Source organism: Pseudoxanthomonas sp. (genome assembly GCF_027498035.1).
Taxonomy (GTDB): domain Bacteria; phylum Pseudomonadota; class Gammaproteobacteria; order Xanthomonadales; family Xanthomonadaceae; genus Pseudoxanthomonas_A.
Map to the genome: position 1 here is coordinate 4,242,066 of NZ_CP114978.1, position 57,671 is coordinate 4,299,736.

Below are 57,671 nucleotides of genomic sequence, written 5' to 3' on the forward strand. Positions count from 1 at the left end.
CGACGCTGCCGTCGCGCGCGACCTTGAACTTGGGTACCACGAACAGCGAGATGCCCTTGGCGCCAGCTGGTGCATCCGGCAGCTTGGCCAGGACCAGATGGACGATGTTGTCGACCAGGTCGTGCTCGCCGGCGGTGATGAAGATCTTGGTACCGCTGATGGCGTAGGTGTCCTCGCCGGTCGGCTGGGCGCGGGTGCGCAGCAGGCCCAGGTCGGTGCCGCAATGCGGCTCGGTCAGGCACATGGTGCCGGTCCAGCGGCCTTCCACCAGCGGCTTGAGGAAGACCTCCTGCTGCCATGGCTGGCCGTGGTGCTTGAGTGCCTCGATGGCGCCATGCGAGAGCAGCGGGAAATTGCCCCATGCCAGGTTGGCGGCATTGATCATTTCGCCCAGCGGCACGCCAACGGCATGCGGCAGGCCCTGGCCGCCGAATTCCACCGGCGCGGTCAGGCCGGTCCAGCCGCCTTCCGCGAACTGCGCGTAGGCCTGCTTGAACCCCGGCGGCGTGGTGACGTCGGCTGTCGCCGTGTCCAGGCTGCAGCCGACCTCGTCACCGACGCTGTTCAGCGGTGCCAGGACCGTGCCGGTGAAGCGGCCGGCTTCTTCCAGCACCGCGTCGATCAGGTCCGGAGTGGCCTCGGCGAAGCCCAGCCTGGCGAACAGCGGTTCGACATCCAGCACGTCATACAGGGCGAAGCGGAAGTCTTTCAGCGGGGCTTGGTAGCGGCTCATGCGGGCACTCTCGGGACGGTGCGGGCCGCCTCCCGGCCCGTCGAGCGCGAAAGCATACTACGGCGTATGGACAATGCGATGACGGGCCGTGGGCCATCGCGCGGCGTGGTTGACGTCGTTTTCAGCGACTGCCGGTTTGCCGCGCCGCGTGCAGGTTCAGCGCAGCACGCCGGGCAGGCCGGGGGCGGGGCTGAGCGTGCTGTGCATGTCGATGTCGAAGCTGCGTGGCTTTTCGTCCAGCGGCGTCACCGCGATCTTGCCCTTCAGCGTATAGGTCAGCATGCCGTTGCCGGCCAGGGCGTTGGCCACGGCCATGCGCGCTTCCGGGGTGGGTGCCAGGTCAATCGTCACCACATCGGCGTAGCTGGGCCCGATCGAGAACGCCGGCCTGCTGCCGAGCGTGCCCGCGGGCAGGCCTTCGACCGTGACCTGCAGGTCCACGGTGTCGTAGACCATCGCCATGGTGCTGTAGTTCTGCAGGCGCAGTTCCACCTTCCAGCGGCCGTCGTTGCCAACGCTCACCTGCTGCAGGCTGGCGGCTGGCGCGGAGACGCGCTTGATGTTGCCGCGGTTGCAGGCGACCAGCAGGGTGCACGACAGGAGCAACAGCAGCAGGCGACGCGTCATGCGCAGGATTCCCGGTGAAAGCGATGAGCGGGCGAGGATACAACGCGCCCGCTGAGGATCAGCGCACCGTTCCAGTCACCACCAGGCCGGACAGGTCGTAGCCCATCTGGCTGGCGCGCAGCTTCAGGCCTTCGAACAAGGCGCGATCCATGGACGGCTCGCGCGCCAGGATCCAGAAATAGTCGCGTCCAGGTTCGCCGATCACCGCCCAGGTGTAGTCCGGGTCCAGGTCGATCACCCAGTAGTCCGCCCACACCATGGGCAGCCAGGACAGCCACTTGGGCGCGAAACGCACCTCCAGCTGCCCGGGGTGGCCCTTGACCAGGCGCGCCTCGCCGTCGGCGACGATCTGTTCGCCTTTCGCATCGATGCAGGCATTGCGCACGCCCAGCCTGGTGTCCTGGCGCAGGGTGTAATGGGCGGTGATATCGCGGACGCAGTCTTTCTGGAAGTCGTTGGGCAGGTGGGCGATCTCATGCCACTGGCCGGCGTAACGGGAGACATCGAGTGTCGGCACCGAGGTCACCGGCTGCGCCGCGAGTACGGGGAGACTCAGGCTGGCCAGCGCCAGCAGGCAGAGTGAGTGGGCGACAGGACGCATGGCATGGTCCGCTGGACGTGGGGGGAACAGCTTAGAGGACGCCCCAGGCATGTGGGCGATAGCGCGCTGGATCCCCCGTGGAGCGGAGCCTGTATCAATCCCGTCTGGGGGACTTGGCCGCGGCCTTCCCGTGATCCGGCCGGGAAGTCGTGGGCATTTCAGCGATAACGGGGCGTGCCGTCCGGTTCGAAGTGGGTGATCGAGTCCAGCAGGCGGCGCATGCGTTCTTCCATGTCCGCTTTGGACAGGGACGGCCCGGTTGCAGGGATCGTGCGCAGCAATGCGCCAGTGGGCCCGTAAACCATCAGGACCCCGCGCATGCACTTGTTTGGCGTGTCGACGAGATAGGACGTGGCTACCTCGAAATCCCCGATCCTGCGTTCCAACTGGTACCCGCTGCCGCTACCGAAAGAAGACATCAGTATGCCTCGGAGAAAAGACATTGCGTGGCAGCTGGCGTGTCGGTAATGAGCGCCTCGTTTCGGCTCATCCAGAGTCGCCGACCAGGCGGGTCGCGTCGAACCGCGCACAGCAAAAAGGCCTGCATTGCTGCAAGCCTTCTTCGCGTAACGCCTTCAACTGTGCCACCAAAGTGGTGGCCGGGGAGGGAATCGAACCCCCGACACAGGGATTTTCAATCCCTTGCTCTACCGACTGAGCTACCCGGCCGTTGCTGCACTTGCGGCCGAGCCGAAGCGAGGGCGGCATGATACGGACGAAGTTGGATTCCGGCAAGCCACCTGTGTGCTGAATGTCACCCGGCGTGTTTCCAGCGGTCGTGCGGCTGGCACGGCATCATCGGCGTATTCCTTGTTTCCCCTTGCTGGAAGCCGCTGTCATGAACCACAAGACCCGAATGCTTTCCTTCTCCGCTGCGGCCGTGCTGTCGCTGCTGGGTGCCGGTTGCGCGACCACCGGGCTGACCAATGCGCAGGAACTGGACCTATATCGCGCCCACGCAGGCGAACCGGTCAAGAGCTTCACTTTCTTCGGCCAGCTCAATGGCTGGGCGCCGCTGGGCGATACGGCGCTGGCGGTGTGGACGCGGCCGGGCCAGGCGTTCCTACTGGAACTGCCGGGGCGCTGCCTGGACCTGGATAGCGCACCGGCGATTACCGTGACCAACCAGGGCAGCCGGGTCTACGCAAGGTTTGATGACGTGCTGGTGCTGGGCGGGCTGCATAACAGCTTTCGCATGCCGTGCCGGATCGACACGATCCGCCCGCTGGATGTCAAAGCCCTGCGCCAGGCGCAGAAGTCCCTGCGTGAGGCCAAGGCGACTGAACGCAGCGGCGCGCCGACGACTCAGCCTTCCGGGACGTAACCGGCTGGTTTGTCGGCGCCTTCGCCGAACAGGAACTTGCGCAGTTCGGCTTCCAGGAACGCGCGGTCTTTCGGCGTACGGGGCGACAGGCGGTTTTCGTTGATCAGCATGGTCTGGTGGGCCAGCCACGCGGTCCAGCCGGCCTTGCCCGTGTTGGCGAAGATCTGCTGGCCGAGTTCGCCCGGGTACGGCACGTAATCCAGGCCTTCGGTTTCTTTTTTCTCGTACTGGCAGAACACGGTGCGGGGCATGTCAGGCGTCCAGAAGCTTGCGGATGGGCGCGGGCAGGCCCAGCGAAGCCAGTTCGCCGGGCGCCACCCAGCGCAGGTCGTCATTGTCGCCCACCGCGGCGCGCGCGGTCAGGCGGCCCCAGCGCAGTGGCTGCATGTGCAGGCGGTAGTGGGTGAAGGTGTGTGGGGTGTCGGGCAGTGCGTCGGCATCGTCGAAGGCGCCGTCCAGGTGCGCGTCGAACCAGTGCCGCGCGCCGGCCAGGTCGTCAGCCTGCGGCAGCGACCACAACTGCGCCCAGATGCCCACCGGAGGGCGCCGCTGCATCAGGATGCGGCCGGCAGTGTCGAAGGCCATCAGCATCACCGCGCTGCGTTCTGGCAGCGGTTTGCCGGGCTTGGGCGTCGGCAGGGCTTCGGTCAGGCCGTCGCGGAAAGCCACGCAGTCAGCCGAGATCGGGCACAGCAGGCAGGACGGATTGGCGCGCGTGCAGAGCGTCGCGCCGAAATCCATCTGCGCCTGGGTGTAATCGGCCAGGCGCGTGGCCGGCAGGTGCGCCTGCGCGAGCGCCCACAGTTGCTTCTCGTTGGCCGGCAATCCCGGCCAGCCGGCGATGCCGTGGACGCGGCTCAGCACGCGTTTGACGTTGCCATCCATGATCGGGAATGCGTCGCCCCAGGCCTGCGACAGGATCGCGCCGGCGGTGCTGCGGCCGATGCCGGGCAGGGCATGCAGGGCGTCGAAGTCGCGCGGCAGGTCACCGCCATGCAGCTCGACGCAGCGCTTGGCGGCGGCATGCAGGTTGCGGGCGCGGGCGTAGTAGCCCAGGCCGGCCCATTGCGCCATCACCTCATCCGACGTGGCAGCCGCCAGGTCGGGCAATGTCGGGAATGCGGCCAGGAAGCGCGCGAAGTACGGGATGACCACGCGCACCTGGGTCTGCTGCAGCATGATTTCCGACAGCCACACCCGGTAGGGCGTGCGTGGATGCTGCCAGGGCAGGTCGTGGCGGCCGTTCTGGTCGAACCAGCTCAGGAGCTTGGTGGCAAAGGTGTCGATGGCTGGCTCGCGCTGGCGTTTTGCGGCGGTTTGTAGAGTCGAGCTTGCTCGGCTCTACAGGCGCACTGCGATCAAGCGGCAGTGCCTAGCGCTTCCGGCAGCAGCGCATTGACGAAGGCTTCGGCATCGAACACGCGCAGGTCTTCCGGGCGCTCGCCGATACCGGCGTAACGGATCGGGATGCCGAACTCGCGGGCCAGGGCGAACACCACGCCGCCCTTGGCGGTGCCATCCAGCTTGGTCACCACCAGGCCGGTTACGCCGACCGCGGCATGGAACTGGCGCAGCTGCGAGAGCGCGTTCTGGCCGGTGGTGCCGTCGATGACCATCAGCACTTCGTGCGGCGCAGTGGGGTCCACCTTGCCCAGCACGCGGCGGATCTTGCCCAGTTCATTCATCAGGCCGGTCTGGGTGTGCAGGCGGCCGGCGGTGTCGGCGATCAGCACCTGGGTGCCACGGGCCTTGCCGGCCTGCAGCGCGTCGAAGGCGACCGAGGCCGCATCGGCGTTCTGCCCCTGCGCCACGACGGCCACGCCATTGCGTTCGCCCCAGGCCTGCAGCTGGGCCACGGCGGCTGCACGGAAGGTGTCGCCGGCGGCCAGCATCAGGCTGTGCCCCTCGTCCTTGAAGCGCTTGGCCAGCTTGCCGATGGTGGTGGTCTTGCCGACCCCGTTGACGCCGACGGTCAGCACCACGAAGGGCTTGGCCTGGGTGTCGATGACCAGCGGCACGGCCACCGGCTGCAGGATCGCAACCAATTCGGCGCGCAGCGCAGCCAGCAACGCGTTGGCATCGGCGAACTCACGCGCCTTCATGCGCTTGCGCAAGGATTCGACCAGCGCCGTGGTGGCACCAACGCCGACATCGGCGGTGATCAGCGCAGTCTCGATTTCGTCCAGCAGGTCGTCGTCGAGCTTCGGATTGCGCGAAAACAGGCCGCCAAAGCTTTTAGCGAACACGCTGCCGCGCAGGCGTTCGCGCCAACCGGACTTGCCGGCCGGCGCCGCGGGTTTTTCGGTCGTGGCGAAACTGGCGGGTGCCGGTGCGGGTGCTTCGATTGGGGGCGCGGCCGGCGGCGTCACGACTGGCGTTATCGGCGCAGCAGCAGGTGTTGGCGCCGGTTCGACGGCGACGGGCGAGGTCGAACCGGGAGCCGTGATGTCGGGCTGGCTCGGCTCGGCCAGCTCGAGCGCGGTCCGGGTGTCGATGGGCTGCGCTGCCGGTTCAGCGGCGTCCACCGCTTCGGCGGCATGCCGGGCCTGTTCGAGGGCGGTAGCGGCATCGGCCGGCGGGGCGGAGCTCGGACGGGCGTCGGGGAAGGCGGCGGCCAGTTCCTCGGTGCTGTAGCGCCGGGTGCTGCTGTCGGCCTGTGCGGCGTTTTCAGGCTTCTTTCGACGGAAAAAACTGACCATGGAGGCGGTATTTCTAAGGGGGCGCCATGCTACCACCCGGGCTGTAAGGCCCCGGCGCGGGTCGGGTGCGCGGCCGGCCCCACGCCGCCGGGCCTTCAGGGCCGGGTCTCCAGGGTTGGTGCTTCAGAGCTGGCCCTTGAGGGCGCGGTAGTCGCGCGGGGCCATGCCCACGGTGGCGCGGAACTGCCGCGCGAACGCGCTCTGGTCGGCAAATCCGCACTGCTGGCCGATGTTGGCGATGCTGTCCTCGCCGTGCAGCAGGCGCATGGCCGCCTCGATCCGCAGCTTGGTCAGCAGCTGCTGCGGGGTGACCTGGAACACCCGCCGGAAATGGCGTTCCAGCTGGGCCACGGACAGTTCGGCCAGGTTGGCCAGCGACTGCACCCGGATCTGCTCGTCGAAGTGGCTCTGCATGTAGTCCATGACCTTGCTCAGGCGCTCGAAGGCCGAGTGGCGGTTGTCCGGCTGGCCCAGGTCGCGCGAGATGCCGACCACGCCGGTCACTTCTTCGCCACGGCACAGCGGGCGCTTGAAGGTCAGGCACCAGCCGGGCATGCGGTTGGGATACAGGTGCACTTCGAGCTGGTTGTCGATGACCTCGCCACACAGCACGCGCCGGTCCTGCATGAGGTAGCTGCCACCCAGTGGAAGGGGGAAGACATCCAGCACCGTTCTGCCGATCACGTCGCCGCGCTGCTTGCGTCCCAGGCGCCGCACCAGGGTCAGGTTGCAGTGCGTGTAGCGCCCTTCCTGGTCCTTGATGAAGAAGACCACTTCGGGCAGCGCATCGAACAGGGCCTGCATTTCAAGGCCGGAAAGGTTGGCGTCCATCGGGTCCACTGGCTTTTTGCTGGGAAGTGCGTGCATCGATCCTAGCGCATAGGCGGTGCCGCCACGTGCCGGATGATTGTGCGGATTTCCGCATTCGCGGTCGGCATTCGGCGCTAGTCGCCGGCAAGCACCGGATGGGAGCATTCGTCCATGCACACGATAGACGTGATCGACTCCCACACCGGCGGCGAACCGACCCGCGTGGTCATCGCCGGATTCCCCGATCTGGGCCAGGGCAGCCTGGCCCAGCGCCGCGAGCGCTTCGGCCAGGCCTTCGACCACTGGCGCAGCGCGATCGCCTGCGAGCCGCGTGGCTCGGACACCATGGTCGGCGCACTGCTGCTGCAGGCGCTCGACCCGCGCGCCTGCACCGGGGTGATCTTCTTCAACAACGTCGGCTACCTGGGCATGTGCGGCCACGGCACGATTGGCGTGGTCCGCACGCTGGCCGAGCTGGGCCGGATCGGCCCGGGCCAGCACTGGATCGAGACGCCGGTCGGCCTGGTCGGGATCGAACTGGCCGAAGACGGCCGGGTCTCGATCGACAACGTCGAGAGCTATCGCCACGCGAAAGACGTGCCGGTGCAGGTGCAGGGTCATGGCGAAGTGCGCGGCGATATCGCCTGGGGCGGCAACTGGTTCTTCATCACCGGGCAGGCGCCGTGCACGATCGACCTGGCGCACCAGCGCGAGTTGACGGCCTACACCGAAGCGATCCGTCAGGCATTGGAAGCGGCCGGCATCACCGGCGCGCAGGGCGGCGAGATCGATCACATCGAAGTCAACGGTCCAGCCCCGGACGGCAGCGGCCAGGCGCGCAATTTCGTGCTGTGCCCAGGGCTTGCCTACGACCGCTCGCCCTGCGGCACCGGCACCAGCGCCAAGGTCGCCTGCCTGGCGGCCGACGGCAAGCTTGCCGAGGGTGATAGCTGGATCCAGCAGGGCGTGTTGGGCAGCGCCTTCGAGGCGAGCTACCGGATCGGCGAGCAGGGCATCCGCCCGCGCATCACCGGCACCGCGCACCTCACTGCGCGCGCGCAGCTGCTGATCGATCCGGCCGATGCGTTCGCCTGGGGCATCGGCGCGGAGCCCGTCGCGCAGGAATGAGCAGTTACGACCTCATCATCGTCGGCGCCGGCATTGTCGGAGCGGCCTGTGCGGAGGCCGCCGCATGCGAGGGCCTGCGCGTGGCCCTGGTCGAGCCTGGCCCGATCGGCGGTGGCGCCACGGCCGCGGCGATGGGGCACCTGGTGGCGATGGACGACGATCCGGCCGAGCTGGCGTTGTCGGCGTATTCGCTGCGGCTGTGGGAGCGCTACGCCGACGCTGAAGGAAGCCGAATTCAGCCGCTGCGGCACCCTGTGGGTGGCGCGCAACGCACGCGAGCTTGAGGCCGTGCCCGCCAAGATCGCGCGCCTGGCCACCGCCGGCCTGACCGCCGAGGTCGTCGATGCCGCGCAGCTCTATGCCCTGGAGCCGCAGCTGGCGCCAGGCCTGGCCGGTGGCATGCGCGTGCTGGGCGAGGCGGTGGTGTATCCGCCGCGGATGGCACGCCATCTGGTGGACGAGGCCTGCCAGTTGGGTGCGCGCCTGTTCGCTGGCCGACGCGTGGTCGAACTGCTCGCGCACGGCGTGCTGCTGGACGATGGCGAGCGCCTGTCCGGCCCGGTCCTGGTCGCCAGCGGGGTCGAGCTGCCGCAGCTGCTGCCCGAACTGCCGCTGCGCCCGCGCAAGGGCCAACTGGTGATCACCGACCGGCATCCGGGGCTGGTTCACCACCAGTTGCTGGAGCTGGGCTACGCCGATTCGGCCCATGGCGATGCCGAGACCAGCGTCGCCTTCAACGTCCAGCCGCGGCCGACCGGGCAGATCCTGATCGGCTCCTCGCGCCAGTTCAACGTCGCCGACCGCGAGGTCTCGATGCCGCTGTTGCGGCAGATGCTGGAGCGGGCCTTCGCGTTCGTGCCGGTGCTGCGCCAGCTGCAGGCGATCCGCGTGTGGACCGGCTTGCGGCCGGCCACGCCCGATGGGCGGCCGTATCTGGGCCCGGTGCCGGGGCGCCGCGATGTCTGGGTCGCCGCCGGCCACGAAGGCCTTGGCGTCACCACCGCGCTGGGCACCGCGCGGTTGATCGTCGATGGACTGTTGGGCCGGACGCCGATGATCGATCCAAGTCCCTATCTTCCCGAACGCGCAATCACCGGAGTCGCTGCATGAGCGGCGTGTTGGCATTGACCGTCGATGCGCGCCCGGTCTCGGTCCCCGTCGGTGCGACCGTCGCGGTTGCTGTCGCCCTGGCCGGCGGCCCGTTCCGTCAATCACGCAGTGGCCAGCCGCGCGCGCCGGTGTGCGGCATGGGCGTGTGCTTCGAATGCCGGGTGCGCATCGATGGCGTTGCCCAGCTACGTGCCTGCATGACCGTAGCGCGCGACGGCATGGAGGTCCGCACCGATGGCTGAGTCCAGTTGCCATTACGACGTGCTGGTGGTCGGCGCCGGTCCGTCCGGGCTGGCGGCCGCAAAGGCTGCGGCTTCGCACGGCGTACGCGTGGGCCTGGTCGATGCGCAGCCGCGCGGCGGTGGCCAGGTGTGGCGCCACGACCTGGCTCACGGCATCCCCGCTGCAGCGCGACGCGCATTGACCATCGTTGGTGACGGCCAGGTCGACTGGTTGCCGCAGACCCAGATCGTGATGGCCCAGGCGGATTGGCTGCTGGCCGATGGCCCGGCGGGCGCGCAGCGCCTGCATTACCGGCACCTGGTGCTGGCCACCGGCGCGCGCGAACTGCTGCTGCCGTTCCCCGGCTGGACCCTGCCCGGAGTGACCGGTGCCGGCGGCGCGCAGGCGCTGGCCAAACAGGGCTGGCCGCTGCAGGGCAAGCGCGTGCTGGTCGCCGGTAGCGGTCCGCTGCTGCTGGCCAGCGCCGCGACCCTGCGCCGCCACGGCGCCAGCGTGCTGGGCATCCACGAGCAAGCCCCGCTGGCGGCGCTGGCCGGCTTCGCGCTGCGCCTGCCGCGCTGGCCGGGCAAGGCTGCCCAGGCGCTGGCCCTGCAGTTTCAACTGGCCGGCATCGGCTACCACCGCGACAGCGTGGTGGTGGCCGCCCATGGCGGGGACCAGCTGCGCGAGGTCGAGATCGAAGGCCCGCATGGCCGGCGCCGCATCGCCTGTGATCAGCTCGCGGTCGGTTATGGCCTGGTCCCCAATACCGAACTGGCCGAGCTGCTCGGCTGCCGGCTCGACACACCCGGCGCGCATCCGCAGGTCGCGGTCGATGCGCAGCTGCGCACCAGCGTGGGCCGCGTGTTTGCCGCGGGCGAAGCGCTGGGCATCGGCGGGCGCGATTGCGCCCTGGTCGAAGGCGCCATCGCCGGCCACATGGCCGCCGGTGCGCCCGCCGCCGCCGACGCCCTGCAGCCGGCCCGCCGCCGCGCGCGTGCCTTCGCCGCGCTGCTGGGCGACACCTTCGCCCTGGCCACGCGCGTCCGCGCGCTGGCCAAGGACGACACCCTGGTCTGCCGCTGCGAGGACGTACCGCTGGGTGCGCTGCGCGGCTTTGCCGACCTGCGCGACGCCAAGTTGGCCTCGCGCTGCGGAATGGGCGCCTGCCAGGGCCGCATCTGCGGGACCGCACTGGCCGAACTGGGCCTGGGCGGCGCCGCACGTTCCTCCGATGGCGGCCGCCGGCCGCCGTTGTTCCCGGTCCGCCTCGCGGCGCTGACCGACTCCTTCACCGACGACTCGCAAGGGATACAGCCATGAGCAATGCCACCTTCTGGAAGGGCGTCCTGCCCGCCATCACCACCCCGTTCAACGCCGACGGCAGCGTCGACCATGGCTTCCTGGGCCGCCACGCGCTGGAGATGGTTGATGCCGGCTGCACCGCGATCGTGCCACTGGGCTCGCTGGGCGAGGCCGCCACGCTGAGCTTCGACGAGAAGGTCGCGATCATCCAGACCCTGGTCAAGGCCGTCGCCGGCCGCGTGCCAGTGGTACCGGGTATCGCCGCGCTGTCCACCGACGAGGCCGTCAGGCTGGCCCAGGCCGCCAAGACCGCCGGTGCCGGCGGCCTGATGGTGCTGCCGGTGTACGTCTACACCTCCGACTGGCACGAGGCCTCGGCCCACGCCCGCGCCGTGCTGGGCGCCACCGACCTGCCGTGCATCCTCTACAACAATCCGGTCGCCTACCGCACCGACATCCTGCCCGCGCAGATCGCGCAGCTGGCATGCGAATTCCCCAACCTGCAGGCGGTCAAGGAGTCCTCCGGCGAGATCCGTCGCTTCGCTGCGATCAAGGAACTGCTGGGCGACCGCCTGGTGCTGCTGGTCGGCATGGACGACGCGATCGTCGAAGGCCTGGCCATGGGCGCGCAGGGCTGGATCGCCGGCCTGGTCAACGCCTATCCGGTCGAGTCGGTCAAGCTGTTCGAACTGGCCCGCGACGGGGGCTATGCCGCGGCCGCCGAGCTGTACAACTGGTTCCTGCCGCTGCTGCGCCTGGACACGGTGCCCAAGTTCGTCCAGCTGATCAAACTGGTCCAGGCCAAGGTCGAACTGGGCAGCGAGACCGTGCGTGCGCCGCGCCTGGTGGTCGAAGGTGCCGAGCGCGAGGCGGCACTGAAGGTCATCGACCACGCCATCGCGACCAAGCCGGCGCTGTGATCCAACGCCGCGCTCCCGTCGGGTGCGCGGCGAGGGACGGGTGAGCTGCGTGCCTGTGGTGCGCGTTTGACCCGTCCTGCTTCCGCCCGTGCAGGGCGCCTGCTTCCGCTGGAGGCAGGGACACCACCTGAGCTGTGAGAGATCCGATGAACGAAGCGATCCAACCCATCCTGCTGGCCGGCCAGTGGCAGCCCAGCCTGGGCACCACCGGCCACTTCCGCGCGGCCGACCCGACCACGGGCGAAGCGATCGGCCCGGTGTTCCCGTTCAGCGGCGCGGCCGATGTGGAAGCGGCGGTGACCGCCGCCAGTGCCGTGGCCGCCGAACTGGCCGCAGCGCCAGCGGAGCGGATTGCGGCGTTCCTCGACGCCTACGCCGATGCGCTCGATGCCGATGCCGACACGCTGGTGGCCCTGGCCGCAGCGGAGACCGCACTGGCGGCACCGACGCGCCTGCGCGGCAACGAACTGCCGCGCACCAGTGGCCAGCTACGCCAGGCCGCCCAGGCCGTGCGCAGCTATGGCTGGACCCAGCCGACCATCGACACTGCGGCCGGCCTGCGCGCGCACCTGGCGCCACTAGGCAAGCCGGTACTGGTGTTCGGCCCCAATAATTTCCCGTTCGCCTTCAATGCGATCGCCGGCAGCGACTTTGCTTCGGCGATGGCCGCGCGCAATCCGGTGATCGCCAAGGCGCACCCGCTGCACCCGGCCACCAGCCAGCGCATGGCCCAGCTGGCGCATACCGCGCTGCTGGCCAGCGGCCTGCCTGCGGCCGCAGTGCAGCTGCTCTACCAGTTCGACAACGCGATCGGCCTGAGGCTGGCCGGCGACCGCCGCCTGGGCGCGATCGGCTTCACCGGCAGCCGTGCCGGCGGACTGGCGCTGAAGGCCGCTGCCGATGCGGTGGGCACGCCGTTCTATGCCGAGCTGTCCAGCGTCAACCCGGTCTTCATGCTGCCCGGCGCGCTGGCCGAACGCGGCCCGGCGCTGGCGCAGGAATTCTTCGCATCCTGCACGCTGGGTAGCGGCCAGTTCTGCACCAATCCGGGCGTGGTGATCGTGCCTCGCTCGGTTGAAGGCGATGCCTTTGTGGCAGCGACCACGACGCACTTCACAAGCGCCGCGCCGATGGTGTTGTTCTCGCAGGGCGGCGTGGACCATGTCGCCGCTGGCGTCGCGGCGCTGCAGGCAGCCGGCGCCAGCGTGCTGGCGGGTGGCGCGGTCGGGCAGGGTGCGGGCTTCCGCTATGCGCCGACCCTGCTGCAGGTGGATGCGATGGATTTCATCGCCCGGCCGCAGGCGTTGCAGGCCGAGGCCTTCGGCCCGGTCAGCCTGCTGGTCCGGGTCGAGGACCAGGAGGCGATGGTCGCCGTCGCTGCGGCGTTCGAAGGCAACCTTACCGGCACGCTCTACCGTGCCACCGATGGCAGCGACGATGCCGCCTGGCAGGCCATCGCACCGGTACTGCGCGCACGCGTCGGTCGCCTGATCAATTCCAAGATGCCCACCGGCGTGGCCGTCAGTGCCGCGCAGAACCACGGTGGCCCGTTCCCCAGCACCGGCCATCCGGGCTTCACCGCCGTGGGCATGCCGGGGTCGATCCATCGCTTCGCCGCGCTGCACAGCTACGACGGGATTCCCGACGCGCTGCTGCCGGTTGAACTGCGCGATGCCAATCCGGGCGGCGTGCAGCGCAGCGTCGATGGCACCTGGACCACGGCCGATATCGGTGGCGCGGCATGAGCGCGCAGATCGGCCACCTCAGTCTTGCCGACGCGCAGGCCCAGCTGCAGCCGTGGACCCAGCGGGCAGCGGCGATCACGGCTGTCGAATACCAGCAGCGCATCGATCATGCGCGCGCGCTGATGCGCGAACAGGGCGTGGACGTGCTGCTGGTCAACGCCGGCACCTCGCTGCGCTATTTCGCCGGCGTGCCGTGGGGTGCCAGCGAGCGCCTGGTCGCGCTGTTGATCACCGCCAGCGGCGAACCGCTGCTGGTGTGCCCGGCGTTCGAGGAAGGCTCGCTTGATGCGGTGCTGAAGATCCCCGCCGGCAAGGCCCTGTGGCAGGAACACGAAGATCCGTACGCGCTGGTCGCTCGGGCCATGGCCGAGCGCGGCGCGCGCACGCTGGGGCTGGATCCTGGTGCGGCGCTGTTCATCCACACCGGCCTGCGTGCGCATCTGGATGTGTCGGCGATCAGCGATGCCGGCGTGATCATCGACGGCTGCCGCATGTGCAAGTCGCCGGCCGAACTGGCGTTGATGCAACAGGCCTGCGACATGACCCTGCTGGTGCACCGCCTGGCCGCCGGCATCGCCCGCGAGGGCATCGGCACCGACGAACTGGTGCGCTTCATCGACCAGGCCCATCGTGCGCTGGGGGCGGACAACGGCTCGACCTTCTGCATCGTGCAGTTCGGCCAGGCCACCTCTTTCCCGCACGGCATTCCCGGCGTGCAGCACCTGCGCGCCGGCGAGTTGGTGCTGATCGACACTGGCTGCACCGTGCAGGGCTACCACTCGGACATCACCCGCACCTGGATCTTCGGCACGCCCAACGCGCAGCAGCAGCGGATCTGGCAGCTCGAACACGACGCACAGGCCGCAGCATTTGCCGCGGTGCGCCCGGGCGTCACCTGCGCCTCGGTCGACGACGCGGCGCGTGCGGTGCTTGAAGCCGCCGGCCTGGGCCCGGACTACTGCCTGCCGGGCCTGCCGCATCGCACCGGCCACGGCTGCGGCCTGGCGATCCACGAGGCGCCGTACCTGGTGCGTGGCAATGCCACCGTCCTGCGGCCGGGCATGTGCTGTAGCAACGAACCGATGATCGTGGTGCCGGGCGCGTTCGGCGTGCGGCTGGAAGACCATTTCTACGTCACCGACGCCGGCGCGCAGTGGTTCACGCCACCGTCGCCGGCCATCGACCGGCCTTTCGCATGACGGCCTGCCGATGTGTGGCATGCGCGGCAACCGCGCAATCGCCTGCACCAGGCAGGCTTTGAACCCTGATATCTGCTACCGGAGTGCGCGCATGACCCTGTTCCGTCCCCTCGTCGTCGGTGTGCTTGCAGCGGCACTGTTCACGGCCTGCCAGCCCACGCCGTCCGCGGCTTCTGGCGATGCGCCCAAGGCTGTCGCGGTCGATCCCGCGCAGGCGGCCCAGGCCTTCGATGCGCTGCTGGACCAGCAGTGGCAGTACCAGCTTGAACACAGTCCGGAGTTCGCCAGCATCATCGGCGACCGGCGCTACAACGATCGCTGGACCGATTACTCGCTGGCTGCGGTGCAGGCCGATCGCGCGGCCACCGTCGACCTGCTGGCGCGCTTCCAGGCCGTCGATGCCAAGGCACTGGACGAGCAGCGCCAGCTGAGCCTGCAGATGATGCTGCGCCAGCTGCAGGACAAGCTGACCGGCATCGACCTGAAGACCTACGAGATGCCGCTGGAACCGGTCGGCGGCATCCAGCTGGCGCTGGCGGGACAGGGCGATGCGTTCCCGTTCGAGACCGCCAAGGACTACCGGGACTACATCAAGCGCCTGCAGGCGATCCCGGCGTTGCTGGACCAGGTGATCGAGGTCTCGCGCCAGGGCGCCAAGGACAAGCTGACCCAGCCGCGCTACCTGCTGGAGCGCCTGCCGGAACAGATCGCCAAGATCGCCGCGCCGGCCGGCGCCGACAGCGCCTTCGCCTCGCCGCTGAAGCAGCTCGACAAGGCCGTGCCCGATGCTGCCGAACGTGAGGCGCTGCGCCAGCAGCTGATCGCCGCGGTCGATGATTCGGTGCGGCCGGCCTATACGAAACTGGCGGCGTTCGTGAAGGACGAATACGCCGCGCAGGGCCGCGAACATGAAGGCCTCTGGTCGCTGCCCGATGGCGACAAGCGCTACCTGTTCGCCATCCACACCCAGACCACCAGCGACAAGACGCCCGAGCAGATCCACCAGATCGGCCTGGACGAAGTCGCCCGGATCGAAGGGGAGATGACCAAGATCGCCAAGGCCCAGGGGTATCCCGATCTGGCCAGTTTCCGCAAGGCGGTGGCCGGCGACAAATCGCACTTCGCAAAGAACAGCGCGCAGATCCTGGACCTCTATCGCGGCTACATCGCCGGGATGGAGCCGGAGCTGCCCAAGCTGTTCGGCCACCTGCCCAAGACGCCGCTGGAAGTGCAGGGCATGCCGGCCTTCCGCCGTGAGGCGCCCGGTGCCGAGTACTGGCAGAGCAATCCGGAAGGCACCAAGCCGGCCATCGTGATGGTCAACGCCAACGATGCCACCGACCGCACCCTGGTCAACATCGAGACCACGGCCTATCACGAAGGCGTGCCGGGCCATCACCTGCAGATCTCGCTGGCCCAGACCCTGCCGTTGCCACCGTTCCGCCAGCAGGCCGGCTACAACGCCTTCATCGAAGGTTGGGCGCTGTACGCCGAGCAGCTAGCAGGCGAGGTGGGTTTCTACAAGGACCCCTATAGCGAATACGGGCACCTGGCAGGCGAGCTGTTGCGCGCGAACCGCCTGGTGCTGGACACCGGCGTGCACGCCAAGCACTGGACGCGCCAGCAGATGGTGGATTTCTTCCACGCCCATCCGTCCGACGACGAACCCAGCATCCAGGCCGAAACCGACCGCTACATCGTCTGGCCAGGCCAGGCGCTGGGCTACAAGCTGGGCGAACTGGAGATCCTGTCGCTGCGCGCCAAGGCCCAGCAGGCGCTGGGCGACAGGTTCGACATCCGCGCCTTCCATGACGCCATCCTCGGCGGTGGCGCGATGCCGCTGGACCTGCTCGATGCCCGCATCGATGCCTGGATCGCGCAGACCCAGGCCGCACCGGCGACGCCGGCCTCCAGCACCCGCAAGGACACGCCATGATCGCGTCTCGTTCCCGCCTGTCGCTGGCCCTGCTGGTGACGCTCGCCGCCGGTCCGCTCGTGCACGCGCCACAGGCGCTTGCCGCGCCAGCGGCGGCCAGCACCGCACCGGCCACCGATGCCGCTGCGCGCTTCAAGGCGCTGTCTACGCGCGAATGGACCTGGCGCCAGGAACAGAGCGCCGGCGCCGACGACGAGAACGGTGATAGCCGCGCCGCCGACCATCTGCCCAAGGTCGACCTGGCCACCCAGACCATGCGCACCGCCTACTGGCAGCAGGTGATGGGTGAACTGGACGCGATCCCGCAGGCACAGCTGTCGGCTGAGGACCAGGTCAACTACCAGGTCTACCGGCAGCAGATCGAGGTGTTGCTGGACCAGCAGCACTTCCGCGCCTGGGAGATGCCGTTCAACAGCGACACCGCGTTCTGGAGCAACCTGGGCTTCACCGCGCGCAGCACCCTGCACAACGCCGACGATTACCGGCGCTACCTGAAGCTGCTGGCCGACATCCCGCGCTATTTCGACGAGCAGACCACCAACATGCGCGCCGGCCTGACACGCGGCTTCAGCCAGCCGCGGGTGACCCTGACCGGGCGCGACCAGTCGATCGCCGACGTGGCCGACGCCGAGGGCGAGGCCAACCTGTTCTACACGCCGTTCAAGCAGATGCCGGCCAGCATTCCGGCCGCGCAGCAGGCGCAGCTGCGGCAGCAGGCGCTGGCGGCGATTTCCGGCAGCGTGATCCCGGCCTACGACAAGTTGCTGGGCTTCATGCGCAACGAGTACATGCCGCACGCACGCACCACGCTCGCCGGCGAAGCATTGCCCGACGGCAAGGCGTATTACCGCGCGCAGATCCGCGAGTTCGTCACCGAGGACATGGATCCCGAGCAGATCCACCGCATCGGCCTGCAGGAAGTGGCGCGCCTGCGCAAGGAGATGCAGCAGGTGATGGACGAGGTGGGCTTCAAGGGCAGCTTCGGCGACTTCTTGACCTTCCTGCGCACCGACCCGCAGTTCTACGCCAAGACCCCGCAGGAGCTGCTCGACCATGCTGCCTGGATCGCCAAGTCGATGGACGGCAACCTGGGCAAGTTCTTCGGCCGGGTGCCGCGCCAGCGTTTCACCATCAAACCGGTGCCCGACGACCTGGCGCCGTTCTACACCGGTGGCCGCGGCGGCATGGATACCTACTGGCTCAACACCTACAACCTGCCGTCGCGCCCGCTGTACGTGCTGCCGGCGCTGACCCTGCACGAGTCCTCGCCCGGCCATTCGCTGCAGATGTCGCTGGCGGCCGAGGACACTGGCCTGCCGGACTACCGCCGCTACAACTACATCTCCGCCTATGGCGAGGGCTGGGCGCTGTACTGCGAATACCTGGGCCAGGAGATGGGCATGTACACCACGCCCTACGAGCGGTTCGGCTACCTGACCTACCAGATGTGGCGTGCGGCGCGGCTGGTGATCGACACCGGCGTGCACCACGAGGGCTGGACCCGCGACCAGGCGCTGGCCTACCTGCGCGACAACGCCGCGTTGAGCGAGCACGAGATCACCACCGAGGTCGACCGCTACATCGCCTGGCCGGGCCAGGCGCTGTCGTACTACCTGGGCGAGCTGGAGATCCTCAAGCTGCGTGGGAAAGCCGAGGCGGCGCTGGGCGAGAAGTTCGACATCCGCCATTTCCACGATGCGGTGCTGTCGCTGGGCTCGGTGCCGCTGCCGGTGCTGGATGCGCGCATCGACCGCTTCATCGCCGAAGGCGGCGCCTCGCCCTGGGCCGACCCGAGCCCCTGACGCTCCCATCGTCCTGCGGTCGCGACGCGCCTGTGGCGCGCGTGGCGCAGGCCAGACACCACGCTGCAGCGAGGCATCCATGGCACCACAAGGCAAGTTCCAGAAACATCTCAGCCTGACCGACCTGACCTTCATCGGGCTGGGTTCGATCTTCGGCTCGGGCTGGCTGTTCGCCGCCAGCCACGTGGCTTCGATCGCCGGGCCGGCCGGCATCGTGTCGTGGATCGTCGGCGGCGTCGCGGTGTTCCTGCTCGGCCTGGTCTATTGCGAGCTGGGCGCGGCGCTGCCGCGTGCCGGCGGGGTGGTGCGCTATCCGGAGTATTCGCACGGCAGCCTGCTGGCCTGGCTGACCGGCTTCATCACGTTGATCGCCTTCTCCAGCCTGATCGCAATCGAGGTGGAGGCCTGCCGCCAGTACGCGGCGGCCTGGTTCCCGTCCTTGAGCCAACCGGGCGGCAGCCATCCCACCCTGGCAGGCTGGCTGCTGCAGTTCGCGCTGCTGGTGGTGTTCTTCCTGCTCAATTACTTCAGCGTCAAGACCTTCGCGCTGGCCAACAACATCATCAGCGTATTCAAGTTCCTGGTGCCGCTGCTGGTGATCGTGCTGCTGCTGTCCCACTTCAACGGCGACAACCTGCACGTGCAGGGCTTCGCCCCCAGCGGTGCGGCCGGCGTGGAGGCCGCCATCTCGGCCGGCGGCATCATCTTCGCCTACCTGGGTCTGACGCCCATCGTGTCGGTGGCCAGCGAGGTGCGCGACCCGCAGCGCACGATCCCGATCGCACTGATCCTGTCGGTGGCCGTGTCCACGGTGATCTACGTGCTGCTGCAGCTCTCGTTCCTGGGCGCGGTTCCGGCCGGGCAGATCGCGGGGGGCTGGGCCGGGACCGACAAGGCCTTCGCGTTGCCGTACCGCGACATCGCGATGGCGCTGGGCATGGGCTGGCTGGCCACGCTGGTGGTGTGCGATGCGGTGGTCTCGCCCAGCGGCACCGGCAACATCTACATGAACGCCACGCCGCGCGTGGTCTACGGTTGGGCGCGCAGCAGCGGCTTTGCTCCGGTGCTGACCAAGGTGGATCCCAAGTCGGGCATCCCGCGCCCGGCGCTGTGGCTGAGCTTCGGCCTGTCGGTGTTCTGGACGCTGCCGTTTCCCTCATGGGAAGCCCTGATCGGCGTGGTCTCGGCCGCGTTGGTGCTGAGCTATGCGATCGCACCGGTGACGGTGGCGGCACTGCGCCGCAGCGCGCCGGGGCTGGACCGTCCGTTCCGGGTGAAAGGGCTGGCAGTGCTGGGGCCGCTGTCGTTCAGCGTGGCGGCATTGATCGTGTATTGGTCGACCTGGGCCACGGTGTCCTGGCTGCTCGGCTTGCAGGTGTTGGTCTATGCGATCTACGTGCTGTCGCGCCTGCCCTCGCCGCAGGCGCGCGTGCGCGTGCTGCGCCAGGTGCGGTGCTCGGCCTGGCTGATCGCGTTCTTCCTGCTGGTGATGCTGGTGTCGTACCTGGGCACGTTCGGCGGCATCGGCGTGATCGCCCACCCTTGGGACACCTTGTGCGTGGCGGTGATCGCCTTCGGCATCTACCACTGGGGCGCGCGCACCGGACTGCGCAGCGACGAGCTGGCGCTGGAAGAAGACGACGGCGCGTGATCGGCCGCTTGCGGGTCACGCGAGGCGGATCGTCATGGCGCTTGGTCTTGCAGGCTTCGCGCTGTTGGTCGGAACGGATTGCGACTTGTTGAACGTGCCTGGCGGCGAATGCACGGTTGGCCGTTCGACCGGGCCGATCGATGACGTCACGCGCCGGCAGTACGACTTCTTCGTCTGGCGCCTGCAGGGCGCCGGCATACCGTACTGGAATGACCCCAAGGAGAACGCACGATGAGCCATCGTGGATCACTGGCGCCGATGCCGAAGCCCCCTCGGCGGTCGCGCGCGCTTGCCGTTGCCGGCCTGCTGCTGTGTGGCCTGCTTGCATCGGCCGCATCGGCCGAACAGATGCCGCGTTTCGTCACCGAGCATGGGCGCCATGCCCTGCTGGTCGATGGGGCGCCCTACACGGTGCTCGCCGCGCAGCTGCATAACTCCTCGGCCTGGCCGGCGGTGTTGCCGGGCGCGCTCGACCAGGTGCTGGCGCTGCACGCGAACACGGTCGAGGCGCCGGTTTACTGGGAGCAGTTCGAGCCCGCGCCCGGCCAGTACGACACCACCAACGTCGATGCCCTGGTCGAACAGGCGCGCAAGCGCGGCCTGCGCGTGGCGCTGCTGTGGTTCGGCAGCTGGAAGAACGGCCAGATGCATTACATCCCGGCGTGGATGAAGCGCGATGCCGCCACCTATCCGCGTGCGCTGGACGAACGCGGCCAGCCGGTCGAGGTGCTGTCGCCCTATGCCCCGGCCAATGTCGAAGCCGACAAGCGTGCGTTCACCGCGCTGATGCAGCACCTGCGCAAGATCGACGGGGAGCGCCACACCGTGATCCTGGTGCAGGTGGAGAACGAACCGGGCACGGTCGGCACAGTGCGCGATCACGGCGCCGCTGCCGATGCTGCCTTCGCCCAGCCGGTGCCTGCGGGGATCACGGCAAGACTCGGCAAGCCCGCCGGCACCTGGCAGCAGGTGTTCGGCCCCGATGCAGAGGAAGCCTTCAACGCCTACGGCACCGCCAGCTACATCGAACAGGTCGCCGCCGCCGGCAAGCGCGCCTACGACATGCCGATGTACGTCAACACCTGGCTGCGCTACAAGGGCAAGAAATTCCCGGGCCTGGACTACCCATCCGGCGGGGCCACGGTGAACGTGTTCGACCTGTGGCGTGCAGCCACCCCGTCGATCGATTTCATCGGCACCGACATCTACACCAGTGACTACAGCGAATACACCAAGGTGATCGGCCAGTACGCGCGGCCCGACAATCCGGCCTGGGTGTCGGAGACTGGCTTCGAGCCCGCCACCGCGCCGTATCTTTTCCATGTGCTGGGGCAGGGTGGGATCGGCTTTTCGGTGTTCGGCATGGATGGTGCGGATTCGCCGGAAAAACAGGCCGCCACCACTGCCCACGCGGCCAACTTCGGCCAGCTCGCGCCGTTGCAGCGGATCGTGGCCAGGGCCGCGTTCGAGGGCCGTTTGCAGGCCGTGGCCGAGCAGCCCGGCCAGCCGCAGCGCACGCTGCGCTTCGGTGACTGGGAGGTGCGCGTGTCCTACGGCGCGCCGTACTGGGGCGATGCCGATCCGATCCTGCCGGGCAACGCCGATCACGCCGGGCGCCTGCTGGTGGTGCAGACCGCACCGGACCAGTTCCTGCTGACCGGGTTCGCCGCGCGCGCCGAATTCGTGCGCGTGGCCAAGGACACGCTGCATGGCCAGCTGCTCCGCGTGGAGCAGGGACGCTACGTGGACGGCCGCTGGGAACTGGAGCGCGTGCTCAACGGCGACCAGACCGATTACGGCCTCAACTTCGTCCGCAACGCGCCACCGGTACAGCGGGTCACGGTCGGCACCTACTGACCGCCCGTCGTGCGTCGCTGCGCAGATCGCGCGGCACTTGTGCGAAAACCCGCATCGAGGCGATGCGGGGATGACAAGACGTCGTCGCGCCAGCCACGCACGATGCAGGCTGTTCCCGCATCAGGCATCGATCACATGGATCGCAGACATTTCCTGCGTCACGGCGTGGCCGCCACGGCCGCCGTCGGCCTTCTTCCCGCCGTGCCTGCCCTGGCGGCCGGTTCGCCCGCCGCAACGGCTGCGCCGGCGCTACCTGCGCCGACCTTGCGACCGGCCGCCACGGTCGAGCTGTCCGGCCTGGAGATGCTGTGCGCGTTCGACCACCGCGGCCGTGCGTGGACCGTGCACGAAGACTTCCGCACCGGGCAGGGCGCGCTGGTGCTGGCCTGCGCCGATGGCGTGCTCGACCTGAGCAAGCGCACCGAGGCGGTCTGGGGCAGCGCGGCGACGCCGTACTTCGGCCTGCCGCTGGCGCAGGTGGCCATGGCCGAGGCCGACCTGTTGGCCGACCGCCTGCTGGCCGACGGCGATCCGCGCGAGGACCAGGTGCGCGATGTCGCCCCGCCGCCGGCCTCGCGCCTTGACCCCAAGGACTACAACGGCCGCCTGCCGTGGACCACCTTCGTGGGCACCGCGCAGGGCATCGAAACCATGCAGATCTACCCGGACGGCCGCAGCCGCACCTACCGGGCGATCCAGTCCTTTCCCGAGCTGGCCGATGCCGACAAGGTCGCCCATCGCGACGAGGGCCTGCTCGGTGGCTGGATGCCGGCGGTGCACAAGGTGGTGCCGGCCGGCGAAGGTCGCTGGTACGACCTGCTGGTATTCGCCGATGTCGATGCGCAGGACCGGTTCGTGGTCCAGACCTGGCATCGTGCGGTGCTGGTGGAACACGGCAAGCCGGTGCGCACCGTGTACGGCTACAGCTATCCGGACTACCCGCCGCGACGCGGGCCGGCCACCGCCGAGGCGTTCTATCGCGGCGTGATCGACTTTGCCGCCAGCTGGCAGGCACGCCTGGCCGATACCAGTGCGCTGCAGCTGCCCGATGCAAGCTGGGCGGACCTGGCGCGGTTTGCCTTCGCGCGCGAACTGGTGGTGCGCCCGGGCGGGGTGTATCCCAAATACGGCGCGGTCGAACGCGACTACGCCGGCAACGAGTACGACGGTTTCCAGGACACCTTCACCAGTTCGCTCTACGCCAACCTGGAATGGGGACGCTTCGAGCAGGCGCGCGCCGTGCTGGACAACTACCTGTCCGAGTACACCCAGGACGACGGCGTGGTGAACATGCGCGGGCCGGAGACCGGGCAGTTCGGCCTGACCCTGTCGCTGCTGGCGCGCTACCTGCGCTACACCGGTGATGCCGCGTTGTTGCGCAAGCACCAGGGCAAGATCGTCGCCACCGCGCAGCTGCTGGTCGAGCTGCACGAGGTGGCACTGGCGTTGCCCAAGGACGACCGCGGCCATGGGCTGATCCATGGCTGGAGCGAGTCCGATGCCTGCCTGTATCCGGACCCGACGCTGTGGTGGAAGCCGTATTTCGGCAACAGCGCCCTGGCCATCCGCGGCTGGGAAGACATCGCCGCGGTGTGGCCGGCGCTCGGCGGCGACCGCCAGCAGTCCGCACGCTGGCAGGCACGCGCCACCCAGCTGCGCGCGCGCCTGTTGCAGTCGATCCGGGGCGACATCCGCCGCGACCTGACGCCGGCCTACCTCGGTCCACTGCCGGGCACCAGGGAGACATTCCGCCAGGCCATGTCGCAGGAAGATCCCAGCAAGAGCGAGCAGCTGTGGTCGCACCGCGCCTACGCCGAACTGCTGCAGGCCGACGTGTTGCCGCCGGACCTGGCCCACCTGGTGATCGACTGCCTGCGCGGCCATGGCGGCACCACGCTGGGCATCGTCTCCAACATCTGGAAGCCCGAGCCGGAAGGTCGCGACATCCTGGGCTTCATTTCCTACGGCCACGCCCAGCAGCTGTTGCGCCTGGACCGGGTCGAGGAATACCTGCTGTTCCTCTACGCACATCGTTACCAGGTGCATACGCGCGGTAGCTGGACTGCGGGCGAGGTGGCCGGCATCACCGGCGGCATGCCACTGTTCTGCATGCCGGCGCAGATGACCGTGCCGCTGCTACTGCGCTGGATGCTGGTGTTCGACCAGGACGATGCGCTGTACCTGGGGCGTGCGGTGCCGCGCGACTGGTTGGCCAGCGGCGCGCCGATCGAGATTGCCGACGCGCCCACGCCATGGGGCAAGGTCGGGCTGAAGCTGCAGGCCGACACGACCGCCAAGCGCGTGGTTGCCACGGTGCGCCTGCCGGCCTCGCGCCCGGGCGAGGTGTGGCTGAGCCTGCGCGTGCCGCGCGGTACGGTGCTCAAGCAGGTGCGCGTGGATGGCGTCGTGGTCCAGCCTGTCGGCCCGCACCGCGATCGCGTCGCCTTGCCGGCTTCGCTGTCGGCCGTCGTGCAGGTGGAGGCGGACTACGCCTGAGGCATAGCGCGTTGCAATGCGCGGAAAGTGCCGATTTCCGCATCGCCAGCCGTGCTTGCGCACAAGACGTGGCTGGCGCTGCTGGCGATAGTCGATTCCTGCGTTGTCCGTCCATTCGCGCGGCCAAGGCCTGCCGTGCGCTGTCCTCCACAGGAGTCCTTGTCCATGTTCGCAACCGCCCGCATCGCCGCCGTCCCGTCATCGCAAGGTGGGCTGGCATGAGCGTCGATCACGGCCATGCCTGCGCCGGTGGCGAGATGGCGATCACCGACCCGGCGCGTCGGCGCTTCCTGCAGTGGAGCGCGCTGGCGATGGCCGCCGGCCTGCTGCGCTTTCCGCTGGACGCGGCCGCGTCGGTCGCCGGCAAGGTCACCGCCGTGCCGCTGCAGGACGTGCGGCTCAAGCCGTCGCTGTTCCTGGACTCGTTGCTGGTCAACCGCCGTTATCTGTTCGAAATCGAGCCGGACCGGCTGCTGCACAACTTCCTGCAGTACGCCGGCCTGCCGCCCAAGGGCGAGGTCTATGGCGGCTGGGAAGGCGACACCATCGCCGGGCACACGCTGGGCCATTACCTCAGCGCACTGTCCAAGCTTTACGCACAGACCGGCGACAGGGAGGTCAAGACGCGCATCGACTACATCGTGGCCGAACTTGCGCGCGCCCAGGCGCAGGACGCCGATGGCTATGTCGGCGGCCTGACCCGCAAGACCGACGCGGGCAAGATCGAAGGCGGCAAGGCCGTGTTCGAGGACATCCGGCGTGGTGCGGTCAAGGGCAGCGCGTTCAACATCAATGGCAGCTGGTCGCCGCTGTATACGGTGCACAAACTGTTCGCCGGTCTGCTCGATGCCGATGAACTCGCTGGCAGCACGCAGGCGCTGTCGGTGCTGACCCCGCTGGCGGCTTACCTGGCCGGCGTGTTCGATGCGCTGGACCACGAGCAGATGCAGACCCTGCTGGATACCGAGTTCGGCGGCCTCAACGAGTCCTACATCGCGTTGGGCGCACGCACCGGCGATGCGCGCTGGATCGCCATCGGCAAGCGCCTGCGCCACGACAAGATCATCGACCCGACCATCGCCGGCAAGGACGACCTGCCGCACCACCACGCCAACACCCAGGTGCCCAAGTTCATCGGCGAGGCGCGGCAGTTCGAGGTGGCGGGCGATGCGGATGCGGCCGCTGCGGCGCGTTTCTTCTGGGAGACCGTCACTACGCACTACAGCTATGTGATCGGCGGCAATGCCGACCGCGAATACTTCCAGCAGCCCGATACGATTTCCGCGTTCCTGACCGAGCAGACCTGCGAGCACTGCAACAGCTACAACATGCTCAAGCTGACCCGGCACCTGTACCAGTGGACGCCGCAGGCGCGCTACTTCGACTATTACGAGCGCACGCTGCACAACCACACCATGGCCGCGCAGCATCCTGCGACCGGCATGTTCACCTACATGACCCCGATGATCACCGGTGGCGAGCGCGGGTTCTCCGATAAGTTCGATTCGTTCTGGTGCTGCGTGGGCAGCGGCATGGAGGCGCACGCGCAGTTCGGCGATTCGATCTACTGGCAGGACGGGCAGTCGCTGTACGTCAATTTGTACATTCCGTCGAAGCTGGACTGGAAGGAAGGCGAGCTGGCGCTGGAGCTGGACAGCGGCGTGCCGCACAACGGCCAGGTGCGCCTGCAGGTCACGCGCGCTGGTGCGCAGGCGCCGCGGCGCCTGCTGCTGCGGATTCCCGCCTGGTGCGAAGGGCGTTACACGCTCAGGCTCAACGGCCGCAAGGCCGTGGCCAAGGCGAGCGAGGGCTACGCAGTGCTGGAGCGTAGCTGGCGCGCCGGTGATGTGGTCGAGCTCACCTTAGCGACGCCGCTGCGTCTGGAACATGCGGCCGGCGACCCTGACAGTGTGGTGGTGATGCGCGGCCCGCTGGCGCTGGCCGCCGACCTGGGCCCGGTCAGCGAACCCTACGACGCGCCCGATCCGGCCCTGGTCGCCGATGTCTCGCCGCTGTCCGGTTTCGTTGCGCTGCCGGAGCCCGGGCGCTTCCTGGCCAGCACCACGCGGCCGCAGGCGCTGGAATTTTCGCCGTTCTACGCCCAGTACGACCGGCGCAGCGCGCTGTACTTCAAGCAGATGGATTCGCAGCAGTGGGCTAGCGAGGCGCAGCGCCGCACACGCGACAAGGCCGAGCACGCCGCGTTGCTGGCCAGCGCAGTGGACATGATCCAGTTCGGCAACGAGGCCTCTGAAAAGGCGCACAAGCTGAGCAGCGACACCTCGTTCGGCGGCGCCTATCGCCGCCAGGAATGCCGCGATGTGCGCGGCAAGGGTTTCGTCGAATTCCAGATGCAGGGCAGCGACAAGCCGCTGGTGCTGCGGCTGCGCTTCTGGGGCAGCGACAAGGGGCGCTTCAACATCCTCATCGACGGCAAGCTTGCCGTCGAGGTGAAGGTCGAGCGCGGGCAGGTGATCGATTTCGTCGACCACGACTATCCGTTACCGCCGGCACTGACGGCTGGTGGCAAGGCGCTGACCTTCCGGTTCGAGCCGCAGCACGGCGATACCGCTGGGCCGCTGTTCGGTGGCTGGCTGATCCCGGCCTGAGCCTGCAGGCCGCGCGCGCCCGCGACGCAGTCTTTCCCATCCGAGCACAGGAGGCCCGCGATGCCGCGACTGGACCTGGAAGTTTCCCCGCGCGCCATGCGCGTGCTTGCCGGCCTGGCGCTGGTCCTGGGCAGTGCCGCGTTTGCCGGCTGCGCGCATGCGCCGGTGGTCGATCGGCAGGCGCGCCAGGCGCCCACGCCGGCGCCTCTGGCTGGCGTCTGGGTGTTTGCGCAGGGCCCGGCGTTTCCCGGGCCGCGCTACATGCGTATCGCGCTGAAGGACGGCCAGTGGCAGGGGTACATCACCACCGACTGGTATGGCGATATACCGATGGACAAGCTTCGCGTCGAAGGCGACGTGGCGCATTTCGAGATCGACAACGGCAATGCCAAGCTGCCGGTGCGGCCCTGGACGGCGACGCTGGATGGTGGACAGGTGCAGGTGGTGGGACGGATCTGGGACGAGCAGGTCGACATCGTCGGCCAGCGCGGCGGCGAAGCCGACGCAGCGCGGCTGGCGTTCCCAAGTGAAGCCTTGCCAGCGCTGCGGTCGCTGAGGCCGGACGGGTTGATGGCGACGCCGCCGATGGGCTGGAGCAGCTGGAACACCTTCGCCGACCGGATCGACGATGCCACCATCCGCGGCATCGCCGATGCGATGGTCCGCAGCGGCCTGCGCGATGCCGGCTATCGCTACATCAACATCGACGACGGCTGGCAGGGCACGCGCGGCGCCGACGGCGTGCTGCAGCCCAATGCGCACTTCCCGGACATGAGGGCACTGGCCGATTACGTCCATGCCAAAGGACTCAAGCTGGGCATCTACAGTTCGCCCGGTCCGAAAACCTGCGCCGGCTATACCGGCAGTTACGGCCACGTCGAGCAGGACGCGCGGACCTGGGCTGGCTGGGGCATCGACTACGTCAAGTACGACCTGTGCTCGGGCGAGGGTATCTTCCGCACGCCGACCCAGGTGCGACAGGCCTATCTGAAGATGGGCCTGGCCCTGCGCGCAACGGACAGGCCGATCGTCTACAGCCTGTGCCAGTACGGTCGCGATCATGTCGGCCGCTGGGGGCGCGAGGTCGGCGGACATCTGTGGCGGACCACGGGCGACATCGAGGACGCCTATCCGGTGATGTCCGGCATCGGCTTCGACAGGAATGGGGGCGCCGCCGATGCAGGGCCGGGCGGATGGAATGACCCGGACATGCTTGAGGTCGGCAACGGCGGCATGTCCGAAGACGAATACCGCACCCACATGAGCCTGTGGGCACTGTCGGCCGCGCCGCTGCTGCTGGGCAACGACCTGCGCCGGATGACGCCAGCCACGCGCAAGCTGTTGCTCAACCCCGCAGTCATCGCCGTGGACCAGGACGTGCTGGGCGTGCAGGGTACGCAGGTCCGCCGCGAGGGCGACATCGCGCTGTGGCGCAAGCCGATGGCCGATGGTTCGGTGGTGCTGGGCCTGTTCAACCGTGGCGCGGTAGCGGGCAGGATCGCGGTTTCGCCTGCCGATGCCGGGTTCACACCAGGTGCGTGGCAGGTCCGCGACCTGTGGTCGGGCAAGCGCCTGGATCCGCATATCGCCGAGTTTCAGGTGGTGGCGCATGGCGCCACCTTGCTGCGGGCCTGGCCACATCCTGGCGCAGCTGCGAAGCATCAGTGACCGCGCGCGCGTCGCCACGACGCGCGACATTGCGCCGTGCGGGTTTCCGCATGGAAACGCGGCAAATGCGACAAGACGCTGCATGAGCAGGCCGGCATTGTGACCGTGTGATGAAAATGGCCTGAAGCGGGGCGTGCAGCGAGGGGGCTGCGGCACAGGCGCTCCACCGAAGGCATTTTTCATCGTCGGCCCGGCAGCCCATGCCGGCAGGCAATTACTCCGAACCAACCGATCCGCTGGCATGCGCCGGTGCGGGGACGCTTTGTCCCGAGTCCGGCGCTCCACATCCAACCGAGGAATTCCAGAAATGACGCCACGTCCGTCCCACCTCCTCTCTACGCGCCATGCACTGGCCCCGCGCCGACCACTGACCGTTGCCGTGGCCGCGGTGTTGATGCTGGCTGCCGCCACGCCCGTGCTTGCCCAGGAGGCCACGACCGACGGTGGCGACGCGCCCAAGACGCTGGATAACGTGGTGGTCACCGGTTCGCGCCTGCGCCGCGTGGATACAGAGACCGCCAACCCGGTGGTGACCGTGACCCGCGAGCAGATCACCGCCACTGGCAAGGCGACCGTGGGCGACCTGTTGCAGGAACTGCCGTCCATCGCCGGCAACGCGACCAATCCGAACACCAACAACGGCGGCGGTACCGGCGCCTCGACCGTCTCGCTGCGTGGCCTGGGCGACAAGCGCACGCTGGTGCTGGTCAACGGCATGCGCCTGGCCTACAACGACGTCAATGCGATCCCGGCCAGCATGATCGAGCGCATCGAGGTGCTCAGCGACGGCGCCTCGGCTGTCTATGGCTCCGACGCAATCGGTGGCGTGGTGAACTTCATCCTGCGCGATCGTTTCGAAGGCACCCAGTTCTCCACCGATTTCGGCAGCAGCTGGAAGGGCGACGGCAACCGCCGCAACTTCTCGCTCACCACTGGCAAGACCTGGGACCGCGGCAGCATCGTGGCCGGCCTGTCCTACCACAACCTGGATGCGGTCTCCGCCGCGGAACGTGACTACTCCAAGGATGCGCTGTACCTGATCGACGGTGCGTCGGTGAAGCAGGGCTCGTCGGCCACACCGACCGGTTCGGTGAACTTCAACGATGGCTCCGCTGCATCGACTGCACTGGCCGCCTCCAACGGCTGTTCGCGGGTGACGCTCAACAGTGGCGTCAGCGGCACTGCCAGCGCCAGCGACTTCCATTGCTACAGCGCCACCAGTGACTCCTACAACTACCAGCCCTACAACCTGCTGCAGACGCCGCAGGAACGGACCAACGCGTTCGTGATGGGCACCTTCCGCATCAATGACAACGTCGAGGCCTATCTCAATACCTGGTTCAGCAAGACCGAGTCGTCATCCGTCATCGCGCCGATCCCGATCTTCGCCAACGGCGACAACTTCCTGGTTTCGGCCGACAGCTACTACAACCCATACGGCGTCAATTTCGGCACCGATCGCACCACGGGCACTTCGTACAACGACCTCAACACCCGCATCACGGCGCTGGGCAACCGCCGCTACGAGTACGACACCTACAACCTGCAGGTGACCCCGGGCCTGCGCGGCAGCTTCGGCAGCAGCTCGTGGCAGTGGGATGCCAGCATGAACTACGGAAGGGTCAAGCAGAAATCGACCAACTACGGCTTCCTGAACTACACCAAGTTCAACCAGGCCGTCGGCGCCTCGTTCCTGGATACCGACGGCGTGGTCAAGTGCGGCAGCGCGGGTAACGTGATCGCCGGCTGCACGCCGATCAACATCTTCAACATCAACGATGCGTCCAATACGGCTGCGCTGGAGGCGATGCTGGTCAATCCTGTCGTGACCAGCATCTACACGGTCAAGCAGATCGAGGCCAACGCCAACGGCGAGCTGTTCGACCTGCCGGCCGGCACGGTGAGCCTGGCCGCTGGCCTGTCCTACCGCAACGAGTCGACCAGCACCCAGGCCGATGCCGCCTGGACGGCCGACGAGAACGGCCTGTGCGACACGATCGAGTTCTGCGCCTCCACCCTCAGCGGCGGCTTCAACGTCAAGGAAGCCTATGCCGAAGCGCTGTTCCCGCTGCTCAAGGACCTGCCGCTGATCGAGTCGCTGAACCTGACGGTCGGCTCGCGCTTCTCCGACTACAGCTCGGTCGGCAGCAAGACCAACAGCAAGGTGTCGCTGGAATACCGTCCCATCCAGGACCTGCTGCTGCGTGGTACCGCGTCCCAGGTGTTCCGCGCGCCCAACATCAGCGAGCTGTATTCGGGCGTGGCCGGCGATGCGGCCACCGCCAACGATCCGTGCAACGGCTACACCGGTGGCCACGAGGCGGCCTGCGCCAACGTGCCCACCGACGGCAGCTACCAGCAGGCCGACGGCCAGGTCTCCGCCAAGGCTTCCGGTGCGGTCGTGGCGGGGTATCAGCTCAAGCCCGAAACCGGCAAGTCCTATGACGTGGGCTTCGTCTACGACCCGCGCTGGCTCGAAGGCCTGTCGCTGAGCGCGGACTGGTGGCGCATCGACCTGGAAGACACCATCACCACCGTGTCGGCGCAGACGGTGATGAACCAGTGCTACGCGAACTCGGCCAGCAGCTTCTGCTCGCTGATCCATCGCAACGACAACGGCACCATCAACTACATCGCAGAGCCGACGGTCAACCTGGGCAAGCTCTGGGCGCGGGGCATCGACTTCAGCCTGACCTACCGCCTGCCGGAGACCGCGTGGGGCAAGTTCACCGCCAGCCTCAACGGCACCTACACCAGCCTGTACGACATCCTGCCCGACACCACCGATGCGAGCACGGTGACCATCCACAATGCGGGCAAATTCACGTACTCCTACGGCAATTTCCCGCGCTGGCGCGGCCTGGGCACGGTGGCCTGGAACAAGGGCGACTGGAGCGCGTCCTGGCGCATCCGCTATGTCGGCAAGACCCAGATCGGCAGCAGCGACCTGGACCAGGGGTTGTCGGCCGATTCGGATGAAGCCGGCGTGGTCCGCGGCATCGGCGCGTACATCTACCACAACCTGCAGGCTGGCTATCAGTACACGCCGTGGCACACCCGCTTCGAGGTCGGCGTGGACAACGTGACCAACAAGCAGCCGCCGCTGTACTACGCCAACAACGTGACCAACGCCAATACCGACGTGGCCACTTATGACCTGCTGGGCCGCTTCATGTGGGCGCGCATGACGGTGACATTCTGAGGCATGCCGGTCCGGGTTGCACACCCGGACATGGTTCTGACGCCGGCGTGGGCCTTCGTGTCCACGTCGGCGGTCTTCCAGCATGACGGTCGCTATTACTTCATGGGCTCCGAATGCACGGGCTGGAAGCCCAACACCGCCCATGGCGCCACGGCGGCATCGCCGATGGGGCCCCGGACGGAGTTTGGAAATCCCGCGCAGGGTGCCGATGCCGCGCTGACCTTCCACAGCCAGAGCGCCTATGTGTTGCCCTGGCCTGGGCAGCCGGGTCGCTTCATCTACATGGGTGATCGCTGGAACCCCGACAACGCCATCGATGGTCGCTATGTCTGGCTGCCGCTGACCTTGACCGAGGATGGTTTCCGGATCGCGTGGCGCGATAGCTGGCGGCCGGACAAGCAAAAGGCCGGCGATTAAGCCGGCCTCTCCATTTCGTCCCTGCGCCCGGGCGTGTCCGGCACGCAGGATGTGGTGCCTCAGCGCGACAGGTCCAGCAGCAGCTTGTTGAGGCGGCGCACGTAGCCGGCAGGGTCCTTGAGGCTGTCGCCGGCAGCCAGCGCGGCCTGGTCGAACAGCACATGGGCCAGGTCGCCGAAGCGGTCCTCGTCGGCCTCGCCATCCAGGCGTTCGATCAGCGGGTGGGCCGGGTTGAACTCGAACACCGGCTTGGCCTCGGGCACCTTCTGGCCGTTGGCTTCCAGCAGCTGGCGCATCTGCAGGCCCATGTCGCCCTCACCGATGGCCAGGATCGCCGGCGAATCGGTCAGGCGATGCGACACGCGGACCTCGGACACGTCCTCGCCCAGGGATTCCTTCAGGCGCGCAACCAGCTTTTCCTTGTCCTTGGCAGTCTCTTCCTGGGCCTTCTTGTCTTCTTCGGTTTCCAGCGCGCCCAGGTCCAGGTCGCCGCGGGCGACATCGACGAACGACTTGCCGTCGAACTCGGTCAGGTACTGCATCAGCCACTCGTCGATGCGGTCGGTCAGCAGCAGCACCTCGATGCCCTTCTTGCGGAACACTTCCAGGTGCGGGCTGTCCTTGACCTGCGCGTAGCTCTCGCCGGTGAGGTAGTACAGCTTGTCCTGGCCTTCGACCATGCGCGCCACGTAGTCGGCCAGGCCCACGTCCTGCGCATCGGTGCCGGACTTGGTCGAGCCGAAGCGCAACAGGCTGGCGATCTTCTCGCGGTTGGCGTAGTCCTCGGACGGGCCTTCCTTGAGGACCTGGCCGAACTCCTTCCAGAAGGTCGCGTAGTCGTCGGGCTTGTCCTTGGCCAGCTTCTCCAGCATGTCCAGCGCACGCTTGGTCAGCGCGGACTTCATCGAATCGATGACCGGGCCCTTCTGCAGGATTTCACGCGAGACGTTCAACGGCAGGTCGGACGAATCCACCACGCCCTTGATGAAGCGCAGGTACAGCGGCAGGAACTGGTCGGCCTGGTCCATGATGTAGACGCGCTGCACGTACAGCTTCAGGCCCTTGGCCGAATCGCGGTGGTACAGGTCGAACGGCGCACGCGCCGGGGCGAACAGCAGCGAGGTGTATTCCAGCTTGCCCTCGACCTTGTTGTGGCTCCAGGCCAACGCGTCGGCATGGTCATGGGCGATGTGCTTGTAGAACTCCTGGTATTCGGCGTCTTTCACTTCGGACTTGGAACGCGTCCACAGCGCGCTGGCACGGTTGACCGCTTCCCACTCGGGTTCGGCCGGCGTTTCGCCTTCGGCCGGGGCGGGCAGGTCTTTCAGCAGCTCGACGGGCAGGGCGATGTGGTCGGAGTACTTCTTGACGATGCCGCGCAGGCGCCAGCCATCGGCAAAGCCGGCTTCGTCTTCCTTCAGATGCAGCACGATCTGGGTGCCGCGCTGGGCCTTGTCGACGGTGGCCACTTCGAAGTCGCCTTCGCCTTTCGAAGACCAGTGCACGCCCTCGCTGGCGGGCAGGCCGGCGCGGCGCGAATACACGTCCACCTGGTCGGCGACGATGAAGGCGCTGTAGAAACCCACGCCGAACTGGCCAATGAGGTTCGCGTCCTTCTTCTGGTCGCCGGACAGGTGCTTGAGGAAGTCGGCGGTGCCGGACTTGGCGATCGTGCCCAGGTGGGCGATGGCTTCGTCGCGGCTCATGCCGATGCCGTTGTCGTCGATGGTGACCGTGCGCGCGGCCGTGTCGAAGGCGATGCGGATGCGCAGGTCGCTGCCGTCGCCTTCCAGCAGGGACGCGTCGGTCAGCGCTTCGAAGCGCAGCTTGTCGGCGGCATCGGCGGCGTTGGACACCAGCTCACGCAGGAAGATCTCCTTGTTGGAATACAGGGAGTGGATCATCAGCTGCATCAGCTGCTTGACCTCGGTCTGGAAGCCCAGCGTTTCCTTGTGGGTTTCGGTGGCGGTGGTCATGGGTCGTCTTGCTCCGTGGGTTGGACGGGCCGAGGGATGGCCGATGGCTCCCGGGGTATGGGTGGAAGTGGCGTTTTCAAGGGTTGCGGGTGCATGCGCAGGTGCGCGAAGGCGCCGTGAACTCCTGTAGCGCGGAGCTTGCTCCGCTGCCCTTCGGTCAGGACATTGGGAAAGCTCCAGCGGAGCAAGCTCGGCTCTACAGGAAACGCCGGCGTCCGGATCGTTATCATCTGCGGCCTTTCCGCCGATCCTGCCCATGGCCCGTTCGCCATCCACCCCGCATTCCCGGGCCGCCCAACAGGGCGCCGGCCAGGTCCGCATCGTCGGCGGGCGCTGGCGCAATACGCGCCTGCCGGTGCCGAACCTGCCAGGCCTGCGCCCGAGCAGCGACCGGGTCCGCGAGACCCTGTTCAACTGGCTGACCGGCGAGCTGGCCGGCGCGCGGGTGCTGGACCTGTTCGCCGGCACCGGTGCGCTGGGGCTGGAAGCCATGTCGCGCGGCGCCGACAGCGCAGTGCTGGTCGAGCGCGATCCGGGCCTGGCCCGGCAGCTGGGCGAAGTGGTGACAAGACTGAAAGCTGCCGACCAGGTCACGGTCGTCAACGCCGATGCGCTGGCCTGGCTGGAACAGCAGCCGGACGCGGCCTTCGACATCGCTTTCGTCGATCCGCCGTTCGCCGCAGGGCTGTGGGACGCCGTGCTGGCGCGGCTGCCGCGGCTGCTGGCGCCGGGCGCCTGGCTCTATATCGAATCCCCGCACGACCAGGCGCCGGCGCTGCCGCCGGGCTTCGTGCTGCACCGCGAGGGCAGTACCCGCGAGGTGCGCTACGCCCTGGCCCGTGCGTCCCGGGCACCGGCCACTGCTACACTGAACGGCGAACTTTCGACGGTACTTGCTGAATGAGCGTGTCGCCCATCCGGACCGCGGTTTATCCGGGCACCTTCGACCCGATCACCAACGGTCACCTGGACCTGATCGACCGTGCCGCGCCCTTGTTCGAGCGCATCGTCATCGGCGTGGCCGCCAGCCAGAAGAAAGGTCCGGCGCTGCCGATCGAAAAGCGCGTCGCCCTGGCCCGCGAGGCCGTCGCCCACCACCCGCACGTGGAAGTCACCGGCTTCGACAGCCTGCTGGCCGATTTCGTCCACAAGGTGGGCGGCCGGGTGCTGCTGCGCGGCCTGCGCGCGGTGTCCGACTTCGAATACGAATTCCAGATGGCCAGCATGAACCGGCACCTGATTCCCGACGTGGAAACGCTGTTCATGACCCCGGCCGAGCAGTTCGGCTTCATTTCCTCGACCCTGGTGCGCGAGATCGCACGCCTGGGCGGCGACGTGTCCGGCTTCGTGCCCGCCTCGGTGGCCAAGGCCCTGCAGGAAGCGCGCGAAGCCGCCATCGACTGATCTCATCGCTTTCCCCCGCTACTCACATCTCAAAGATCCAACCGGAGGCTGCACCCATGAAGTCCACCAACCGCCTGCTACTGGCCGCCTGCCTGGGCATGTCCATCGTGTCGCTGGCCGCCTGCAAGAAGGAAGAAGCCACGGCGCAGCCAGCCGAAGCCGCTCCGATGACCGCGCCGGCCGGCACCGACGACGCTGCCTGGAAGCCTTACCTGCAGGACGCGGTCGGCCGCAACATGGGCACGATCGCCAATGCGCCGATCATGTACTACCTGCCTGCCAGCACCGATGCAGACTTCCAGGGCAAGTACGACCGCCTGGCCGAACAGGTCGGCAACGCCGTCCAGCGCGGCGTGACCTCGGGCAACATGGTCGCGTTTGGTTCGCCGGACAGCGCCAAGATGGCCGACCTGATCGTTGCCTCGTTCGCCAAGGCCTCGCCGGGCTCGTTCAAGGGCGCGCGCGTGCTGTTCGTCGGCGCCGCGGCCGACAACGACCGGGTCAAGACCTCGGTCGAGCCGACCAACGCCGACTACGTCTTCGTCGAAGCCAAGTGACGAAATGGCGCGTGGCCGCTTAGCGGCCACGCCTTTGCCACTTCCGGAGGAGGCATGCCTCCTCCATCCCCGCGTAGGCGGGAAGTGCTTCAAAACAGCCGAACGGCTGGTCATCCAGTGCCTCAGCTTTTGCGCTTGCCCCGGCGCGTGGCCGCCTCGCGGCCACGCCTTTGCCACTCCCGGAGGAGGCATGCCTCCCTCCATCCCCGCGAAAGCGGGAAGTGCTTCAAAACAGCCGGACGGCTGGCCATCCAGTGCTTTTCGCAGCCAGCTCCACAGCTCGCTGGCACCCAAATCCAAGGCGCTGGATTCCCGCGTTCGCGGGCATGACGGTTGAAGCACAGTTGCGAGCCGGTGGTGCATGTCACCCCCGATCCTCCCATTTGCGGGAATGACGGTCGAAGCGTTCCCGCCCCATGACGGACGGCCAGTGCAATTTCCAGGCAGCTTCGTCAATGTGAAAACGCATAGTCCGGACCCCAGCCATCCCGGTCGGGGTTTTTGCGTTCCACCCGCCCGGCTTGCTCCCGTCGCACCGGTTCCCCATGCTGTCCAGGTTCTCCCCGTTGATATCCATGTCCTTCCCATGTCGCTGAAGATCAATTCGCTCTGCGTCAACTGCGACGTCTGCGAGCCGGCCTGTCCCAACCAGGCCATCTCGATGGGCGAGGAGATCTATGTGATCGATCCGGCGCGCTGCACCGAGTGCGTAGGGCATTTCGACGAGGCGCAATGCGTGGTTGTCTGTCCGGTGGAATGCATCGACCCGGACCCTGAGTTTCCCGAAAGCCGTGAGGACCTGCTGGCCAAACTCCAGCGCTTGCAGGGCGGTTGACGCCGCCCGGCCCTTAATCTTGGAGAGTGCGTGAAATTCCCTAGCCTGATTGCCGTCGCCCTGACGGTTGTTCTTCCGGTTGTTGCCAGTGCGCAGCAGGCCACCGCAGCGGCTCCGGCGGCGCATCCGCCCGGCGCGGCCATCGCCTCCGGGCACAAGCTGGCCACCGAGGCCGGCCTGCAGATCATCCGCGAAGGCGGCAATGCGTTCGACGCCGCGGTGGCGGTGTCCTCCACGCTGGGCGTGGTCGAGCCGATCAGCTCGGGCCTGGGCGGTGGTGGTTTCTTCCTGCTGCACGACGCCAGGACCGGCAAGGACGTGATGATCGACGCGCGCGAATACGCGCCCGAGTCGGCTTCGCCGGAGAAATACCTGGACAAGGACGGCAAGCTGGATCCGTCCAAGTCGATCAACGGTCCCTGGTCGGCGGGCATTCCCGGCCTGCCGGCGGCGCTGGTGGAACTGGCGACCCAGCACGGCAAGCTGCCGTTGAAGCAGTCGCTGGCCCCGGCGATCAAGATCGCGACCGATGGATTCCCGGTCTACGACCGCATGTCCAGGGGCTATGCCCAGCGCCGCGGCGAGATGGAGAAGTATCCGGGCACGCGCGAGGTTTACCTGCGCAATGGCAAACCGATCCAGACCGGCGATATCTTCAAGCAGCCCGAACTGGCCCATACCCTGACCCTGCTGGCCGAGAAGGGCCGCGACGGTTTTTACAAAGGCGAAACCGCCAGGAAGCTGCTGGCTGGGGTGAAGCAGGCCGGTGGCAAGTGGACCGCCGATGAGCTGGCCAACTACCAGGTCAAGCAGCGCACGCCGATCCAGTTTGACTACAAGGGCTGGAAGATCACCACCGTGCCGCCGCCGTCCTCCGGTGGTATCGCCCTGGCCGAGATGCTGCAGATCCTGGAAGGCTACGACCTCAAGACGATGGACCCGGCGCACAGGACCCACCTGGTGGTCGAGGCCATGCGTCGTGCCTACCGTGACCGCACTTTCTTCCTGGGCGATCCGGACTTCACCACCATTCCGCAGCGGGTGCTGCTGAGCAAGGACTACGCGCTGGGCCTGCGTTCGACCATCAACCCGGACAAGGCCACGCCGAGCGACCTGCTGTCGGGCAACCCGACCCCGCTGGAAGACGACGAGACCACGCACTTCTCGATCATCGACGCCGAAGGCAATCGCGTGGGCGCCACCCAGACCGTGAACCTGCTGTACGGCTCGGGGCTGATCCCCAAGGGCACCGGCGTGCTGCTCAACGACGAGATGGACGACTTCGCGCTCAAGCCGGGTACGCCCAACGCGTTCGGCGTGATGGGCTACGAGGCCAATGCGCCCAAGCCGGGCAAGCGCCCGCTCAGTTCCATGTCGCCCACCTTCATGGAGAACGCCGACAAGGACATCGTGCTGGGTACGCCAGGCGGCAGCCGCATCATCACCATGGTGCTGCTGGGCATCCTGGGCTACGACGACGGTTTGTCCGCGCAGGAAGTGGCCGCACTGCCGCGCTACCACCACCAGTGGCTGCCGGACGAGATCGACGCCGAGAGCGGAACCTTCGACGCGACCACGATCCAGGGGCTGGAAGCGATGGGCCACAAGGTCAAGCAGGTCGCCGACACCGCCGCCGGTGGCCGCGGTTCCAGCCACGTCTGGGGCAACCTGCAGACGGTGGAGTGGGACAAGAAGACCAACACACTTAGTGGCGGCAGCGACCCGCGTAACGAAGTGGGCGCGGCGGAAATACAGCCCAGCACGCCGTAAGCGCGCTTCTCAGGAGTTGAACACAGCAGGCGGCGCATTGCGTCGCCTGCTGCTTTTCATGGGAATACGCAGGCGTCGCGCGCATCATGGGCGCCTGTGCTTCGGCAGGAGGTTAGGCTCGATGAAACTCTGGTCCATCACCGGCAATTCGCAGAAGCTCGACGGCGGGGCGATGTTCGGCAATGCGCCGCGCGCACTGTGGGCCAAGTGGGCGCCGCCGGACGAACACAACCGCATCGACCTGGCCTGTCGCGCGCTGCTGGCCTCGCCGCTCAACGGCAAGACGGTGCTGTTCGAAACCGGCATCGGTGCGTTCTTCGAGCCCAGGCTGCGCGAGCGTTTCGGGGTACTGGAAACCGGGCACGTGCTGCTGGATTCACTGGCGCAGGCGGGCTTCGGCCATGAAGACATCGACGTGGTGGTGCTGAGCCACCTGCACTTCGACCATGCCGGCGGATTGTTGGCGCCATGGGCGGAAGGCCGGGCGCCGCAGCTGCTGTTTCCCAATGCGACCTTCGTGGTCGGCGCGCAGCATTGGCAGCGTGCACGCAATCCGCATTCGCGCGACCGTGCCAGCTTCATTCCCGAGTTGCCGGGCCTGCTGGAGGCCAGCGGCCGGCTGGAGATCGTCGAAGGCGACACCTCGCAGGCACTGGGCGATGCGGTGCGGTTTTCCTTCAGTGATGGGCATACGCCGGGCCTGATGCTGGCCGAGATCGTCGGGCCGGTCGCAGCGGCCGATGGCAGCGCGCATGGGGGCGTGGCGTTCTGCGCCGACCTGATTCCCGGGCGCTTTTGGGTGCATGTGCCGATCACGATGGGCTACGACCGCAATGCGGAGTTGCTGATCGACGAGAAGCGCGCATTCCTGGAAGACGCGCTGGCGCGGGACGTGCGGCTGTTCTTTACCCACGACACCGACTGCGCGTTGGCCCAGGTCACGCGCGACGAGAAGGGGCGCTTCGGCACCACCCATGAAGTGGCCGAGCTGCACGCGCGGCCGCTGGCTGCCTGACTGCGCGCGTTGCCGCTCTACGAATGTGATGCGCGCCGGATCGCGGCGCGCAGCCGCAGGTCTTTCGATCAGGACTTCTTGAGGCAGCTGGACATGAAGGTCTTGCGTGCGTCGCCGCTGAGCTTCTTGGTGGCGGCGTCGGCGTTGCAGGTCTTCATGCGCTGCTGCGGCGTGGATGGTGCGGCGGTGGTGGTCTTGGTGCTCAGACAGGCTTTCTGCGCGGACTTGTAGTCCTCGCCGGTCTTGCCCTTGTTCTGGGCCGAACACTCGGCCATGCGGGTCTGCGAGCTGGACTGGGCCAGGGCGTTGAAGCTCACGGTGCCGGCCAGCAGTGCGCAGGCCAGCAGGATCGGACGGGTCATGGCGAAGCTCCGGGATGAGGGGCGGGGGTGGGGCGGATGCTACGCCTGCAGCGGGTGTCTGCGTGTGGCGCCCGATGCCACGCGTCGCACTGGCCCGCAGGCGGCCTGCTTCAACCGATGTCGGCGACCGGAACACATCGCGGGAGCCGCTGCAGCGGCTCCCATGCAGAAAGGGCTGGAGTGTGCGATCAGCCTACGCGGGTGCCGAAGATGCGGTCGCCCGCGTCGCCCAGGCCCGGCAGGATGTAACCCTTCTCGTTGAGGCGCTCGTCGATGGCGGCGGTGTAGACCTCCACGTCCGGATGCGCGGCTTCCAGGGCCTTGAGGCCTTCTGGCGCGGCGACCAGGAAGATGCCCTTGATCCGCCGCGCGCCGGCACGCTTGAGCATGTCGATGGTGGCGATCAGGGTGCCGCCGGTGGCCAGCATCGGGTCCAGGATCAGTGCGTCGCGTTCTTCGAGCCGGCCGGTCAGGCGCTCGAAGTAGGGCACCGGCTGCAGGGTTTCCTCATCGCGCTGCAGGCCGACCACGCTCACGCGCGCGGCGGGAATCAGCGCCAGCACGCCGGGCAGCATGCCCAGGCCGGCACGCAGGATCGGCACCAGGGTGATCTTGGCGCCGGCGATTTTCTGCACTTCGACCGGCCCGTCCCAGCCCTGCATGGTGTCCGGCTCGGTGTGCAGGTCGGCGGTGGCCTCGTAGGCGAGCAGGGTGCCCAGTTCTGTGACCAGTTCGCGGAATCCCTTGGTGCTCAAGGAGGCATCGCGCAGCAGGCCGATCTTGTGGCGGACCAGGGGGTGGCGGACTTCAACGGTCTTCATGGGCAGGCGTTCGACATGTGGGGAACGGCAAGGATGTGCTGCCGGCGACCCAGGCGCAAACGGCGGGAAGGCCGCGTCGAAGGCGGAGCGGCCGCAGGTCGGCCTTGGAAAAATGACCACCCTGTCAGATTTGGGTGCGTGTAACAGGGGAGAAACCTTCCGAAAATACCGTGCCGACCCATTCTTTACATGTCTGGGGAAGTGACTTCGTGTTGAATCGCCACCGCCTTGCCACCGCCGTGTCCCTGACACTGGCGGCTCTGGTTGCCACGCCCGCCTTCGCTGCCGACAACGACGTCGCAGCCAACAACGCCAGCCTTGCCGATGGATCGGCCGATGCTGCCGCTGCCGCGCCGGCCGACGCCACCACGCTGGACAGGCTGGTGGTGCGTCCGCAGCTGGAAGCTCAGGTGCGCGCGATCGACCTGAAGCGCGATTCCAACGCGATCCTCGACGCCGTCGCCGCCGATGACGTGGGTGATTACCCGGACCAGAACGTGGCCGAGTCGGTCTCGCGCCTGCCGGGCGTCAGCGTCACCCGCGACCAGGGCGAAGGCCGCTACGTGGTCGTGCGCGGCCTGGATGCGGCGCTCAACAGCGTCACCGTGGATGGCTTGTCGATCGGTACGCCGGAAAGCGACAACCGTTCCACTCCGCTGGACCTGATTCCTTCCGAATCGACCGAGCGGTTGAAAGTGGTCAAGTCGCCGACCCCGGACATGCCGGGTGATTCGATCGGCGGCGCGATCGAAATTGAGTCCGCCTCGGCTTTCGACCGCGACGGTCGCAGCATCCGCGCCAAACTCGAGGCCAACCACCAGGAGCTGAGCGGCAAGACCAGCCCGAAGGGCGCGTTCAACTACAGCGACCTGTTCGCCGACAACACCTTTGGCGTGGCGTTCGGCATCAACTACCAGGACCGCAAGTTCGAGTCGGACAACACCGAAGGCGAGTACGACGAACTCGATAACGGCGACATGTTCATGGTCCAGCAGCAGCGCCGCAAGTACGCCATCGAGCGCAAGCGCATCGGTGCCAACCTCAACCTGGACTGGCACCCGGACGCGGACAACAAGTACTACCTGCGCACGCTCTACAGCGACTACCAGGATGCCGAGACCCGGCAGAACACCGTCATCGACTTCGATGCCGACAATGTGGTGGCCAACGGCGATGGCACCTATTCGGCGCCGGTGGACGACCTGAGCAAGCGGGTGCGCTACCGCACCAAGAAGCAGAACACCGAGGCCGTCAGCTTCGGTGGCGAGAACCGCCTGACCGGCGCGGTCGTCGACTACCAGGTTGGCTACAGCAAGACCGAGGAGCGGGTGGACGACGAGATGGAAGCGCGCTTCAAGATCAAGAAGAGCGTCAAGAGCGGCCTGACCGCCACCATCGACCAGAACAGCGGGATGCCGGACATCGTCTTCTCCGACGACAGCTGGGAATCCAACGACAACTACGCATTCAACAAGGTCGTGCTGTCGCCGGGCAGGACCGACGACAAGGAAGTCAGCGCCAAGGTCAACGTGCGCTTCGACGGCGAGAACAGCAGCTACAAGATGGGCCTGCTGGGCCGCTTCCGCGACCGCAACGTCGACAAGAACGAGACCGAACTGTCCGAAGGCCCGGACATCGACCTGGCCGACTGGACCGTGTCGGCGCCCTCGCACCGCCACAACAGCCTGGGCCAGGCGCTGAGTTCGTCGGCCATGCGCGCTTACTGGGCGCAATACGGCAGCGAATACAGCGCCGACGCAGGCGACACCGCCGTCAACGCTATCGCCGCGCTGGCCGAGGACTACAGCGCCAGCGAGGACATCCTGGCCGCCTACGCGATGGGCACCTGGGACATCGGCGCACTGCGCGTGATCGCCGGCGTGCGCGCGGAAAGCACCAGCTTCAGTGCCCGTGGCTACGACGTCGTGGGCGCGAGCGATGGCGAATCGTTCACCGTTTCGCAGGTCGAGGCCAAGCGCAGCTATGCCAACATCCTGCCGGGCCTGCACGTGCGCTGGGATGGCGGTGATGGCTGGGCGCTGCGCGCGGCGTTGAACAAGACCGTCTCGCGCCCGGGCTTCGGCCAGATCGCGCCGCACACGGCGATCAACAACGACGACGAGGAAATCCAGGTGGGCAATACGAACCTGGATCCGTATGAGTCGACCAACCTGGACTTCTCCTTCGAGAAGTACCTGGGCAAGAGCGGCATCGTTTCGCTGGGCGTGTTCCGCAAGTGGATCGATGGCTACATCGTCGACCGCGTGAGCGAGATCGACGACGGTTCGGACTATGACGGCTACAAGCAGACGATGGCCATCAACGGTGACAAGGCCAAGGTGATGGGCGCCGAGTTCAACTACCAGCAACAGCTGGATTTCCTGCCCGAGGGCTGGAACGGTCTGCTGGTCGGCGCCAGTGGCACCTGGCTGGATACCGATTTCGATCCGGGCATCGCCGATCGTGCGGACGACAGCTTCAACCTGCCGCGTGCTTCCAAACATGTCTACAGCGGCTACCTGGGCTACGAAAAGGCCGGCCTCTCGGCACGTGTGTCGGCGGTGTACCGCAGCGAGTACCTGGATGAGATCGGCGACAGCAAGGCCTACGATATCTATGTGGCGCCCAATACCCAGCTGGACTTCGGCCTGAGCTATCAGGTCACCGACAACGTCGAGCTGTACTTCGACGCGTCCAACCTGCTGGACAAGCCGCTGGAGCGTTACCAGGGCGACCGTTCGCACACCCAGCAGTACGAGGAATACGGCCGCACCTACGCCGTCGGCATCAAGGTGAAGCTGTAATGCGCGCGGCTACGATGACGCGCGGCGCGGCCGCGCTGGGACTGGCGTGCGTGCTGCTGGCCGGTTGCAGCAAGCCGGCCGTCGAGGCGCCGGCTGCCTCTGCACCGGCCGATGCCGCTGCGGCCGCCAAGGCCGACCGCGAGCCCGACGAGGCCGGCATTGATCCGACGCTGGCCACGTCCAATGTGGCGCATGTGGTGGTAGCCGAAACCTTCGTCACCGTGCCCACGCCGGAGGACAACCTGGATTCGCCGGCCAGCTGGATCACGCCGGACGGCCAGCGCTGGGTCATCGCCACCGCCAAGAAGAGCAGTGAGCTGGTGGTGTTCGACGGCGACACCGGCCAGCGCCTGCGCACCGTCGCGGGCAAGGGCAGTGCGCCGGGCCAGCTGGATCGTCCCAATGGGATTTCCGTCGTCGGCGATCTGGTGCTGGTGGTCGAGCGCGACAACCATCGCGTGCAGGCGTTCTCGCTGCCGGATTTCAAGTCGGTGGCGGTGTTCGGCGCCGACGATCTGAAGAAGCCATACGGCCTGTGGGCGCACGAAAAAGACGGCGGCATCGAAGTCATCGTCAGCGACAACTACATGCAGGGCGCGGATGAGAAAACCGTGCCGCCGCTGGCCGACCTGGGCCAGCGCTTCCGTCGCTATGAACTCAAGCAGGCCGGCGGTCGCTGGAAGGCAACGCTGACCCAGACCTTCGGTGATACAACCGAAGCCGGCGCGATCCGCATTGCCGAATCGGTGTTCGGCGACGCCGACAACAACCGCCTGATGCTGGCTGAGGAAGACATGGCCGTCGGCACGCGTCTGCGCGAGTACCGCATGGATGGCAGCTACACCGGTCGCGACGTCGGCGCGGACCTGTACAAGGCCCAGGCCGAAGGCATCGCGCTGTTGGCCTGCGCCGATGGCAGTGGTTACTGGATCGGCACGGACCAGTTCAAGGACCGCAGCGTGTTCCAGGTGTTCGACCGCAGGACGCTGCAGCCGGTTGGTGCATTCGCCGGCAAGGTCACGGCCAACACCGATGGGGTATGGATGGATGCCCATGGCGATGCGCGCTTCCCGCAGGGCGTGTTCTACGCATTGCACGACGACCAGGCCGTGGCGGCATTCGATTGGCGTGACATTGCCAGCGCGCTGAAGCTGCCGGAGTGCAAGCGTTGATCGCTGCTGCACGGTCACGGACGACAGCTTTCACCCTGATGCTCGCCGCCGGCCTGGCCGGCGCGGGCATCGCCTCCGCCAAGGACAAGGCTGGCAACGCGGAGCCGAATACCCAGGTTCCGATCGGCAGCACGCACTATGCGGCGACGGGATTCCCGGACCGCATCGTGGCCTCGCCCGCGCAGGATGCCGCGACCGGCTTCGCCGTGGCCTGGCGCACCGATGCGTCGGTGTCGCAGCCCAGGCTGGAACTGGTGATCGCCGGTGATTCGCCCGATCTGGGCACGCCGCGCGTGCTGACCGCGACCACCACGCCGCTAAAGAGCGAGAACGGTCTCTCCCACCACCATCGCGTGGATGTCGATGGGCTCAAGCCGGACACGCTGTACGCCTACCGCGTGCAGGGCACGGACACCTGGGGGCCGTGGAACCAGTTCCGCACCGCCGCCAGTGCTGACACGCCGCTGACCCTGCTGTACTTCGGCGATACGCAGAACAAGAACCTGAGCCTGGTCTCGCGCGTACTCCGCCAGGCCTGGCGCAGCACACCCGATGCGCGCCTGACCTTGTTTGCCGGTGACCTGGTCAGCGGCGGCGACGGCCAGGACGATAGCGAGTGGGCCGAGTGGTTCGAAGCGGGCAACTGGATGCTGCAGGGCACGGCCATCGCGCCGGCGCCGGGCAACCACGAATATCGCGAGGAGTTCGAAGACACGCCGCAGGAACACCGCGTGCTGGGCAACCACTGGCCGGTGACCTTCGCCCTGCCGAAGAACGGCCCGTCGGAAACCGCGCAGACCACCTACTGGTTCGACTACCAGAACGTGCGCGTGGCGGTGATCGATGGCACCTCGGCCCTCGACCTGGGAACAGGCGAGGCCCAGGCCGCATGGCTGGACAAGGTGCTGTCGGAGAACACGCGGCCCTGGTCGATCGTGTTGATCCACCAGCCGTTCTATTCGCCGCGGGCCGAGCGCGACAACGAGAAGCTGGTCGAGCAGGTGTTGCCGGTGATCCGCAAGCACAAGGTTGATCTGGTGCTGCAGGGCCACGACCACACCTACGGACGTCGCGGCGATGCCGACAACACCGTCACCCCGGTGTTCATCGTGTCGGTCGCCGGGCCCAAGCAGTACCGGCTGTCCGACTACGCGCGCAAGACGATGAAGCCGGTTGGCGAGGACACCCAGCTCTACCAGGTGCTGCACCTGGATGCGCAGCGGCTGACCTATGAGTCGCGCACGGCCACCGGCCGCCTGTACGACGCGTTCGACCTGGTGCGCGATGCCAACGGCGACAAGCGCGTGGTCGAACACAACGAAGGTCGCATCGCCCCGCGCGACTGTGCACGACCGGTCTCGCCCAAGGGGCGAGAGGACCGCTGCTGGGAATGATGTGATGTCCATCGCCCGGGGGCTTGTCCATGAAAGGAGAGCTCCCGGATACGCCTCGCTGATCCGGGCAAGAGCGGCTTTCCAAGCGCCGACGACGTCCTGAAGGAAGAACCCTCATGCGATTGAAGCTCGCTGTGTATACCGCCCTGGTGCTGGCCTGCCTGCCGGCCCTGGCCGGCGCGGCTGATTACATCCGCAACCCGTTGCACGTGCCGCAGCCGAAGAAGGCACCGGAAGAAGCCACCGTGCTGGTGGAAATCCCGGCCGGCAGCTTCACCAAGTACGAAACCACCGAGGACGGCCTGATCTTCGTCGACCGCTTCCAGTCGATGCCGGTCGCGTACCCGGCCAACTACGGGTCGATGCCCAGCACATTGGCCGGCGATGGCGACCCGCTGGACGCGCTGGTGCTGACCCGCGAGCCGCTGCATCCGGGCGTGTTGATCAGCTTCCGGCCGATCGGCGTATTGCGCATGATCGACAAGGGCGAGCACGACGAGAAGATCATCGGCGTGCCCACCGACAAGATCGACCCGACCTACGCCAGCATCCGCAACCTGGCCGATTTGCCGGAGATCGAGAAGCAGCGCATCGAAGCCTTCTTCCGCATCTACAAGGACCTGCCGGCCGGTCGCAACACGGTTGAACTCAACGGCTGGGGCGACGCGGCCGAGGCACAACAGCTGATCGGTGAAGCGATGGCACGCTTCAAGGACGCGCCGAAAAGGCAGTAGTCGGCGTAGGGCGGGGCTCGACCCGCCGTCGCGGTTGCCATGGATCGTGGTGGCGGGCCGAGACCCGCCCTACAGGCCTTTCGCTTTCTCGTAGAGCGGAGCTTGCTCCGCTGCCCTCCTCGGATCATGGGAATGCCCCAGCGGAGTCCCCAAGATGGGATTGCCACAAGCTCCGCTCTACGGGGATTCCCGTAATCCTGCGGTCAGGCCGCGGCGGCCTGCTGCTGGCGCGGGCCTTCGCGCAGGGCCTGGCCGACCATCGACACCAGCAGGTCCAGCTCGGCTTCATCGAGGTTGAAGTGCGGAGTGAAGCGCAGTGAGTTGGCGCCGCCGTGGATCACGTTGAGGCCGCGTTCGCGCAGCCATTCCTCGGTCGAACCGGCGCCGTAGCACTTGAACTGCGGGGCGAGTTCGCACGAGAACAGCAGGCCGGTGCCCTGCACGTTGGTGATCAGGCCGCCCAGCTCGCTTTTGAGTTTTTCCAGCTTGGCCACGGCCTGCGCGCCGCGGGTGCGGATGTTGTCGCGTACGGCCGGGGTCAGCAGGGCCAGGGTGGCGCAGGCCACGTCCAGCGCACGCGGGTTGCTGGTCATGGTGTTGCCGTAGACGCCCTTGCGGTACAGCCCGGCGGCGTGTGCGGTCACGGCCAGCACCGACAGCGGATATTGCGCGGCGTTGAGCGCCTTGGAATAGGTTTCCATGTCCGGCGCTTCCAGGCCTTCGAAGCCCGGGTAATCCACCACCGACAGCACGCCGTGGGCGCGCAGGCCGGCTTGGATCGAGTCCACCAGCAGCAGGCTGCCATGGGCGCGGGTCAGTTCGCGGGCGATGGCGTAGAAGGCCGCCGGCAGCGAGCGGCCCGGGTCGCCTTCGCCCATCACCGGCTCCAGGAACACCGCCTCGATGAACCAGCCGTTGGTCTCGGCATCGGCGAAGACCTGCTTGAGCGCCTCGCCGTCGTACGGCGCCACGGCGATCACCGAGGTCTCGTTGCGGTAGCTGGCCAGGTGCTGCTGGTAGACCTTGCGCGAGGAATCCGAATACAGGCCGGGCAGGTCGGTGCGGCCGTGGAAGCTGCCCTTGACCACCACGCGCTTGATGGTGCGACCGGCATAGCGCGCGCCCGGGTCGGTCATCAGTTTGGTGTTGACGTCGGCGATGCGCGCGGCCAGGCCGACGGCTTCGGACCCAGAATTCAGGCACAGGAACTTGGCGAACGGGCAGCCGCCGCGCGTATGTCCGATCTCGGCGCGCAGGGCGCGGTCGAAGCGCAGCTGCGACAGGCTGGGGGTCATGATGTTGGCCATCGCCTGCGGCCTGGCCAGCGCGTCCAGCACCGGCTGCGGGGTGTGGCCGAAGCCGATCATCCCGTAACCGCCAGCGTCGAACAGCACCGCGCCCTTCAGCGTGACCAGCCAGGGGCCACAGGCGGCCAGGGCCACGTACGGGTTGATGGCGTCATCGGCATAGAAATTCACGTAGCCGGCCTGCAGCGCACGGACCTGCTGCGCTTCGTCCAGGTCGAGCAGGTCGGCGAATTCGGCTTCCAGTCCAGCGAACTGTTCGGCCGCGGCGGCAATGGCCTGCTGCAGGTCCGGGTGGCCGGCGGCCAAGCGCGCCACGGTGGCATCGTCCAGGCCGGTGGTCTGGCGGGCACCGGCGCGGGCGCGCAGCGGGGCGAGGGGGGCGGTCACGGACATGGCGGTCTCCTTCGGAAACAACAGGCTTGGACGGGTGCGCGCGGGATGCGGCACACAGCGCATGGGCGGCCTATGCAGCAGGGCCTGGACCCATTATCGGAAAAGCGACTCGTCGTTTGGCAGGGCCAATCCGATCAATCGCATGGTAGATTTCGGCGAAACGACGAGGACTCTGGTGAAAATGAAGGTTTCGGCCGCGGATCAACTGCTGTTGTCGGTGCTGCGCGAGAACGCGCGGGCCTCCATTGCCGACATCGCCCGCAAGCTGGAGCTGTCGCGGACCACCGTGCAGAGCCGGATCGAGCGGCTGGAACGCCAGGGCGTGATCAGCGGTTACACCGTGCGCCTGGCCGATGAGGTCGAACACGGCCACATCCGCGCCCACATCATGATCACCGTGCGCCCCAAGCAGATGCTGGCCGTGACCAAGGCCCTGCGGACCATGCCCGAGGTGCGGGTGCTGCATTCGGTCAGCGGTTCCTACGACCTGATCGCCATCGGCGCAGTGCCGACCGTGGGCGACATGGACGTGCTGACCGACCAGATCGGCGCCATCGACGGGGTGGAGCGCACGACGTCCTCGATCATTTTGTCGACCAAGTTCGAGCGGTGATGCGGCCCGAGGCTGGTTGAGCACAGGTGCCCTTGTAGAGCGGAGCTCGCTCCGCTGCCTTTTGGGCGGATTCTCGGGAAAGGCCCCGGCGGAGTCCCCAAGATGGGATTGCCACAGGCTCCGCTCTACAAAAAGGCGGGCGGCTACAATACGCGGCTCCCTTTAACCCGCCGCCGCCTTGAAAAAGTCCGATTTCCACTACGACCTGCCGCCGGAACTGATCGCCCAGGCGCCACTGCCCGAGCGTTCGGCCAGCCGCCTGCTGGTGGTGCCGCCCGGCGAGGCGTCGATGGCCGACCTGCACGTGCGCGACCTGCCGGGCCAGCTGCGGGCCGGCGACCTGCTGGTGTTCAACGACACCCGGGTGATTCCGGCGCGCCTGTTCGGGCAGAAGGCGACTGGCGGCCGGGTCGAGATCCTGATCGAGCGGCTGCTGCCCGACAACCGCGCCCATGCGCAGATCGGCGCCAGCAAATCGCCCAAGCCCGGCGGCCGCATCGCGCTGGACGCGGGTGGCAGCTGCGAGGTGCTGGGGCGCGAAGGCGAGTTCTATGAACTGCGCTTCGACGTGGACGATGCGCTGGACAGCTGGCTGCTGAAAGCCGGGCGCATGCCGCTGCCGCCGTACATCACCCGCGACCCGGGCAAGGACGATGCCGAGCGCTACCAGACCGTGTTCGCGCGCGAGCTGGGTGCGGTGGCCGCGCCGACCGCCGGCCTGCATTTCGACCAGCCGCTGCTGGACACGCTGAAGGCCCAGGGCGTGCAGTTCGGCCACGTCACCCTGCATGTGGGCGCGGGCACCTTCCAGGCGATGCGCGTGGACGATGTGCGCGAGCACCGCATGCATAGCGAGTGGCTCAACGTCGGGCCGGAGCTGGTGCAGCAGATCCGCCGCACCCGCGCCGCTGGCGGCCGGGTGGTTGCGGTGGGAACGACCGTGGTACGTGCGCTGGAAAGTGCCTGGCGTAGGACTGAGGCCATGCCCGATGGCGAACTGCAGCCATTCGCCGGCGAGACCCGCATCTTCATCTTCCCCGGCTACCGCATCCGCAGCGTCGATGCGCTGCTGACCAATTTCCACCTGCCTGAAAGCACGCTGCTGATGCTGGTGTCGGCCTTCGCCGGCAAGGCGCGGGTGATGGACGCCTATGCGCACGCGGTGCGGCAGGGCTATCGGTTCTTTTCCTACGGAGACGCGATGCTGCTGTTCCCGCAAGCCCATGCGGAGCCGTCCGCATGAGCCGCATGACCTTTGCACTGGCCAAGACCGACGGCACTGCGCGTCGTGGCCAGCTGAGCTTCCCGCGCGGCACCATCCAGACCCCGGCGTTCATGCCGGTGGGCACGTATGGTTCGGTCAAGGGCATCCTGCCCGAGCACATCGTCGATCTTGGTGCCGAGATCATCCTGGGCAATACCTTCCACCTGTACCTGCGTCCGGGTCTTGAGGTGATCGAAGCGCACGGCGGCCTGCATGGCTTCGCGCGCTGGAACAAGCCGATCCTCACCGACTCCGGTGGGTTCCAGGTGTTCTCGCTGGCGCATCGCCGCAAGATCACCGAAGCGGGCGTGACCTTCGCCTCGCCGACCGACGGCGCCAAGGTGTTCCTGGGGCCGGAAGAGAGCATGAAGATCCAGAAGGTGCTCGATTCGGACATCGTGATGATCTTCGACGAATGCCCGCCGGTGAACGTGGATGGCAAGCCGGTGGACAAGCGCGTAGTCCACAAGTCGATGGAGCTGTCGCTGCGCTGGGCGCAGCGCTCGCGCGACGCGCACGATGGCCTGGGTAATGACGCGGCGCTGTTCGGCATCGTCCAGGGTGGCGTGCACACCGACCTGCGCACGCAATCGGCCGACGGCCTGCAGGCCATCGGCTTCGATGGTTACGCCATCGGCGGGCTGGCGGTGGGCGAGACCGAGGCCGAGCGCAACGCGATGCTCGAACACCTGCACCCGCAGCTGCCGGCCGACCGTCCGCGTTACCTGATGGGCGTGGGCCGCCCGGAAGACCTGGTCGAAGGCGTGGCGCGCGGCGTGGACATGTTCGACTGCGTCATGCCGACCCGCAATGCGCGCAACGGCCACTTCTTCACCAGCTTCGGCACCGTGCGCATCCGCAACGCCAAGTACGAGAAGGACATGGATCCGATCGAGCCGGGCTGCGGCTGCTATGCCTGCCGCAACGGCTTCACCCGCAGCTACCTGCGCCACCTGGACCGCTGCAACGAAATGCTGGCGCCGATGCTGGGGACGCTACACAACCTCTGGTACTACCAGCAGTTGATGGCCGGGATGCGTGCGGCGATCGAGCAGGGCCGTTTCCAGGCCTTCCGCAGCGACTTCTATGCCGCCCGTGGGATGGCCGTCCCGGCGTGACCGGATTGTCACCCGGTCACCTCCGCGGAACCTTTTGCGGCGTCGTGCGGTCGGAAGGCTGCAGGATGCGGGGAGATACGGGTTTTACGGTCGATGCGACCCCCGGGCCACGCCCATGCGACCCCGTGGCATAATCCGCGGCTGCTTTCGGCCCACCAATGGACCCAGATAGATGAATCTGCTTGATTTCCTGATCCCCGCCGCGCACGCCCAGGCTGCCGGTGCCGCGCCCGCCCAAGGTGGCGGCCTGTCCATGCTGATCTTCCCGGTCGTCCTGATCGCGGTCATGTATTTCGTGATGATCCGCCCGCAGATGAAGCGCCAGAAGGAACACAAGTCCCTGCTGGACAAGCTCTCGCGCGGCGATGAAGTCATCACCTCCGGCGGCATCGCCGGCACCGTGGCCGAGATCGGCGACAACTTCGTCACCGTCGAGATCGCCGATGGCGTGAAGGTGCGGGTGCAGAAGGGTGCGGTCGGCAACGTGCTGCCCAAGGGCACCCTGAAGTCCGCCGTCTAAAGATTTCGCTGTATCGGAACGGACCGCCCGCGCGGTCCGTCGTTCGTTTCATGCCGTGCCACAGGGCCGATGGTCCCCGTGGCGTTCCGGTTTCATCACGTAGAGCGCGCCTGGGGATGCGGGTGCGCGGGTGCTAAGCAATGCTTGAGTTTCCCCGCTGGAAATATGTCCTGATCCTGCTGGTGCTGGTGTTCAGTGCGGTTTACGCGCTGCCCAACATCTATCCGCAGGACCCTTCGGTCCAGATCACCGCCAGCCGCGGCGCGGCCATCGACGACGCGTTGCAGCAGAAGGTCACCGCGGCGCTGGGCACCGTGCAGATCACGCCCAAGCAGCTGGAAGTCCGCAACGGCGACCTGCTGGTGCGCCTGTCCACCGCCGACGCGCAGAGCAAGGCCAACGACGTGCTGCGTGAGTCGCTGGGCGAGAACTACACCGTCGCCTTGAACCTGGCTTCGACCGTGCCGCACTGGCTGTCCAGCCTGGGCGCCAAGCCGATGGTGCGCGGTCTCGATCTGCAGGGCGGTGTGCATTTCACCCTGCAGGTGGACCAGAAGGCGGCACTGGACAAGCGTGTCGAGGCCTTCGTCGAAGATGCGCGCGTGACCCTGCGCGATGCCAAGCTGCGCACCGACTCGGTGTTGCGTGGCCCGGGCAACACCATCCTGGTCAATGTCGCCCAGGGCCAGGACGTGGATGCGGCGCGCAACGCGCTGTCCGCGGCACTGGCCCCGGCCAACGGCACCGCCAGTGGCGCCCTGGTTGGCGCCTCGCCGCTGACCTATGACGTGCAGGGCAACCGCATCACGATCACGTTGCCGGAAAGCGAGCTGGCCCGGATCTCGGGCGACGCGATCCAGCAGAACATCGCGACCCTGCGCAACCGCGTCAACGCGCTGGGCGTGGCCGAGCCGGTCATCCAGCAGCAGGGTGCCGACCGCATCGTGGTCGAACTGCCGGGCGTGCAGGACACGGCCGCCGCCAAGCGCCTGATCGGCGCGACCGCGACCATCGAATTCCGCGCCGTGGTCGATGGCGATGCACTGGAAGCCCAGCGCACCGGCAACGTGCCGCCGGAAGCCAAGCTCTACACCCTGCGCGATGTCGGCGCACCGGTGCTGCTGAACAAGCGCGTGCTGGCCTCGGGCGAGCAGATGGTCAACGCGGTGTCGAGCGTGGACCAGAACGGCCAGCCGGCCGTGGACATCACCCTGAACAACGTCGCCGGCCAGCGCATGTTCGACTTCACCAGCGCCAACGTCGGCAAGCGCATGGCGGTGGTCTACATCGAGCGCATCCCGGAAGTGAAGATGGTCGATGGCAAGGAAGTACGCAGCGTGCGCGTGAGCGAGGAATCGCTGGCGCCGTCCACCATCCAGGGCGTCTTCAGCAAGCAGTTCCAGACCACCGGCCTGACCAAGGACGAAGCCGACAACCTGGCCAAGCTGCTGCGCGCCGGTTCGCTGGCCGCGCCGATGGGCTTCGTCGAGGAATACGTGATCGGCCCGAGCCTAGGCGCGGAGAACGTCGAGCGCGGCATCAAGGCCGTGGTCTATTCGTTCCTGTTCACCTTGGTGTTCTTCACCGTGTACTACCGCGTGTTCGGCGCGATCACCTCGGTGGCGCTGCTGTTCAACCTGCTGATCGTGGTGGCGGTGATGTCGCTGTTCGGCGCGACCATGACGCTGCCCGGTTTCGCCGGCCTGGCGTTGTCGGTCGGCCTGTCGGTGGACGCCAACGTGCTGATCAACGAGCGTATCCGCGAAGAGCTGCGCAATGGCATGCCGGCCAAGTCGGCCATCTCCGCGGGTTACGAGAAGGCCGGCGGCACCATCCTGGACGCCAACCTGACCGGCCTGATCGTGGGCGTGGCGCTGTTCGCCTTTGGCACCGGCCCGCTGCGTGGCTTCGCGCTGACCATGATCATCGGCATCTTCGCCTCGATGTTCACCGCGATCACCGTGTCGCGCGCGCTGGCGGTGCTGATCTACGGCCGTCGCAAGAAGCTCAACTCCGTTGCTATTTAATGCGAGTCCCTCGCAAGAGCCCGCACATCCATGTGCGGACTTCTTAAGGAAGAACGTGGCATGAAACTGTTCCCGCTTCATCTCATCCCGAACGACACCAAGATCGACTTCATGCGCCACCGCCGCCCGGTGCTGGCGGTGATGCTGGTGCTGCTGGTGGCCTCGTTCGCGATCATCGGCCTGAAGGGCTTCAACTACGCGCTGGAGTTCACCGGCGGCACCGTGGTGCGCGCGCACTTCGACAAGCCGGTCGACGTGGACCAGTTGCGCGACCTGCTGGACAAGGGCGGCTTCGACAATGCTCAGGTGCAGAACGTCGGCAGTGCCAGCGACGTGATGATCCGCCTGCAGCCGCACGGCGAGCACAACAACGACGAGAACGCCGGCAGTGCCGTCGCAGAAGCCGTGCGCAAGGTCGTGACCAGCGATGCCAATCCGGCGACCGTGCAGCCGGGTGAGTTCGTCGGCCCGCAGGTCGGCAAGGACCTGGCCATGAACGGCGTCTACGCGACGGTCTTCATGCTGGTTGGCTTCCTGATCTATATCGCGTTCCGCTTCGAGTGGAAGTTCGCGGTGGTCGCCTCGATCACGGCGTTCTTCGACCTGGTGCTGACGGTGGCCTACATGTCGCTGCTCGGTCGTGAGTTCGACCTGACCGTGCTGGCCGGCATGCTGTCGGTGATGGGCTTTGCGATCAACGACATCATCGTGGTGTTCGACCGCGTGCGCGAAAACTTCCGCAGCCTGCGCGTGGAGCCGCTGGAAGTGCTGAACCGCTCGATCAACCAGACCCTGTCGCGCACGATCATCACTGCGGTGATGTTCTTCCTGTCGGCGCTGGCGCTGTACCTGTATGGCGGTCGTTCGATGGAAGGCCTGGCCGAAACCCACATGGTCGGCGCGGTGATCGTGGTGGTGTCCTCGGTGATCGTGGCCGTGCCGATGTTGAGCATTGGCTGGTTCGCGGTGACCAAGCAGGACCTGCTGCCCAAGGCCAAGGATCTGGAGGCGCTCGCGCGCCGTCCCTGAGCCATCGCCTCAGCGAGTTCCAGCGAAAGGCCGCGCCGCAAGCGCGGCCTTTTCGTTTGCGTACGTTTGCATGGCCGTTCGCCGGCGGGCTTACACTCGGTCGCATTCCGACACAGGCGAAGGAGCGGGCATGCGCAGGTTCACGAGGCTGGGCACGGCGGTGGCGTTGTTGATTGCAGCGGCATGCGCACTGCCGGCAGCGGCCAGGGAGGTGGTCAAGCCGGTGCAATGGAAGGTCGGCAGCCAGGGATTCTCGGGATTCCTGGTCTATGACGATGCAGGCCCGGCCAAGCGCCCGGGACTGGTGATGGTGCCGGACTGGATGGGCGTGACCGATGCCGCCGTCGACCGGGCCAGGCAGGTGGCCGGCAAGGATTACGTGGTACTGGTCACCGACGTGTACGGCACCAGCGTGCGGCCAAAGGACACGCAGGAAGCCGGCAGGCTGGCCGGTGGCCTGAAGGACGATCGACCGGCATTGCGTGCGCGGGTCGAGCAGGCCGTCGAGGTGCTGAAGACGCAGGCCGGCAGCGCGCCACTGGACGCCACGCGCATTGGCGCGTTCGGCTTCTGCTTCGGCGGTACGACGGTGCTGGAGCTGGTCCGCGCTGGCGACGCGCTGGCGGGCGTGGTCACCTTGCACGGTGGTCTGGAGCCGGGCAGCACGCCAGCCAGGCACGGTTCGGCCAGGACGCCGCTGCTGATCCTCAATGGTGCGGCCGACAGCTACGTGTCGGCGCCGGTCATCGCAGATTTCCGCAAGGAGATGGATGCGGCCGGTGCGGACTGGCAGTTCGTGGACTTCAGCGGCGCGGTGCACTGCTTCGCCATCCCCGGCGCCAACGCACCGGGCTGCAAGTACGACCCGCGCGCGGCCAGGCGCGCCTATCGGATGCTGGGCGACTTTTTCGAGGACGTCTTCGCCGCCAAATAAGCGGCCGGAAGAACGCCAGCCTTAGTGCTGGCGTTCGACCGCATAGCGGGCCAGCCCGCGCAGGGCGGCGACCGCCTCGTTTTCGGGCAGGTCGTCCAGGGCGCTTTCCGCGGCGCGGGCGTATTCGGTGGCGCGTTGCTGGCTGTAGGCGATGCCGCCGGTGGCATGGATTGCGGCCAGGACTTCCGGCATGGCCTCGCCATCACCGTCCTGCACGATCTGGCGCAGGCGCGCCTGGGTGGCGGTGTCGGAATGGGCGATGGCGTGGATCAGTGGCAACGTGGCCTTGCCCTCGGCCAGGTCGTCGCCCAGGTTCTTGCCCAGATCGGCGGCATTGGCGGTGTAATCCAGCACGTCATCGGCGATCTGGAAGGCGTAACCCAGCTGCATGCCGTAGTCGTACAGGCGCTGCTGGGTGGCCTCGTCCACGCCCGAGGCCAGTGCGCCCAGCTGGGTGCCGGCGGCGAACAGCACCGCGGTCTTGCGCTCGATCACGCGCAGGTACGCGGCTTCGTCGGTGTCGGGGTTGTGCACGTGCAGCAGTTGCAGGACTTCGCCTTCGGCAATCCGGTTGGTGGTGTCGGCCAGGATCCGCATGACCTGCATCCGGTCCAGTTCGACCATCAGCTGGAAGCTGCGTGAATACAGGAAATCGCCGACCAGCACGCTGGGCGCGTTGCCCCACAGCGCATTGGCGGTGCTGCGGCCGCGGCGCAGGTCCGATTCGTCCACCACGTCGTCGTGCAGCAGGGTCGAGGTGTGGATGAACTCGATGATCGCCGCCAGCTGGTGGTGTTCGGCCGAGGATTTCCCACCGCAGGCACGGCCGGCCAGAGCGACCAGCATCGGCCGCAGGCGCTTGCCGCCGGCGGAAATGATGTGATCGGCGATCTGGTTGATCAGGACTACGTCCGAGGCTAGGCGGCGGCGGATCAGGGCGTCGATCGCTGCCATGTCCGGAGCGGCGAAGGTCTGGATCTGGGGGAGTGCCAGGGCGGGGCGGGGAAGCTGGACGGCGGACATGCGCTCTGGGCGGTTCAGGAAGAATCGCAATTATAGGTTCATAGGCCTTGTTCCAGGTCGGCATGGCCTGACAGGCTGCCGCGGCATTGTCCGATGGCCGGGGCTGGCAGGGCGGCTATAATCGAATGTCAGCCGCCTGCACCCGCGGGCGACCCGGATTACGACGGAAGGCAGACATGGCACGCGGCATCAACAAGGTCATCCTGGTGGGCAACCTGGGCAACGACCCGGACACCAAGTACACGCAGGGCGGCATGGCCGTGACCCGCATCAGCCTGGCCACCACCAGCGTGCGCAAGGACAAGGACGGCAACAACCAGGAACGCACCGAATGGCACCGCGTGGTGTTCTTCGGCAAGCTCGGCGAGATCGCCGGCGAGTACCTGCGCAAGGGCTCACAGGTGTACGTCGAAGGCGAACTGCGCTACGACAAGTACACCGGCCAGGACGGCGTGGAGAAATACACCACCGACATCGTCGCCAACGAGATGCAGATGCTGGGCGGTCGCGGTGAAGGCGGTGGCGGCATGGGCGGTGA

General features: G+C 67.3%; 48 protein-coding genes, 1 tRNA gene and 1 pseudogene (2 of these 50 cut by a window edge). 36 read left to right on the forward strand and 14 right to left on the reverse strand.

All coding sequences use genetic code 11. The features are described 5' to 3' along the window. The 5 genes from O8I58_RS18950 to O8I58_RS18970 form a co-directional block, all read right to left on the reverse strand. A protein-coding gene (locus tag O8I58_RS18950; protein ID WP_298319514.1) for an acyl-CoA dehydrogenase C-terminal domain-containing protein crosses the window boundary here: on the reverse strand, positions 1–733 show its 5' portion. Its footprint begins 1,058 nt before the window's first position; 733 of the gene's 1,791 nt are visible here — the first part of the coding sequence; its start codon is at positions 731–733; its stop codon lies beyond the left edge, outside the window. 156 nt (positions 734–889) lie between these two features. Next, positions 890–1,360 (reverse strand): LEA/WHy family protein, encoded by a 471-nt coding sequence (locus O8I58_RS18955; protein WP_298319516.1) that lies wholly within the window; start codon positions 1,358–1,360, stop codon positions 890–892. A 58-nt stretch (positions 1,361–1,418) separates the two neighbouring features. Continuing rightward, the gene (locus O8I58_RS18960; RefSeq protein WP_298319518.1) at positions 1,419–1,961 is read right to left on the reverse strand and encodes a lipocalin family protein; all 543 of its coding nucleotides are present in this window, start codon (positions 1,959–1,961) and stop codon (positions 1,419–1,421) included. Positions 1,962–2,119: 158 nt separating this feature from the next. Beyond that, on the reverse strand, positions 2,120–2,380 hold the full coding sequence (locus O8I58_RS18965) for a hypothetical protein (protein WP_298319520.1): 261 nt from the start codon (positions 2,378–2,380) through the stop codon (positions 2,120–2,122). A gap of 174 nt (positions 2,381–2,554) precedes the next feature. Continuing rightward, positions 2,555–2,630 (reverse strand) — tRNA-Phe (locus O8I58_RS18970). 169 nt (positions 2,631–2,799) lie between these two features. Between O8I58_RS18970 and O8I58_RS18975 the strand changes: the two genes are divergently transcribed. Continuing rightward, the gene (locus tag O8I58_RS18975) at positions 2,800–3,285 is read left to right on the forward strand and encodes a DUF6491 family protein (protein ID WP_298319522.1); all 486 of its coding nucleotides are present in this window, start codon (positions 2,800–2,802) and stop codon (positions 3,283–3,285) included. Here the strand turns inward: O8I58_RS18975 and O8I58_RS18980 are convergent. The 4 genes from O8I58_RS18980 to O8I58_RS18995 all read right to left on the reverse strand — a co-directional run bounded on the left by O8I58_RS18980 (position 3,267) and on the right by O8I58_RS18995 (position 6,824). Then, entirely contained in the window at positions 3,267–3,536 is a 270-nt protein-coding gene (locus tag O8I58_RS18980) for an oxidative damage protection protein (protein ID WP_298319524.1), read from the reverse strand. The genes O8I58_RS18975 and O8I58_RS18980 overlap by 19 nt on opposite strands. 1 nt (position 3,537) lies before the next feature. After that, positions 3,538–4,572 carry an A/G-specific adenine glycosylase gene (gene mutY, locus O8I58_RS18985; protein ID WP_298323205.1) on the reverse strand — a complete coding sequence of 345 codons (1,035 nt, stop codon included), beginning with the start codon at positions 4,570–4,572 and terminating at the stop codon, positions 3,538–3,540. 71 nt (positions 4,573–4,643) lie between these two features. Then, the gene (gene ftsY, locus O8I58_RS18990) at positions 4,644–5,984 is read right to left on the reverse strand and encodes a signal recognition particle-docking protein FtsY (RefSeq protein ID WP_298319526.1); all 1,341 of its coding nucleotides are present in this window, start codon (positions 5,982–5,984) and stop codon (positions 4,644–4,646) included. A 123-nt stretch (positions 5,985–6,107) separates the two neighbouring features. Beyond that, on the reverse strand, positions 6,108–6,824 hold the full coding sequence (locus O8I58_RS18995) for an AraC family transcriptional regulator (protein ID WP_298323208.1): 717 nt from the start codon (positions 6,822–6,824) through the stop codon (positions 6,108–6,110). A gap of 141 nt (positions 6,825–6,965) precedes the next feature. Here O8I58_RS18995 and O8I58_RS19000 point away from each other — a divergent pair, with 141 nt between their 5' ends. From O8I58_RS19000 to O8I58_RS19080, 17 genes and pseudogenes are all read left to right on the forward strand, one after another. After that, positions 6,966–7,922: a proline racemase family protein gene (locus tag O8I58_RS19000; protein ID WP_298319528.1), complete on the forward strand. Its 957-nt coding sequence runs from the start codon at positions 6,966–6,968 to the stop codon at positions 7,920–7,922. Beyond that, positions 7,919–9,032, forward strand: a pseudogene (locus tag O8I58_RS19005) (FAD-dependent oxidoreductase). Before O8I58_RS19000 ends, O8I58_RS19005 begins: the two are co-directional and overlap by 4 nt. Further along, positions 9,029–9,274: a 2Fe-2S iron-sulfur cluster-binding protein gene (locus O8I58_RS19010; RefSeq protein ID WP_298319530.1), complete on the forward strand. Its 246-nt coding sequence runs from the start codon at positions 9,029–9,031 to the stop codon at positions 9,272–9,274. The pseudogene O8I58_RS19005 and the gene O8I58_RS19010 overlap by 4 nt, the downstream one beginning before the upstream one ends. Further along, positions 9,267–10,577: an FAD-dependent oxidoreductase gene (locus O8I58_RS19015; protein WP_298319532.1), complete on the forward strand. Its 1,311-nt coding sequence runs from the start codon at positions 9,267–9,269 to the stop codon at positions 10,575–10,577. Before O8I58_RS19010 ends, O8I58_RS19015 begins: the two co-directional genes overlap by 8 nt. Beyond that, entirely contained in the window at positions 10,574–11,479 is a 906-nt protein-coding gene (locus O8I58_RS19020) for a dihydrodipicolinate synthase family protein (protein WP_298319534.1), read from the forward strand. The genes O8I58_RS19015 and O8I58_RS19020 overlap by 4 nt, the downstream gene beginning before the upstream one ends. Positions 11,480–11,625: 146 nt before the next feature. Continuing rightward, the gene (locus tag O8I58_RS19025; RefSeq protein WP_298319536.1) at positions 11,626–13,224 is read left to right on the forward strand and encodes an aldehyde dehydrogenase family protein; all 1,599 of its coding nucleotides are present in this window, start codon (positions 11,626–11,628) and stop codon (positions 13,222–13,224) included. Further along, positions 13,221–14,423, forward strand: coding sequence for a M24 family metallopeptidase (locus O8I58_RS19030; protein ID WP_298319538.1), 1,203 nt, complete (start codon positions 13,221–13,223; stop codon positions 14,421–14,423). The genes O8I58_RS19025 and O8I58_RS19030 overlap by 4 nt, the downstream gene beginning before the upstream one ends. A 91-nt stretch (positions 14,424–14,514) precedes the next feature. Then, a complete protein-coding gene (locus O8I58_RS19035; protein WP_298319540.1) occupies positions 14,515–16,359 on the forward strand; it encodes a DUF885 domain-containing protein in 1,845 nt (614 codons plus the stop codon). After that, on the forward strand, positions 16,356–18,161 hold the full coding sequence (locus O8I58_RS19040) for a DUF885 domain-containing protein (protein ID WP_298319541.1): 1,806 nt from the start codon (positions 16,356–16,358) through the stop codon (positions 18,159–18,161). The genes O8I58_RS19035 and O8I58_RS19040 overlap by 4 nt, the downstream gene beginning before the upstream one ends. A 79-nt stretch (positions 18,162–18,240) precedes the next feature. Beyond that, positions 18,241–19,812 carry an APC family permease gene (locus O8I58_RS19045; RefSeq protein WP_298319543.1) on the forward strand — a complete coding sequence of 524 codons (1,572 nt, stop codon included), beginning with the start codon at positions 18,241–18,243 and terminating at the stop codon, positions 19,810–19,812. 85 nt (positions 19,813–19,897) lie between these two features. Continuing rightward, positions 19,898–20,047 (forward strand): hypothetical protein, encoded by a 150-nt coding sequence (locus O8I58_RS19050; RefSeq protein ID WP_298323232.1) that lies wholly within the window; start codon positions 19,898–19,900, stop codon positions 20,045–20,047. Continuing rightward, entirely contained in the window at positions 20,044–21,669 is a 1,626-nt protein-coding gene (locus O8I58_RS19055; protein ID WP_298319545.1) for a DUF5597 domain-containing protein, read from the forward strand. Before O8I58_RS19050 ends, O8I58_RS19055 begins: the two co-directional genes overlap by 4 nt. A gap of 135 nt (positions 21,670–21,804) precedes the next feature. Further along, on the forward strand, positions 21,805–24,165 hold the full coding sequence (locus O8I58_RS19060; RefSeq protein ID WP_298319547.1) for a Tat pathway signal protein: 2,361 nt from the start codon (positions 21,805–21,807) through the stop codon (positions 24,163–24,165). A gap of 218 nt (positions 24,166–24,383) precedes the next feature. Beyond that, positions 24,384–26,774, forward strand: coding sequence for a glycoside hydrolase family 127 protein (locus tag O8I58_RS19065; protein ID WP_298319548.1), 2,391 nt, complete (start codon positions 24,384–24,386; stop codon positions 26,772–26,774). Between the two features lie 60 nt (positions 26,775–26,834). After that, positions 26,835–28,442: a glycoside hydrolase family 27 protein gene (locus O8I58_RS19070; protein WP_298319549.1), complete on the forward strand. Its 1,608-nt coding sequence runs from the start codon at positions 26,835–26,837 to the stop codon at positions 28,440–28,442. 394 nt (positions 28,443–28,836) lie between these two features. Further along, on the forward strand, positions 28,837–31,644 hold the full coding sequence (locus O8I58_RS19075) for a TonB-dependent receptor domain-containing protein (RefSeq protein ID WP_298323211.1): 2,808 nt from the start codon (positions 28,837–28,839) through the stop codon (positions 31,642–31,644). Positions 31,645–31,674: 30 nt separating this feature from the next. Next, positions 31,675–32,061 (forward strand): glycoside hydrolase family protein, encoded by a 387-nt coding sequence (locus O8I58_RS19080; protein ID WP_298319551.1) that lies wholly within the window; start codon positions 31,675–31,677, stop codon positions 32,059–32,061. Positions 32,062–32,120: 59 nt separating this feature from the next. Here the strand turns inward: O8I58_RS19080 and htpG are convergent, their stop codons facing one another. Next, a complete protein-coding gene (gene htpG / locus O8I58_RS19085; RefSeq protein ID WP_298319552.1) occupies positions 32,121–34,037 on the reverse strand; it encodes a molecular chaperone HtpG in 1,917 nt (638 codons plus the stop codon). A gap of 256 nt (positions 34,038–34,293) precedes the next feature. Here htpG and rsmD point away from each other — a divergent pair, with 256 nt between their 5' ends. The 6 genes from rsmD (at position 34,294) to O8I58_RS19115 (ending at position 39,618) form a co-directional block, all read left to right on the forward strand. Beyond that, positions 34,294–34,941, forward strand: coding sequence for a 16S rRNA (guanine(966)-N(2))-methyltransferase RsmD (gene rsmD, locus O8I58_RS19090; RefSeq protein ID WP_298319554.1), 648 nt, complete (start codon positions 34,294–34,296; stop codon positions 34,939–34,941). Then, on the forward strand, positions 34,938–35,441 hold the full coding sequence (coaD, locus tag O8I58_RS19095) for a pantetheine-phosphate adenylyltransferase (protein WP_298319556.1): 504 nt from the start codon (positions 34,938–34,940) through the stop codon (positions 35,439–35,441). Before rsmD ends, coaD begins: the two co-directional genes overlap by 4 nt. A 56-nt stretch (positions 35,442–35,497) precedes the next feature. Continuing rightward, positions 35,498–35,998: a hypothetical protein gene (locus O8I58_RS19100; protein WP_298319558.1), complete on the forward strand. Its 501-nt coding sequence runs from the start codon at positions 35,498–35,500 to the stop codon at positions 35,996–35,998. Positions 35,999–36,584: 586 nt separating this feature from the next. Then, complete coding sequence (locus tag O8I58_RS19105; protein WP_298319560.1) at positions 36,585–36,833, forward strand: YfhL family 4Fe-4S dicluster ferredoxin; 249 nt, start codon at positions 36,585–36,587, stop codon at positions 36,831–36,833. Positions 36,834–36,893: 60 nt separating this feature from the next. Continuing rightward, positions 36,894–38,603 carry a gamma-glutamyltransferase gene (gene ggt, locus O8I58_RS19110; protein ID WP_298323214.1) on the forward strand — a complete coding sequence of 570 codons (1,710 nt, stop codon included), beginning with the start codon at positions 36,894–36,896 and terminating at the stop codon, positions 38,601–38,603. Positions 38,604–38,724: 121 nt separating this feature from the next. Beyond that, positions 38,725–39,618, forward strand: coding sequence for an MBL fold metallo-hydrolase (locus O8I58_RS19115; protein ID WP_298319562.1), 894 nt, complete (start codon positions 38,725–38,727; stop codon positions 39,616–39,618). A gap of 68 nt (positions 39,619–39,686) precedes the next feature. Here O8I58_RS19115 and O8I58_RS19120 read toward each other — a convergent pair whose 3' ends face one another. After that, complete coding sequence (locus O8I58_RS19120; RefSeq protein ID WP_298319564.1) at positions 39,687–39,980, reverse strand: PsiF family protein; 294 nt, start codon at positions 39,978–39,980, stop codon at positions 39,687–39,689. 188 nt (positions 39,981–40,168) lie between these two features. Continuing rightward, complete coding sequence (gene upp / locus O8I58_RS19125; RefSeq protein ID WP_298319566.1) at positions 40,169–40,801, reverse strand: uracil phosphoribosyltransferase; 633 nt, start codon at positions 40,799–40,801, stop codon at positions 40,169–40,171. Between the two features lie 209 nt (positions 40,802–41,010). Here upp and O8I58_RS19130 point away from each other — a divergent pair, with 209 nt between their 5' ends. The 4 genes from O8I58_RS19130 (at position 41,011) to O8I58_RS19145 (ending at position 46,905) form a co-directional block, all read left to right on the forward strand. Continuing rightward, on the forward strand, positions 41,011–43,605 hold the full coding sequence (locus O8I58_RS19130; RefSeq protein ID WP_298319568.1) for a TonB-dependent receptor: 2,595 nt from the start codon (positions 41,011–41,013) through the stop codon (positions 43,603–43,605). After that, on the forward strand, positions 43,605–44,777 hold the full coding sequence (locus tag O8I58_RS19135) for a phytase (protein WP_298319570.1): 1,173 nt from the start codon (positions 43,605–43,607) through the stop codon (positions 44,775–44,777). The genes O8I58_RS19130 and O8I58_RS19135 overlap by 1 nt, the downstream gene beginning before the upstream one ends. A 38-nt stretch (positions 44,778–44,815) precedes the next feature. Continuing rightward, positions 44,816–46,171: a purple acid phosphatase family protein gene (locus O8I58_RS19140; protein ID WP_298319572.1), complete on the forward strand. Its 1,356-nt coding sequence runs from the start codon at positions 44,816–44,818 to the stop codon at positions 46,169–46,171. A gap of 116 nt (positions 46,172–46,287) precedes the next feature. Beyond that, positions 46,288–46,905 (forward strand): inorganic diphosphatase, encoded by a 618-nt coding sequence (locus tag O8I58_RS19145; RefSeq protein WP_298319573.1) that lies wholly within the window; start codon positions 46,288–46,290, stop codon positions 46,903–46,905. Positions 46,906–47,108: 203 nt separating this feature from the next. On the opposite strand, the gene O8I58_RS19150 is transcribed toward O8I58_RS19145, so the two are convergent. Then, on the reverse strand, positions 47,109–48,605 hold the full coding sequence (locus tag O8I58_RS19150; protein ID WP_298319574.1) for an aminotransferase class III-fold pyridoxal phosphate-dependent enzyme: 1,497 nt from the start codon (positions 48,603–48,605) through the stop codon (positions 47,109–47,111). Between the two features lie 181 nt (positions 48,606–48,786). Here O8I58_RS19150 and O8I58_RS19155 point away from each other — a divergent pair, with 181 nt between their 5' ends. From O8I58_RS19155 to O8I58_RS19185, 7 genes are all read left to right on the forward strand, one after another. Beyond that, entirely contained in the window at positions 48,787–49,218 is a 432-nt protein-coding gene (locus O8I58_RS19155; protein WP_298323217.1) for an Lrp/AsnC family transcriptional regulator, read from the forward strand. 178 nt (positions 49,219–49,396) lie between these two features. After that, positions 49,397–50,461 carry a tRNA preQ1(34) S-adenosylmethionine ribosyltransferase-isomerase QueA gene (gene queA, locus O8I58_RS19160; RefSeq protein ID WP_298319577.1) on the forward strand — a complete coding sequence of 355 codons (1,065 nt, stop codon included), beginning with the start codon at positions 49,397–49,399 and terminating at the stop codon, positions 50,459–50,461. Continuing rightward, a complete protein-coding gene (gene tgt, locus O8I58_RS19165) occupies positions 50,458–51,600 on the forward strand; it encodes a tRNA guanosine(34) transglycosylase Tgt (protein ID WP_298319578.1) in 1,143 nt (380 codons plus the stop codon). The genes queA and tgt overlap by 4 nt, the downstream gene beginning before the upstream one ends. Positions 51,601–51,772: 172 nt before the next feature. Continuing rightward, a complete protein-coding gene (gene yajC / locus O8I58_RS19170; RefSeq protein ID WP_298319579.1) occupies positions 51,773–52,120 on the forward strand; it encodes a preprotein translocase subunit YajC in 348 nt (115 codons plus the stop codon). Between the two features lie 140 nt (positions 52,121–52,260). After that, on the forward strand, positions 52,261–54,147 hold the full coding sequence (secD, locus tag O8I58_RS19175; RefSeq protein ID WP_298319581.1) for a protein translocase subunit SecD: 1,887 nt from the start codon (positions 52,261–52,263) through the stop codon (positions 54,145–54,147). Positions 54,148–54,207: 60 nt separating this feature from the next. Further along, positions 54,208–55,176: a protein translocase subunit SecF gene (gene secF / locus O8I58_RS19180; RefSeq protein ID WP_298319583.1), complete on the forward strand. Its 969-nt coding sequence runs from the start codon at positions 54,208–54,210 to the stop codon at positions 55,174–55,176. 130 nt (positions 55,177–55,306) lie between these two features. Continuing rightward, positions 55,307–56,110, forward strand: a complete 804-nt coding sequence (locus O8I58_RS19185; protein ID WP_298319585.1) for a dienelactone hydrolase family protein — start codon at positions 55,307–55,309, stop codon at positions 56,108–56,110. 21 nt (positions 56,111–56,131) lie between these two features. On the opposite strand, the gene O8I58_RS19190 is transcribed toward O8I58_RS19185, so the two are convergent. Beyond that, positions 56,132–57,133: a polyprenyl synthetase family protein gene (locus tag O8I58_RS19190; RefSeq protein WP_298319586.1), complete on the reverse strand. Its 1,002-nt coding sequence runs from the start codon at positions 57,131–57,133 to the stop codon at positions 56,132–56,134. 176 nt (positions 57,134–57,309) lie between these two features. On the opposite strand from O8I58_RS19190, the gene O8I58_RS19195 reads away from it, so the two are divergent. Next, positions 57,310–57,671, forward strand: the 5' portion of a protein-coding gene (locus tag O8I58_RS19195) for a single-stranded DNA-binding protein (protein WP_298319588.1). It continues 193 nt past the right edge of the window; 362 of the gene's 555 nt are visible here — the first part of the coding sequence; its start codon is at positions 57,310–57,312; its stop codon lies beyond the right edge, outside the window.

What these genes read in the sequence shown, in the direction of transcription:
- O8I58_RS18965 (WP_298319520.1), bottom strand. Translation starts at nt 2,380, where the DNA reads ATGTCTTCTTTCGGTAGCGGCAGCGGGTACCAGTTGGAACGCAGGATC.
- O8I58_RS19075 (WP_298323211.1), top strand. Translation starts at nt 28,837, where the DNA reads ATGCTGGCTGCCGCCACGCCCGTGCTTGCCCAGGAGGCCACGACCGAC.
- O8I58_RS19060 (WP_298319547.1), top strand. Translation starts at nt 21,805, where the DNA reads ATGGATCGCAGACATTTCCTGCGTCACGGCGTGGCCGCCACGGCCGCC.
- yajC (WP_298319579.1), top strand. Translation starts at nt 51,773, where the DNA reads ATGAATCTGCTTGATTTCCTGATCCCCGCCGCGCACGCCCAGGCTGCC.
- O8I58_RS19140 (WP_298319572.1), top strand. Translation starts at nt 44,816, where the DNA reads ATGCTCGCCGCCGGCCTGGCCGGCGCGGGCATCGCCTCCGCCAAGGAC.
- O8I58_RS19040 (WP_298319541.1), top strand. Translation starts at nt 16,356, where the DNA reads ATGATCGCGTCTCGTTCCCGCCTGTCGCTGGCCCTGCTGGTGACGCTC.
- O8I58_RS19035 (WP_298319540.1), top strand. Translation starts at nt 14,515, where the DNA reads ATGACCCTGTTCCGTCCCCTCGTCGTCGGTGTGCTTGCAGCGGCACTG.
- ftsY (WP_298319526.1), bottom strand. Translation starts at nt 5,984, where the DNA reads ATGGTCAGTTTTTTCCGTCGAAAGAAGCCTGAAAACGCCGCACAGGCC.
- O8I58_RS19065 (WP_298319548.1), top strand. Translation starts at nt 24,384, where the DNA reads ATGAGCGTCGATCACGGCCATGCCTGCGCCGGTGGCGAGATGGCGATC.
- O8I58_RS19190 (WP_298319586.1), bottom strand. Translation starts at nt 57,133, where the DNA reads ATGTCCGCCGTCCAGCTTCCCCGCCCCGCCCTGGCACTCCCCCAGATC.
- O8I58_RS18980 (WP_298319524.1), bottom strand. Translation starts at nt 3,536, where the DNA reads ATGCCCCGCACCGTGTTCTGCCAGTACGAGAAAAAAGAAACCGAAGGC.
- O8I58_RS19070 (WP_298319549.1), top strand. Translation starts at nt 26,835, where the DNA reads ATGCCGCGACTGGACCTGGAAGTTTCCCCGCGCGCCATGCGCGTGCTT.
- O8I58_RS19115 (WP_298319562.1), top strand. Translation starts at nt 38,725, where the DNA reads ATGAAACTCTGGTCCATCACCGGCAATTCGCAGAAGCTCGACGGCGGG.
- tgt (WP_298319578.1), top strand. Translation starts at nt 50,458, where the DNA reads ATGAGCCGCATGACCTTTGCACTGGCCAAGACCGACGGCACTGCGCGT.
- O8I58_RS19015 (WP_298319532.1), top strand. Translation starts at nt 9,267, where the DNA reads ATGGCTGAGTCCAGTTGCCATTACGACGTGCTGGTGGTCGGCGCCGGT.
- O8I58_RS19135 (WP_298319570.1), top strand. Translation starts at nt 43,605, where the DNA reads ATGCGCGCGGCTACGATGACGCGCGGCGCGGCCGCGCTGGGACTGGCG.
- O8I58_RS18955 (WP_298319516.1), bottom strand. Translation starts at nt 1,360, where the DNA reads ATGACGCGTCGCCTGCTGCTGTTGCTCCTGTCGTGCACCCTGCTGGTC.
- O8I58_RS19000 (WP_298319528.1), top strand. Translation starts at nt 6,966, where the DNA reads ATGCACACGATAGACGTGATCGACTCCCACACCGGCGGCGAACCGACC.
- O8I58_RS19155 (WP_298323217.1), top strand. Translation starts at nt 48,787, where the DNA reads ATGAAGGTTTCGGCCGCGGATCAACTGCTGTTGTCGGTGCTGCGCGAG.
- coaD (WP_298319556.1), top strand. Translation starts at nt 34,938, where the DNA reads ATGAGCGTGTCGCCCATCCGGACCGCGGTTTATCCGGGCACCTTCGAC.
- secF (WP_298319583.1), top strand. Translation starts at nt 54,208, where the DNA reads ATGAAACTGTTCCCGCTTCATCTCATCCCGAACGACACCAAGATCGAC.
- O8I58_RS19145 (WP_298319573.1), top strand. Translation starts at nt 46,288, where the DNA reads ATGCGATTGAAGCTCGCTGTGTATACCGCCCTGGTGCTGGCCTGCCTG.
- O8I58_RS19055 (WP_298319545.1), top strand. Translation starts at nt 20,044, where the DNA reads ATGAGCCATCGTGGATCACTGGCGCCGATGCCGAAGCCCCCTCGGCGG.
- O8I58_RS19150 (WP_298319574.1), bottom strand. Translation starts at nt 48,605, where the DNA reads ATGTCCGTGACCGCCCCCCTCGCCCCGCTGCGCGCCCGCGCCGGTGCC.
- O8I58_RS19020 (WP_298319534.1), top strand. Translation starts at nt 10,574, where the DNA reads ATGAGCAATGCCACCTTCTGGAAGGGCGTCCTGCCCGCCATCACCACC.
- O8I58_RS19045 (WP_298319543.1), top strand. Translation starts at nt 18,241, where the DNA reads ATGGCACCACAAGGCAAGTTCCAGAAACATCTCAGCCTGACCGACCTG.
- O8I58_RS18960 (WP_298319518.1), bottom strand. Translation starts at nt 1,961, where the DNA reads ATGCGTCCTGTCGCCCACTCACTCTGCCTGCTGGCGCTGGCCAGCCTG.
- O8I58_RS18975 (WP_298319522.1), top strand. Translation starts at nt 2,800, where the DNA reads ATGAACCACAAGACCCGAATGCTTTCCTTCTCCGCTGCGGCCGTGCTG.
- secD (WP_298319581.1), top strand. Translation starts at nt 52,261, where the DNA reads ATGCTTGAGTTTCCCCGCTGGAAATATGTCCTGATCCTGCTGGTGCTG.
- htpG (WP_298319552.1), bottom strand. Translation starts at nt 34,037, where the DNA reads ATGACCACCGCCACCGAAACCCACAAGGAAACGCTGGGCTTCCAGACC.
- O8I58_RS19080 (WP_298319551.1), top strand. Translation starts at nt 31,675, where the DNA reads ATGGTTCTGACGCCGGCGTGGGCCTTCGTGTCCACGTCGGCGGTCTTC.
- O8I58_RS19105 (WP_298319560.1), top strand. Translation starts at nt 36,585, where the DNA reads ATGTCGCTGAAGATCAATTCGCTCTGCGTCAACTGCGACGTCTGCGAG.
- O8I58_RS19100 (WP_298319558.1), top strand. Translation starts at nt 35,498, where the DNA reads ATGAAGTCCACCAACCGCCTGCTACTGGCCGCCTGCCTGGGCATGTCC.
- O8I58_RS19030 (WP_298319538.1), top strand. Translation starts at nt 13,221, where the DNA reads ATGAGCGCGCAGATCGGCCACCTCAGTCTTGCCGACGCGCAGGCCCAG.
- O8I58_RS19120 (WP_298319564.1), bottom strand. Translation starts at nt 39,980, where the DNA reads ATGACCCGTCCGATCCTGCTGGCCTGCGCACTGCTGGCCGGCACCGTG.
- upp (WP_298319566.1), bottom strand. Translation starts at nt 40,801, where the DNA reads ATGAAGACCGTTGAAGTCCGCCACCCCCTGGTCCGCCACAAGATCGGC.
- O8I58_RS19025 (WP_298319536.1), top strand. Translation starts at nt 11,626, where the DNA reads ATGAACGAAGCGATCCAACCCATCCTGCTGGCCGGCCAGTGGCAGCCC.
- O8I58_RS19185 (WP_298319585.1), top strand. Translation starts at nt 55,307, where the DNA reads ATGCGCAGGTTCACGAGGCTGGGCACGGCGGTGGCGTTGTTGATTGCA.
- rsmD (WP_298319554.1), top strand. Translation starts at nt 34,294, where the DNA reads ATGGCCCGTTCGCCATCCACCCCGCATTCCCGGGCCGCCCAACAGGGC.
- O8I58_RS19010 (WP_298319530.1), top strand. Translation starts at nt 9,029, where the DNA reads ATGAGCGGCGTGTTGGCATTGACCGTCGATGCGCGCCCGGTCTCGGTC.